Source organism: Streptomyces sp. NBC_01017, assembly GCF_045162795.1.
In the GTDB taxonomy this organism is placed as follows: domain Bacteria; phylum Actinomycetota; class Actinomycetes; order Streptomycetales; family Streptomycetaceae; genus Streptomyces; species Streptomyces machairae.
In genome coordinates this window covers 6,188,622-6,244,677 of sequence record NZ_CP108683.1, presented here as the reverse complement: position 1 = coordinate 6,244,677, position 56,056 = coordinate 6,188,622, and the positions used below count along the sequence as shown (strand labels likewise).

The 56,056-nt window shown below is 70.7% G+C and carries 52 protein-coding genes and 1 tRNA gene (2 of these 53 only partly in view); 24 read left to right on the top strand and 29 right to left on the bottom strand.

Annotated elements, in window-relative coordinates:
* A protein-coding gene (locus OG331_RS28715; RefSeq protein ID WP_406201383.1) for an RNA polymerase sigma factor RpoD/SigA crosses the window boundary here: on the bottom strand, positions 1-751 show its 5' portion. It extends 248 nt beyond the left edge of the window; 751 of the gene's 999 nt are visible here — the first part of the coding sequence; it begins with the start codon at positions 749-751; its stop codon lies beyond the left edge, outside the window.
* 169 nt (positions 752-920) lie between these two features.
* Between OG331_RS28715 and OG331_RS28710 the strand changes: the two genes are divergently transcribed.
* A complete protein-coding gene (locus OG331_RS28710) occupies positions 921-1,451 on the top strand; it encodes a GNAT family N-acetyltransferase (protein WP_406201380.1) in 531 nt (176 codons plus the stop codon).
* Positions 1,452-1,473: 22 nt separating this feature from the next.
* Here OG331_RS28710 and OG331_RS28705 read toward each other — a convergent pair whose 3' ends face one another.
* Entirely contained in the window at positions 1,474-2,262 is a 789-nt protein-coding gene (locus OG331_RS28705) for a dioxygenase (protein ID WP_406201377.1), read from the bottom strand.
* A gap of 119 nt (positions 2,263-2,381) precedes the next feature.
* On the opposite strand from OG331_RS28705, the gene OG331_RS28700 reads away from it, so the two are divergent.
* Positions 2,382-2,918, top strand: coding sequence for a MarR family winged helix-turn-helix transcriptional regulator (locus tag OG331_RS28700; protein WP_406201374.1), 537 nt, complete (start codon positions 2,382-2,384; stop codon positions 2,916-2,918).
* A gap of 121 nt (positions 2,919-3,039) precedes the next feature.
* Here the strand turns inward: OG331_RS28700 and OG331_RS28695 are convergent, their stop codons facing one another.
* Positions 3,040-4,581 (bottom strand): MFS transporter, encoded by a 1,542-nt coding sequence (locus OG331_RS28695; RefSeq protein ID WP_406201372.1) that lies wholly within the window; start codon positions 4,579-4,581, stop codon positions 3,040-3,042.
* A gap of 155 nt (positions 4,582-4,736) precedes the next feature.
* Entirely contained in the window at positions 4,737-5,381 is a 645-nt protein-coding gene (locus tag OG331_RS28690; RefSeq protein ID WP_406201369.1) for a TetR/AcrR family transcriptional regulator, read from the bottom strand.
* Positions 5,382-5,648: 267 nt separating this feature from the next.
* Between OG331_RS28690 and OG331_RS28685 the strand changes: the two genes are divergently transcribed.
* Both OG331_RS28685 and OG331_RS28680 read left to right on the top strand, forming a co-directional pair.
* Positions 5,649-6,926 carry a M6 family metalloprotease domain-containing protein gene (locus OG331_RS28685; RefSeq protein WP_406201366.1) on the top strand — a complete coding sequence of 426 codons (1,278 nt, stop codon included), beginning with the start codon at positions 5,649-5,651 and terminating at the stop codon, positions 6,924-6,926.
* Between the two features lie 169 nt (positions 6,927-7,095).
* A complete protein-coding gene (locus OG331_RS28680; protein ID WP_406201364.1) occupies positions 7,096-8,784 on the top strand; it encodes an IclR family transcriptional regulator C-terminal domain-containing protein in 1,689 nt (562 codons plus the stop codon).
* A 99-nt stretch (positions 8,785-8,883) separates the two neighbouring features.
* Here the strand turns inward: OG331_RS28680 and OG331_RS28675 are convergent, their stop codons facing one another.
* The gene (locus OG331_RS28675) at positions 8,884-9,522 is read right to left on the bottom strand and encodes an NADPH-dependent FMN reductase (protein ID WP_406201361.1); all 639 of its coding nucleotides are present in this window, start codon (positions 9,520-9,522) and stop codon (positions 8,884-8,886) included.
* Positions 9,523-9,727: 205 nt separating this feature from the next.
* Between OG331_RS28675 and OG331_RS28670 the strand changes: the two genes are divergently transcribed.
* Positions 9,728-9,800 (top strand) — tRNA-Arg (locus OG331_RS28670).
* Positions 9,801-9,942: 142 nt separating this feature from the next.
* Here the strand turns inward: OG331_RS28670 and OG331_RS28665 are convergent.
* The 3 genes from OG331_RS28665 to OG331_RS28655 all read right to left on the bottom strand — a co-directional run bounded on the left by OG331_RS28665 (position 9,943) and on the right by OG331_RS28655 (position 14,337).
* A complete protein-coding gene (locus OG331_RS28665; protein ID WP_406201359.1) occupies positions 9,943-10,362 on the bottom strand; it encodes a roadblock/LC7 domain-containing protein in 420 nt (139 codons plus the stop codon).
* The gene (locus tag OG331_RS28660) at positions 10,359-12,350 is read right to left on the bottom strand and encodes a nitrate- and nitrite sensing domain-containing protein (protein ID WP_406201356.1); all 1,992 of its coding nucleotides are present in this window, start codon (positions 12,348-12,350) and stop codon (positions 10,359-10,361) included. Before OG331_RS28660 ends, OG331_RS28665 begins: the two co-directional genes overlap by 4 nt.
* 631 nt (positions 12,351-12,981) lie before the next feature.
* On the bottom strand, positions 12,982-14,337 hold the full coding sequence (locus OG331_RS28655) for an FG-GAP and VCBS repeat-containing protein (protein ID WP_406201354.1): 1,356 nt from the start codon (positions 14,335-14,337) through the stop codon (positions 12,982-12,984).
* Positions 14,338-14,753: 416 nt separating this feature from the next.
* Between OG331_RS28655 and OG331_RS28650 the strand changes: the two genes are divergently transcribed.
* From OG331_RS28650 to OG331_RS28640, 3 genes are all read left to right on the top strand, one after another.
* Positions 14,754-15,020 (top strand): hypothetical protein, encoded by a 267-nt coding sequence (locus tag OG331_RS28650; RefSeq protein WP_406201352.1) that lies wholly within the window; start codon positions 14,754-14,756, stop codon positions 15,018-15,020.
* 238 nt (positions 15,021-15,258) lie between these two features.
* Positions 15,259-15,561: a hypothetical protein gene (locus OG331_RS28645; protein WP_406201349.1), complete on the top strand. Its 303-nt coding sequence runs from the start codon at positions 15,259-15,261 to the stop codon at positions 15,559-15,561.
* A gap of 165 nt (positions 15,562-15,726) precedes the next feature.
* A complete protein-coding gene (locus tag OG331_RS28640) occupies positions 15,727-16,968 on the top strand; it encodes a PP2C family protein-serine/threonine phosphatase (protein WP_406201346.1) in 1,242 nt (413 codons plus the stop codon).
* Positions 16,969-17,073: 105 nt separating this feature from the next.
* Here the strand turns inward: OG331_RS28640 and OG331_RS28635 are convergent, their stop codons facing one another.
* On the bottom strand, positions 17,074-18,096 hold the full coding sequence (locus OG331_RS28635; protein ID WP_328881043.1) for a DNA-directed RNA polymerase subunit alpha: 1,023 nt from the start codon (positions 18,094-18,096) through the stop codon (positions 17,074-17,076).
* A 414-nt stretch (positions 18,097-18,510) separates the two neighbouring features.
* On the opposite strand from OG331_RS28635, the gene OG331_RS28630 reads away from it, so the two are divergent.
* Positions 18,511-18,732 carry a hypothetical protein gene (locus tag OG331_RS28630; protein ID WP_328881042.1) on the top strand — a complete coding sequence of 74 codons (222 nt, stop codon included), beginning with the start codon at positions 18,511-18,513 and terminating at the stop codon, positions 18,730-18,732.
* A 45-nt stretch (positions 18,733-18,777) separates the two neighbouring features.
* Positions 18,778-18,981, top strand: coding sequence for a hypothetical protein (locus OG331_RS28625; protein WP_406201343.1), 204 nt, complete (start codon positions 18,778-18,780; stop codon positions 18,979-18,981).
* A 93-nt stretch (positions 18,982-19,074) separates the two neighbouring features.
* Here OG331_RS28625 and OG331_RS28620 read toward each other — a convergent pair whose 3' ends face one another.
* Entirely contained in the window at positions 19,075-19,989 is a 915-nt protein-coding gene (locus OG331_RS28620; protein ID WP_406201340.1) for a hypothetical protein, read from the bottom strand.
* Between the two features lie 152 nt (positions 19,990-20,141).
* Positions 20,142-21,014 carry an alpha/beta fold hydrolase gene (locus OG331_RS28615; protein ID WP_406201337.1) on the bottom strand — a complete coding sequence of 291 codons (873 nt, stop codon included), beginning with the start codon at positions 21,012-21,014 and terminating at the stop codon, positions 20,142-20,144.
* A gap of 122 nt (positions 21,015-21,136) precedes the next feature.
* On the opposite strand from OG331_RS28615, the gene OG331_RS28610 reads away from it, so the two are divergent.
* The gene (locus tag OG331_RS28610; protein ID WP_406201334.1) at positions 21,137-21,703 is read left to right on the top strand and encodes a CGNR zinc finger domain-containing protein; all 567 of its coding nucleotides are present in this window, start codon (positions 21,137-21,139) and stop codon (positions 21,701-21,703) included.
* 29 nt (positions 21,704-21,732) lie between these two features.
* Here the strand turns inward: OG331_RS28610 and OG331_RS28605 are convergent, their stop codons facing one another.
* The 4 genes from OG331_RS28605 to OG331_RS28590 form a co-directional block, all read right to left on the bottom strand.
* Positions 21,733-22,515, bottom strand: a complete 783-nt coding sequence (locus OG331_RS28605; RefSeq protein WP_406201332.1) for an SAM-dependent methyltransferase — start codon at positions 22,513-22,515, stop codon at positions 21,733-21,735.
* 143 nt (positions 22,516-22,658) lie between these two features.
* Positions 22,659-23,303 carry a LuxR C-terminal-related transcriptional regulator gene (locus OG331_RS28600; RefSeq protein WP_406201329.1) on the bottom strand — a complete coding sequence of 215 codons (645 nt, stop codon included), beginning with the start codon at positions 23,301-23,303 and terminating at the stop codon, positions 22,659-22,661.
* Positions 23,267-24,610: a histidine kinase gene (locus OG331_RS28595; protein WP_406201326.1), complete on the bottom strand. Its 1,344-nt coding sequence runs from the start codon at positions 24,608-24,610 to the stop codon at positions 23,267-23,269. Before OG331_RS28595 ends, OG331_RS28600 begins: the two co-directional genes overlap by 37 nt.
* A gap of 55 nt (positions 24,611-24,665) precedes the next feature.
* Complete coding sequence (locus OG331_RS28590) at positions 24,666-25,910, bottom strand: MFS transporter (protein WP_406201323.1); 1,245 nt, start codon at positions 25,908-25,910, stop codon at positions 24,666-24,668.
* Positions 25,911-25,981: 71 nt separating this feature from the next.
* Between OG331_RS28590 and OG331_RS28585 the strand changes: the two genes are divergently transcribed.
* The 3 genes from OG331_RS28585 (at position 25,982) to OG331_RS28575 (ending at position 28,418) form a co-directional block, all read left to right on the top strand.
* Positions 25,982-26,965 (top strand): ArsR/SmtB family transcription factor, encoded by a 984-nt coding sequence (locus OG331_RS28585; RefSeq protein ID WP_406201321.1) that lies wholly within the window; start codon positions 25,982-25,984, stop codon positions 26,963-26,965.
* A gap of 10 nt (positions 26,966-26,975) precedes the next feature.
* Positions 26,976-27,479, top strand: coding sequence for a glutathione peroxidase (locus tag OG331_RS28580; protein ID WP_406201318.1), 504 nt, complete (start codon positions 26,976-26,978; stop codon positions 27,477-27,479).
* Positions 27,480-27,545: 66 nt separating this feature from the next.
* Positions 27,546-28,418, top strand: coding sequence for a MerR family transcriptional regulator (locus OG331_RS28575; protein ID WP_406201315.1), 873 nt, complete (start codon positions 27,546-27,548; stop codon positions 28,416-28,418).
* 141 nt (positions 28,419-28,559) lie between these two features.
* Here OG331_RS28575 and OG331_RS28570 read toward each other — a convergent pair whose 3' ends face one another.
* The 3 genes from OG331_RS28570 to OG331_RS28560 all read right to left on the bottom strand — a co-directional run bounded on the left by OG331_RS28570 (position 28,560) and on the right by OG331_RS28560 (position 30,964).
* A complete protein-coding gene (locus OG331_RS28570; RefSeq protein WP_004000436.1) occupies positions 28,560-28,751 on the bottom strand; it encodes a DUF397 domain-containing protein in 192 nt (63 codons plus the stop codon).
* A gap of 213 nt (positions 28,752-28,964) precedes the next feature.
* A complete protein-coding gene (locus tag OG331_RS28565) occupies positions 28,965-29,822 on the bottom strand; it encodes a helix-turn-helix transcriptional regulator (RefSeq protein WP_147999839.1) in 858 nt (285 codons plus the stop codon).
* 386 nt (positions 29,823-30,208) lie between these two features.
* Entirely contained in the window at positions 30,209-30,964 is a 756-nt protein-coding gene (locus OG331_RS28560; RefSeq protein ID WP_406201311.1) for a GPP34 family phosphoprotein, read from the bottom strand.
* A 253-nt stretch (positions 30,965-31,217) separates the two neighbouring features.
* On the opposite strand from OG331_RS28560, the gene OG331_RS28555 reads away from it, so the two are divergent.
* Both OG331_RS28555 and OG331_RS28550 read left to right on the top strand, forming a co-directional pair.
* Entirely contained in the window at positions 31,218-33,995 is a 2,778-nt protein-coding gene (locus OG331_RS28555; RefSeq protein WP_406201308.1) for a D-alanyl-D-alanine carboxypeptidase, read from the top strand.
* A 197-nt stretch (positions 33,996-34,192) separates the two neighbouring features.
* On the top strand, positions 34,193-36,049 hold the full coding sequence (locus OG331_RS28550) for an MFS transporter (RefSeq protein ID WP_406201306.1): 1,857 nt from the start codon (positions 34,193-34,195) through the stop codon (positions 36,047-36,049).
* Between the two features lie 28 nt (positions 36,050-36,077).
* Here OG331_RS28550 and OG331_RS28545 read toward each other — a convergent pair whose 3' ends face one another.
* Positions 36,078-36,917, bottom strand: a complete 840-nt coding sequence (locus tag OG331_RS28545; protein ID WP_406201303.1) for a hypothetical protein — start codon at positions 36,915-36,917, stop codon at positions 36,078-36,080.
* A 112-nt stretch (positions 36,918-37,029) separates the two neighbouring features.
* Between OG331_RS28545 and OG331_RS28540 the strand changes: the two genes are divergently transcribed.
* Complete coding sequence (locus OG331_RS28540; protein WP_406201301.1) at positions 37,030-37,815, top strand: SDR family oxidoreductase; 786 nt, start codon at positions 37,030-37,032, stop codon at positions 37,813-37,815.
* A gap of 126 nt (positions 37,816-37,941) precedes the next feature.
* Complete coding sequence (locus OG331_RS28535) at positions 37,942-39,528, top strand: sodium:solute symporter family protein (RefSeq protein WP_406201299.1); 1,587 nt, start codon at positions 37,942-37,944, stop codon at positions 39,526-39,528.
* Between the two features lie 497 nt (positions 39,529-40,025).
* Here the strand turns inward: OG331_RS28535 and OG331_RS28530 are convergent, their stop codons facing one another.
* The 3 genes from OG331_RS28530 to OG331_RS28520 all read right to left on the bottom strand — a co-directional run bounded on the left by OG331_RS28530 (position 40,026) and on the right by OG331_RS28520 (position 42,799).
* Positions 40,026-41,141: an ADP-ribosylglycohydrolase family protein gene (locus OG331_RS28530; RefSeq protein ID WP_406201296.1), complete on the bottom strand. Its 1,116-nt coding sequence runs from the start codon at positions 41,139-41,141 to the stop codon at positions 40,026-40,028.
* A gap of 164 nt (positions 41,142-41,305) precedes the next feature.
* On the bottom strand, positions 41,306-42,139 hold the full coding sequence (locus OG331_RS28525; protein WP_406201294.1) for a helix-turn-helix domain-containing protein: 834 nt from the start codon (positions 42,137-42,139) through the stop codon (positions 41,306-41,308).
* A 225-nt stretch (positions 42,140-42,364) separates the two neighbouring features.
* On the bottom strand, positions 42,365-42,799 hold the full coding sequence (locus OG331_RS28520; protein WP_406201292.1) for an ATP-binding protein: 435 nt from the start codon (positions 42,797-42,799) through the stop codon (positions 42,365-42,367).
* A 114-nt stretch (positions 42,800-42,913) separates the two neighbouring features.
* Here OG331_RS28520 and OG331_RS28515 point away from each other — a divergent pair, with 114 nt between their 5' ends.
* Genes OG331_RS28515 through OG331_RS28505 form a run of 3 tightly spaced genes read left to right on the top strand, consistent with a single transcriptional unit; the run spans position 42,914 to position 44,546 of the window.
* The gene (locus OG331_RS28515; protein ID WP_406201289.1) at positions 42,914-43,726 is read left to right on the top strand and encodes a Scr1 family TA system antitoxin-like transcriptional regulator; all 813 of its coding nucleotides are present in this window, start codon (positions 42,914-42,916) and stop codon (positions 43,724-43,726) included.
* Positions 43,723-43,914 carry a DUF397 domain-containing protein gene (locus OG331_RS28510; protein WP_406201286.1) on the top strand — a complete coding sequence of 64 codons (192 nt, stop codon included), beginning with the start codon at positions 43,723-43,725 and terminating at the stop codon, positions 43,912-43,914. Before OG331_RS28515 ends, OG331_RS28510 begins: the two co-directional genes overlap by 4 nt.
* Positions 43,911-44,546: a class I SAM-dependent methyltransferase gene (locus OG331_RS28505; RefSeq protein WP_406201284.1), complete on the top strand. Its 636-nt coding sequence runs from the start codon at positions 43,911-43,913 to the stop codon at positions 44,544-44,546. The genes OG331_RS28510 and OG331_RS28505 overlap by 4 nt, the downstream gene beginning before the upstream one ends.
* On the opposite strand, the gene OG331_RS28500 is transcribed toward OG331_RS28505, so the two are convergent.
* Positions 44,482-47,385 carry a tetratricopeptide repeat protein gene (locus tag OG331_RS28500; protein WP_406201282.1) on the bottom strand — a complete coding sequence of 968 codons (2,904 nt, stop codon included), beginning with the start codon at positions 47,383-47,385 and terminating at the stop codon, positions 44,482-44,484. The genes OG331_RS28505 and OG331_RS28500 overlap by 65 nt on opposite strands.
* Before the next feature lie 88 nt (positions 47,386-47,473).
* On the opposite strand from OG331_RS28500, the gene OG331_RS28495 reads away from it, so the two are divergent.
* Positions 47,474-47,980, top strand: a complete 507-nt coding sequence (locus OG331_RS28495) for a DUF2165 domain-containing protein (RefSeq protein ID WP_406201280.1) — start codon at positions 47,474-47,476, stop codon at positions 47,978-47,980.
* Here the strand turns inward: OG331_RS28495 and OG331_RS28490 are convergent.
* From OG331_RS28490 to OG331_RS28480, 3 genes are all read right to left on the bottom strand, one after another.
* The gene (locus OG331_RS28490) at positions 47,973-48,527 is read right to left on the bottom strand and encodes a hypothetical protein (protein WP_406201278.1); all 555 of its coding nucleotides are present in this window, start codon (positions 48,525-48,527) and stop codon (positions 47,973-47,975) included. The genes OG331_RS28495 and OG331_RS28490 overlap by 8 nt on opposite strands.
* Positions 48,528-48,621: 94 nt before the next feature.
* Positions 48,622-51,234 carry a bifunctional FO biosynthesis protein CofGH gene (locus tag OG331_RS28485; RefSeq protein ID WP_406201277.1) on the bottom strand — a complete coding sequence of 871 codons (2,613 nt, stop codon included), beginning with the start codon at positions 51,232-51,234 and terminating at the stop codon, positions 48,622-48,624.
* Positions 51,235-51,401: 167 nt separating this feature from the next.
* Positions 51,402-52,250, bottom strand: coding sequence for an LLM class F420-dependent oxidoreductase (locus tag OG331_RS28480; RefSeq protein ID WP_406201275.1), 849 nt, complete (start codon positions 52,248-52,250; stop codon positions 51,402-51,404).
* A 214-nt stretch (positions 52,251-52,464) separates the two neighbouring features.
* On the opposite strand from OG331_RS28480, the gene OG331_RS28475 reads away from it, so the two are divergent.
* On the top strand, positions 52,465-53,988 hold the full coding sequence (locus OG331_RS28475) for a CehA/McbA family metallohydrolase (RefSeq protein ID WP_406201272.1): 1,524 nt from the start codon (positions 52,465-52,467) through the stop codon (positions 53,986-53,988).
* Between the two features lie 110 nt (positions 53,989-54,098).
* Here OG331_RS28475 and OG331_RS28470 read toward each other — a convergent pair whose 3' ends face one another.
* Together OG331_RS28470 and OG331_RS28465 are read right to left on the bottom strand one after the other, a co-directional pair.
* Positions 54,099-54,551, bottom strand: a complete 453-nt coding sequence (locus OG331_RS28470; protein ID WP_384188128.1) for a hypothetical protein — start codon at positions 54,549-54,551, stop codon at positions 54,099-54,101.
* 51 nt (positions 54,552-54,602) lie between these two features.
* A complete protein-coding gene (locus tag OG331_RS28465) occupies positions 54,603-55,430 on the bottom strand; it encodes an endonuclease/exonuclease/phosphatase family protein (protein WP_406201268.1) in 828 nt (275 codons plus the stop codon).
* 113 nt (positions 55,431-55,543) lie between these two features.
* Between OG331_RS28465 and OG331_RS28460 the strand changes: the two genes are divergently transcribed.
* The gene (locus tag OG331_RS28460; RefSeq protein ID WP_406201265.1) at positions 55,544-55,936 is read left to right on the top strand and encodes a nitroreductase/quinone reductase family protein; all 393 of its coding nucleotides are present in this window, start codon (positions 55,544-55,546) and stop codon (positions 55,934-55,936) included.
* Between the two features lie 15 nt (positions 55,937-55,951).
* Here OG331_RS28460 and OG331_RS28455 read toward each other — a convergent pair whose 3' ends face one another.
* Positions 55,952-56,056, bottom strand: the 3' end of a protein-coding gene (locus tag OG331_RS28455; protein ID WP_406201262.1) for an alpha/beta fold hydrolase. Its footprint extends 693 nt past the window's final position; 105 of the gene's 798 nt are visible here — the last part of the coding sequence; the start codon falls outside the window, past its right edge — the gene reads right to left on this strand; the stop codon is at positions 55,952-55,954.

Here is a 56,056-nt window from a genome sequence, read left to right as displayed (position 1 = left end):
AGACCGCGGAGGTGTCCTCCAGCAGGTCGCCGAACTGGGTCTCGCCCTCGTCGTCCACCGACATGTTCAGGGAGACCGGGTCGCGGGCCCAGTCCAGGACGTCCACCACGCGGTCCGGGTTGGAACCGAGCTCGGCGGCGATCTCCGCGGGCTCCGGGTCGCGGCCGTGCTCGCGGTTGAACTCGCGCTGCACTCGGCGGATGCGGCCCAGCTCCTCGACCAGGTGGACGGGGAGGCGGATGGTGCGGGACTGGTCGGCTATGGAGCGGGTGATCGCCTGGCGGATCCACCAGGTGGCGTACGTGGAGAACTTGAAGCCCTTGCGGTAGTCGAACTTCTCCACTGCGCGCACCAGGCCGGCGTTGCCCTCCTGGACCAGGTCGAGGAGGGGCAGGCCGCTGCGCGGGTAGCGGCGGGCCACCGCGACGACCAGGCGGAGGTTGGAGCGAATGAAGATGTCCTTGGCCCGCTCTCCGTCGGCGACCAGGGCCTCCAGCTCCTCGCGGGTGGCGTCCGCCCTGGCCTCCTCGTATCCGTCGAGGACCTGCCTTGCGAACACACCCGCCTCGATGATCTGTGACAGCTCGACCTCTTTGGCTGCGTCGAGAAGCGGCGTGCGCGCGATCTCGTCGAGGTACATGCCGACCAGGTCGCGGTCCGCGATCTCGCCGCCATGGGCGCGAACACTGCGTGCCTTGTCGACGGTCTCGCCGGTGGCGGACTGACGACGGGCGACGGCACGGGTTGCCATGCGTGCTCCCTTGCGATGTGGGCGGGCGGGTGATTCGTAAACGCTTGGGACTCTTCTCGAGTGCCCTGCATCCGATGGAAACAACGACTGGAATCAGGACAGAATTCCCAACCCACCCCCATATTTTTCTGATCTTGCAGTACCCTGTCCGGCCACATGAGGAGGCCCGATGCCGTCGGCACGTACAGAGGTGCAGGTCAGACCGGGAGTCGAAGGTGACCTCGAAGCCCTCACCGACATCTACAACCACTATGTACGTGAGACGCCGATCACATTCGATACCGCCGCCTTCACGCCGGAAGAGCGCCGCCCTTGGCTGCTCTCCCACCCTGAAGACGGCCCGCACCGGTTGATGGTTGCCACCCAGGGGGCTCCTGGGGCCGACTCACAGCGGATTCTCGGCTACGCCACATCCAGCGCCTTCCGGCCGAAGCCCGCCTATGAGACCTCCGTCGAGGTGACCGTCTACCTCGCGCCGGACACCGGCCGGCGAGGTGTCGGCACCCTCCTCTACAAGGCCCTCTTCGAGGCCCTGGCCGAGGAGGACGTGCACCGCGCCTACGCCGGTATCGCCCAGCCGAACGAGGCCTCCACCCGGCTGCACGAGCGGTTCGGCTTCCGGTACGTCGGCACGTACCGCGAGGTGGGCCGCAAGTTCGGCCGGTACTGGGACGTCGCCTGGTACGAGAAGGAACTGTGAGGCGGGCCGGAAGGCCGGACCCTCAGCCGAACTGCACCGAGCGCTTCGCCAGCCCCATCCAGAACCCGTCGATCACCGATTTCTGCGTCGCTTCCAGCTCACCGGCCGCGTCCGCCGCGCCCATCGTCACGAACAGCGGGGCGAAGTGCTCGGTGCGCGGATGGGCGTAGCGGCCGGCCGGAGCCTTGTGCAGGAAGTCCAGCAGGGCGTCCCAGTCGCGGTTCTCCAGCGCCCGGCGGCCCCAGTCGTCGAACTCCACCGACCACGTGGGTATTCCGCCCTGCCGCAGGGCGGCCAGGTTGTGGGTGAAGAAGCCGGAGCCGACGATCAGCACGCCCTCGTCGCGCAGCGGCGCCAGTTTGCGGCCGATCTCCATGAGCCGCACCGGGTCGAGGGTCGGCATGGAGATCTGCAGGACGGGGATGTCGGCCGTGGGGTACATCTCGACGAGGGGGACGTAGGCGCCGTGGTCGAGGCCGCGGTCGGGGATGTCCTGCACGGGGATGCCGGGGGCGCGCAGCAGCTTGCGTACGGACTCGGCGAGTTCGGGGGCGCCGGGGGCCGCGTACTCGACCTGGTAGTAGTGCTCGGGGAAGCCCCAGAAGTCGTAGACGAGAGGAACGGTCTCGGTGGCGCCGATGGCGAGCGGGGCCTCCTCCCAGTGGGCGGAGACCATGAGGATCGCCTTCGGGCGGGGCAGGTCGGCGGACCAGGCGGCGAGCTCGGCGGGCCATACCGGGTCGTCCGCGAGGGGCGGGGCGCCGTGGCTGAGGTAGAGGGCGGGCATGCGCTCCTGCGTGGCGGCGGACATGGCGGCGGCTCCCTCCGGGGACTTGAAGCCATGTGCTTCAAATCTAAAGCTTCTCTGCCCAAAAGACGGTACGCCGAGGTAGTTAAAATTTCAAGGAGAGCTCTCGTACAGTGGAGTACATGAATACGGCATCGACCTCCGCGCCACCCTCGCCCGAACCCTCGTCCGCGACGCAGCCGCGCTGGCTCACCGACGAGCAGCAGCGCGTCTGGCGCACCTACCTGGATGCGACCACCCTGCTCGAGGACCACCTGGACCGTCAGCTCCAGCGGGACGCGGGCATGCCGCACATCTACTACGGGCTCCTGGTCAAGCTGGCCGAGTCCGCGCACCGCCGGCTGCGGATGACCGAGCTGGCGATGTACGCGAAGATCACCCGCTCCCGCCTCTCGCACGCCATCGCCCGGCTGGAGAAGAACGGCTGGGTCCGGCGCGAGGACTGCCCCGACGACAAGCGGGGCCAGTTCGCGGTGCTGACCGACGCGGGCCTTCAGGTGCTGCAGCAGACCGCGCCGGGCCATGTGGAGGCCGTGCGACAGGCGATGTTCGACCGGCTGACGCCGGAACAGCAGAAGGCCCTCGGCGAGATCATGCGGATCGTCGCCGAGGGCCTGCAGCCGAGCGAAGCGGGTGCGGACCTGCCCTGGCTCCGCTGAACCGCTCATTCAGGGAGCCGGGGCAGGTCCTGGGGGTCGTACGTACGGAGCGTCCCCATCCCCGTACGTACGCCTGGCCCGAAGGGGTGGGCCGGCGGTTGCCGCCGGCCTCAGTGCGGCGTCAGTGCGCGACGACCGGCACCGGCACCTCGTCCTCGGCGCCGTCCTCGGAGGACGCCACCGTCGTGCCGCCCGGGCGGCCGGCGTTGACGAAGGTCAGGGCGATGACCGCGGCCGCGACCAGGATGCCGACGGCGAACCAGATGGCGCTGGTGTAGCCCTGCACCATGGCCTCCAGCTGGACCAGCTGCTGCTGGGACCGGCTGGTGGCACCGGCGATGTGGTCGGCGACGTACGCCGTGGTCGCCGAGGCGGCGATCGTGTTCAGCAGCGCCGTACCGATCGCGCCGCCCACCTGCTGCGAGGTGTTCACCATCGCGGAGGCGACACCGGCGTCCTGCGGCTTGACGCCCTGCGTGGCCAGCGACATCGCCGGCATGAACGCGGTACCCATACCGAGGCCGAGCAGCAGCATCGCCGGCAGCAGGAGCGCGGCGTACGAGGAGCCGATCTCCAGCTGGGTCAGCAGCAGCATGCCGAGGGCGGCGACCAGGAAGCCGGGGCCCATCAGCAGCCGCGGCGCGACCCGGGTCATCAGCCGGGTGCCGATCTGGGTGGAGCCCGTGATCATGCCCGCGATCATCGGCAGGAAGGCGAAACCGGTCTTGACCGGCGAGTAGCCCTTCACGATCTGCAGGTAGTAGGTCAGGAAGAGGAACAGGCCGAACATCGCGATGATCGCGAGGCCGAGCGAGAGGTAGATGCCGCCGCGGTTGCGTTCGGTGACCACGCGCAGCGGCAGCAGCGGGGCCTTGACCTTGGACTCGACCAGGACGAAGGCCGCCAGCAGCACACCGGAGGCGACGAACATGCCGACCGTCAGGGAGTCGCCCCAGCCGTTGGACTCGGCGCGAGTGAAGCCGTAGACCAGCGCGACCAGACCGAGGGTCGACAGGATCACGCCCGGGATGTCCAGCGTGGAGCGGTTGCGGGCGCCCTTGGGCTCACGGATGACGAACCAGGCACCGGCCGCGGCGAGGATGGCGAAGGGGATGTTCACGAAGAACGTCCAGCGCCAGTCCAGGTACTCGGTGAGGAAACCGCCGAGGATCAGACCCACGGCACCGCCACCACCGGCGATCGCACCGTAGATGCCGAACGCCTTCGCACGCTCCTTGGCGTCCGTGAACATCACGGCGAGCAGCGACAGCGCGGCCGGGGCGAGCAGGGCACCGAAGACACCCTGGAGGGCACGGGCACCGAACATCATGGCCTCGTTGGTGGCGGCGCCACCCAGCGCGGACGCGGCGGCGAAGCCGGCCAGGCCTATGACGAACGCCCGCTTGCGGCCCCAGAGGTCGGCGATCCGGCCGCCGAACAGCAGCAGACCACCGAAGGCGAGGGCGTAGGCCGTGACGACCCACTGCCGGTTGCCGTCCGAGATACCCAGGTCCTGCTGGGCGGAGGGCAGTGCGATGTTCACGATGGTCGCGTCGAGCACGACCATCAGCTGGGCCAGCGCGATGAAGACGAGCGCTTTCCAGCGGTTGGGATCGACGGCACCGAGGGTGCCGCCGGGAGCCTTTACGGCCGTTTCAGACATGGGTCTACCCACTTCGGGACTTCGTGACGGAAAAAGTGAAAGGAAAGGGGACGGCTCGTCGGCTGTGACGGCCGGTGAGAGTTGGTGGCTTTGTGATTCGGTCTATCGGCTGCTGTGGTGCTCTGCTGACTGCCGTTGTGCTCTGAACTGATCGGTCAGGCCTGGCGCAGGTCCTCCATGGTCAGCGGCGTGCCCGGCAGGGTGGAACGGGCCGGGGCCCGCAGTCCGTCCAGGAACAGCTGCAGATGGCGGTGGACATAGCGGTCGGCGATGTCGCAGCCCGTTCCGGCCGGGGGCCGGCTGAGCTGGGCGGCGGCGATCATGAGGTCGCCGACGTCCACGTCGGAGCGGAGCTGGCCGGCCACCTTGGCGCGGTCCATGATCGCCCCGATCAGCTGCTCGACCCGCTCCCGCGAGGCCTCCAGATCCGGATGGTGCTGGTCGAACGTGCTCTGGACCATGGGGCACAGCGCACTGATCCGCTCGTCGGCGGCCGTGTGCACGAAGCGCTCCAGAGCCTCGAAGGCATCCCCGGTCTGAGCGAGCGCCAGCTCGGCCGCCGCGGCCGTACGGTCCATGACGGAGCAGACGACCTCGCGGACCAGCGCGTCGCGGTCGGGGAAGTTGCGGTACACCGTGGCGTTGCCGACGCCGGCCCGGCGGGCGATGTCGTCCAGCGGCACGTCGGGGCCGAACTCGACGAACATCTCCCGGGCGGCGGTGACGATCCGCTCCCGGTTGCGCAGGGCGTCGGCGCGCGGCCGGGTCGCCTTGCGCGGTGCGGGGGTTGCGGTCTGCACGGCGTACTCCTGAGTTCTGCTGGGTGGGCGATCCGGGGAGGCTGTCCCCGTTTCGCTCGGACACATGACTAAACGGGGAGGGGCTCCCCGGTTATTTCCCAAACCCGCCATGAATCTCTTGTGACCTGAGTCACAATCCCTCCCGCCTTCCACGGCCGGGAACCCACGTTCGGTCTCCTCCAACGCGCGCACGCGCAGCCCTCGACACAGGGTGATCGAGAGGGTGCAGTACGCAGTCGGCGGCTGCCATGGACGAGAGGCCCATGCATGCCGAGCCGTCGGATACGTCCCCGCCGTGTGGCCGCCCTTGCCTCCGTGACCGCCCTGACCCTGGCGGTCAGCACCTCGGCAGGCACCGGGCACCTCACGGCGGGGACCTCCACGGCGGCCGGGGCGAGCCCGATCCCACCGGGTCACACCGCGGCCCTCGGCCCCTGCATGATCAGCGGCCGGCCGACGGTCCAGATGTCGGAGGGCGTACCGACACCGCGCGGTTACGCCCGCTCCACCGGAACCGTCCGCGCCCTCACCCTGATGGTCGACTTCCCCGACTCGCCCGGCACGGGCAAGGCGCTAGACCGTTTCGCGGAGTTCTTCCCGCAGACCCAGAAGTGGTTCCGCACCAGTTCCTACGGCCGCCTCGACTACCGCCCCGACACCCCGATATCCCGCTGGCTGCGCATGCCCAAGTCGTTCCGGGCGTACGGCATAGAGCGCGGCGCGCCCTTCGACCCCGGCTACCGGCAGCTGGTCCAGGACCTCGTGGTCGCGGCCGACCCGAAGGTGGACTTCCGGTCCTACGACTTCCTGAACGTCCTGGTGACCCCGAACGCCGGCCCGTCGGCCCTGGACACGGTCCTGTCGGTGACCTTCGCGGGCAACGCCGAGGCCCCGGTCGCCGACGGCGTCTCGGTGACCAACGCCTCCTTCGTCTACTCCCGCCAGGACGACGGCTCCGGCACCTACCACCGCACCGGCTACCGGGTCCTCCCCCACGAGAACGGCCACGTCTTCGGCCTGCCCGACCTGTACACCGCCGAGGGCGGGGGCGCGGTCGGCCACTGGGACATCATGAGCGAGGACTGGGGGGCCAACAACGACCTCCTCGGCTGGCACAAGTGGAAACTGGGCTGGCTGGACTCGGACCAGGTCCGGTGCGCGGCCACCCCCGGCAAGGCCGAGTACGCCCTGACCCCGCTGGCCCGCAGCGGCGGCCCCAAACTGGTGTTCGTCCCCCTCGACCGCCGCAGCGGCTACGCCGTCGAACTGCGCACCCGCGAGGGCAACGACGAGGCCGTGTGCCGCCCCGGCGTCCTGATCTACAAGATCGACGCCGACGTCGACACCGGCATGGGCCCGGTGAAGGTCCTCGACTCCCACGAGGACAGCGGCGGCTGCACCCGCAGCCCGAACGTCCACGCCGAACTCTCGGACGCGACGTTCGTGCCGGGGGAGGAATTCCGGGACGAGAAGCGGGGGGTGCGGGTGGAGGTGGTGGGGGCGGATTTGGCGGGGGGATATCGGGTGCGGGTTTCTCGGGGGTAGCCCGAGTCGCCGCCGTACGCGCGCGTGACGCGCATGAATCGAAGTACGCGCGCGTGACGCGCGCGTAACGCGAATCGAATCGGCTCGAATGGGCTTGGATCGGCTTGGATCGGCTTGGATCAATTCGGATTACGGTTAGGCCTGCCGTGACCGCCGTACCGGAGAGCCGATGCCCGCGAAGACGACCCTGGACGACCGTGCCGTACCGGTGGAGGCGGTCACTCCACTGATCCGCGGTGTCGGGGTGCTGTGGCGCCTGACCGAGGCGGGCGGGACGCTGAGCGCAAGCGGGCTGGAACGGGCGACCGGACTCGCACGCTCCACGGTGGACCGGATCGCGTCCACGCTCGCGCGCATGGGATACGTCCGCCTCGACGGCCGCGACGTGATCCTGACGCCCCGAGTGATGGAACTCGGCAACGCCTACCTGGCCGCCCTCGGCCTGCCCGCCCTCCTCACCTCCCACGCGGACGCGCTCGCGGACGAGTTGGACGAGTCGGTGTCGCTGGCGGTCGCCGACCGTGACGGCATCCGCTTCATCCACCAGGCGACCCGCCGCCGCGCGATGTCCCTCAGCTTCCGCATCGGCGACCTGCTCCCGGCCGAACGCACCGCACCGGGCCCGCTGTTCGCGACGGAGTGGACGGCCGCGGAGTGGCAGACCTGGCGCGAGCGCCGGGCGACGGACCCGGAGGACCGCGGCTTTCCCGCCGTACCGCCGCAACCGCACCCGTCCCCCGACGAGGACTTCGAACGCCGGGCGGCACGGGCGCGGAAGGACGGCTGGGCGCTGGACGACCAGCTGATCGAGCCGGGACTGGTCGCCGTGTCCGTACCGGTGAGGGACCCCCGGGCGGGCGGCCGTATCGCCTGCGTGGCGAACGTCGTCAGCCACACCAGCCGCCACACCGCCGCGGACCTGCGCGACACGCTCCTGTCCCGCCTACGGGCCACGGTCGCGAAGATGGAACACGAACTGCGCGAGGCACCTCAGCCGCAGTCGCAGTCGCAGCGAGGGGCGGCGCCGGCGGGGCTGACGGGGCTGGCAGCCTGGACCGGGGCCTCCAAGCAGGAACTGGGCAGGGAGTTCGTCGAGTCGCTGGCCCGCGGGCTGACCGTACTGACCGCCTTCGGCGAAGGCCGGACCGAACTGACACTGACGGACGTGGCACGAGCGACGGGACTGGCGAGGGCCACGGCGCGCAGAGCCCTCATCACGTACGAGCACCTGGGCCTGGTACGCCAGTCCGGCAACCGCGCCTTCGCCCTGACCCCACGCGTACTGTCCCTGGGCTTCCCACCCCTGTCCCGTACCTCCCTCCCCCGAATCGCGACCCCGCACCTGACCGAACTGGCCACCCGCGTCCACGAGTCGACGTCCCTGGCGGTGCTGACGCCGTCGGGCGACGAGATCCAGTACACGGCCCGCGCCGCCACGGGCCGCGTGATGAGCGTCGACGTCACGGTGGGGACGCGACTGCCGGCGTACGCAACATCGCTGGGCCGGGTCCTGCTGGCGGACCTCCCGCCCGCAGACCGCCACGTGGGCCCCCTCTCCCCCCTCACACCGCACACCACAACCGACCCCGCGACCCTGACGACCACGCTGGACGACGTCCGCAAGCAGGGATACGCCCTGGTCGACGAGGAGTTGGAGGCAGGGCTCCGCTCGGTGGCAGTACCGGTACGGGACCGCACCGGCCGCGTGGTCGCCGCCCTGAACGTGGCGATGCATGCGGCTCGTCGGTCGGTGGAGGAGTGCGTACGGGAGGTGCTGCCGGAGTTGATGGAGACGGCGGGGCGGGTGGAGGCGGATCTTCGGGTGGCGGGGAGGTTTGCTCGGGTGGGGGTGGAGTGAGGGGCGGGGCGTGAGGGGCGGGGCGTGAGGGGCAGGGGGTGAGGGGGTGGGGTCCCGAAGCCGGCGGCCGGCAGCTGGATTTGATGATCGGGCGGCGCCTCAGCTGTCGTACGGCCTGGCGGCCCGGCCCTCCCGCAGGGTCAGCCCCCACCAGGCGAGCTGGTCCAACAGCACGGCGGCGGCCTTGGCGGTGCCGTCCTGGTCGTGCGGGCGCCCCTCGTCGTCGAACTGCTCCCACGCCATGTGGAAGCTGACGGTGTCGCGCAACGTGACGGCATGCAGCTCGGCGAAGACCTGCCGCAACTGCTCCACGGCCCGCTGACCGCCGGCCATACCGCCATACGAAACGAAGCCGACCGGCTTGGCCCGCCACTCCCGGTAGACGTAGTCGATGGCCAGCTTGAGGGACGCGGGGTAGCCGTGGTTGTACTCGGGCGTCACGACAACGAACCCGTCGAGCCCACCGATCCGCTCGGCCAGCGTCGGAGCATCGCCGGTCCCTGCGGCCTGCTCCAGCGTGAGCTTGAGCTCGTCGGCGAGGGCGGGCTCGGACAGATCGATGACATGCGTCTCCATGTCATCACGCCGCCCGATCTCGGACACGAACCACTGGGAGACCTTGTCGGCGAACCGGCCGGGGCGGACGCTGCCGATGAGGACGCCGATCTTGAGTGGGGGCTGGGATGGGTGGTGGGTCCCAGAGGTCTGAGGTACGGGGGTGCGCGGGGTCTGGGGCATGGAGGTGCCTCGATTTCGGTAGCCGGGAGTGACCGCGATCGGCCCTGGATGGGCCCGCGCAAGAAACGTAAAATCTCAAGTTAACTTGAGGTCAAGCGGCCACCCGAGACGCCGCCCGAGAAAGATCGACAAGGCACGCCGCCCATCCCCCACAACCGGGGCGAACCCCGAGGGACGCATCCGCTACGCTGTCAGGGCACCTTCCGCCTTCGTAGCTCAGGGGATAGAGCACCGCTCTCCTAAAGCGGGTGTCGCAGGTTCGAATCCTGCCGGGGGCACAGAGGAACACTTGGTCAAAGGCTCTTCCGTCCGACGGACGGGAGGGCTTTTGCGCTCGTGGCACACGTCGGTGCGCGCGGACGTTGGAGATCTGTCGCGGATGTGCGGTTCTGAGACGCAGGTAGCCGAAGCGCGGCGGAACTATCCCGCGGCCAGGGGCGCAGAATTGAGTTCGCGGATCAACTGCGGGGTGAGCAGTTCGCCGGCGCGGTCGGCGAGGACGGCCATTTCGTAGCCGACCAGGCCGACGTCGCATCCCTCTGCGGCGAGGACGCCGAGACAGCTGCCGTCGCGGATGCGACCGACCATGAGGAAGCCTCCGAGCATTTCGATCATGACGAGCTTCATGCCGTGGAAGCCGTGTGTCGTCGCCGCGTTCTGGGCGAGGCTGGTGATGCCGGAGACGACGGCGGCCAGGTGGTCGGCCCGATCTCGGCCGAGGCTGTCCGAGGCGGCCATGAGCAGGCCGTCGGAGGAGACGGCGACAGCATCGGTGACGCCGTCGGTGGTACGTGCGAACTCCGAGATGAGCCAGCCGAAACTCTGGACGGCGGTGGTCACGATGACACTCCTTGTGTGCTTCGGGCCTCGGCACGGGCGACACCTGCTCGGAAGCCGTTGAGGAGGGTGGAGACAGCGGGCTTGGCGGGCGGGGGTGTGGTGGAGGGGTCCTGTGCGGGGGCGAGCAGCCGGCCGGGAAGGACAAGGAGTGCGGACAGGCCGCCGCCGGTGGTGTCGAAGAGGTGGACTTGCGCGCCTTCACCGAGGCGGTGGGCGAGTCGGCCGACGACGAGGTGACCGAGGAACCGGGTGGGTGCGGCGAGGAAAGCCTCCTCACCGGAGTCGGAGAGGCGGGCGTTGGCGCGTTCCTTGTCGGCTTCGGACATGCCGACGCCGTGGTCGACGACGGCGAAGCTGTACGTGTCGTCCTCATCGTCGTACCAGCCGTGCACCTCGACCGGTTCGGTCGGTGGCGAGAAGATCAACCCGTTCTCGATGAGTTCGGCGAGGAGGTGGGCGACATCGGCGACGGCGTGCCCGCGCACCCGCACCGGCTCCACGGTCGCGATCAGGACCCGACGGTACTGCTCCACCTCGGCAACGGCGGCCTGGACGACCTCCAGGCTGTCGGAAGGTGCTGCCGTGGGCCGCGGCGGATTCTGCCCGGCAAGGACCAGCAGGCTTTCGGCATTGCGCCGCATACGGGTGGCGAGGTGGTCGAGCTCGAAGAGCTCGGCGAGGGCGTCCGGGTCGAGTTCCTGCCGTTCCAGGCGGGTGATGAGGCTGAGCTGACGACGCACGAGGTTCTGGTTGCGGCGGCCGAGATTGGCGAGCGATTCGGTGGTGTTGCGGCGCAGGCCGGCCTGCTGGGCGGCCAGATGGAGGGCGGTGTGTTCCACCTGCTCCAGGGACGCGGCGACCTCCGCGATCTCCGCCGCACCGCCCAGCAGCCGTGAACCTGGGTCCTCCCGCGCGTCCGCCGACGGGAGAAGCTCGACGTGGTCCTGCGGGGACTGCTGGATACGGGCGACGGTTGCGGGCAGCCGGTGCCGCGCCACGTCGTGGGCGGCCTCGGCGAGTGCGCCGAGCGGGCGCGTGAGGGAACGTGAGGCGAAGGCGGCGAGGCCGGCGACGAGGGCGGCCATGAGCGTTCCCGCGACGAGATAGGCGGCGAGGCCCAGCTCGGCGTCGCGGCTGAGCCGGTCGGCCCGGTCCCGTACGTCGTCGCCGACCGACCGCTGGACGGCGTACAGATCGTCGACGAGTACGGTCATCGCGTCCCACCAGGTGCCGGCGTCGGCGCGCAGGGCGGAGCCGTCGGCGGTGCCTTCCGCTTGATTCTCGTAGGCGGTGGCGCGTTCGGCGTCCTCGGTGCCGAAGGAGTTCTCCAGGGCAGCGCGCTGGGGCGTGGTGGCGACCTGCCGGAAGCGGGCGAGGGCGGCGACGCGCGTGGCGCGCACCTCGGTGAAGGCGAGGTACTCGCGGCCGTGGAAGGCACCCTCGGCGAACACGCCGTTGAGGAGCCCGCGTTCGAGAGCTACGGACTCCTTGGCCGCAGCCAGTTCCCGCAACGCCGCCAGGCTGTCGCTCAGTTGACGATCGGCGCGCGTCGCGGTCTCCGCCACCGGGTCGACGGCGTTGAGAGCGTTGACGGCGGTGGTGTAGAAGGCGAGGGTGGCGGTCCGGTCGGCGGTGTCCCTGTTGGCGGCGGTGTCCGTGTCAGCGGCGGCGCGGATGGCGGAGAGGCGCCGTAAGTGCCGCTGGATGACATCCTCTACGGCGCTTTCGGGGCGCATTGCGCGCAACGCCGCGTCAACGCGCTTGCGAGTAGCTGCCAGCGGTGTGCGGAACCTCTCCTCACCGCCCAACAGGCCGTTTGTCAGGCCGCGTTCGCGTTGCAGCTGGTGTACCAGCGCCTGGACCCGCAGGCTGAGGCCGACCTCGGCACGGGTCGTCCGGGCGTCGCCGAGGGCCTCGGCGCGGCCGTACACGGCCAGACCGGCCACCACCAGCAGCAAGCAGATCGGAACCGTGATGACCACCGCCACACGACCTCTGATGCTGCGCCAGCCAGGCATCGGCCGGCGGCCGGGAGCCGCTTGGCCACCGTGGCTGCGCCCCGCACCGCCCCTGCCGAGAATGCCCTTGCCGATTGCGCCGAGCCTGCCGAGCGACGGCCGAGATGGCGTCCACACCCTCATAGTCACGAAGCTAGCGCGGCCGCCGTAGCGGCCGGTTTCCGACCTGTTAGACCCCGTGGGAACTTCAGTTGCGCCGCCCTCACACCGCAGGCCAGGCGAGTGTGACTGCGCAGGACAGGACAGGTGCTCGGCGTCAGAGGCAAGCGGTGTCGGCAGCGCCCTCTGCCCAGCGCATCAGGGCCGTTGGTCGGCCTACCGCATGGCCTGGCGCGATCAGCGGGAGTGTGCGCCGGCTCGCTGTGCATCCACGGCCCGATCGGACGGGACGCCAAGTGCGTACGACGGCCCGTCGATCGACCCCTCCAGGGCGAAGGTCCCGATCGACCCTCCGGGCGTGCGCTTTGTCATGGAAGGTGCCGTCGCGGAGCATCGCGGAGCATCGCGGAGAGTACGTCAGCTCGTCGTCGGAAGGAAAACGACGGGCCCGGCACGATGATCATCACCATCGTCACCGGGCTCGCCGCCCTCGTACGTCACCTCAGTCGCTGAACGACCCGCCCATCAGTGGCAGTTCGGTCAGCCCGGTGGCCGTCGGCCCCTCGCTGGAGCCGCGTAGCAGCACGGGGACGTCCGTCGCGCCGATGCCCAAGTCCGCCTTGCCGTCGCCGGTCACGTCGCGCAGGCGCAGGGCGTAGCCGAAGGACTCATGCGAGTCGGCCGCACCCTGAACCGTCTGCGGGATCCACGAGGACCGCGCACCGCTCAGGCCGCCGGAACCGCCCCGGAACACGTGGACGCCGCCCTGGTCCTCCAGGCCGTTCACGTCCTCGTGCGGCACGCCGACCACCAGGTCCGCATAGCCGTCGCCGTTGGTGTCGCCGGCCGAGACGGAGTAGCCGAAGCTGTCGTTCGCCTCGGGGCTGCCGGAGACGCCGGAGCTGGCCTGGTTGTACGTCATCGAGCCGCTCGGGCCGGAGGACGTACCGCGCCAGACGCTGACGATGCCCTTGCCGTCGTTGTTGTCGGGCAGGCCGACGGCGATGTCGCCGTAGCCGTCCTTGTTGAAGTCGCCGATCGCCGCCGTCCACGGAGCGCTGATGTACGTCTTGGAGGCGCCCGAAGTCAGGCCGCCCGAGGCGCCCTTGAGGAACCAGATCCGCGGAACCGGCTTGTTGTCGATGAACTGCTCGCCGAGTACCACCAGGTCGGTCTTGCCGTCGCCGTTGACCCTGCCGGCGGCGAAGCCGTACGAGTCCCAGCCCTGGCCCTCTTTGTCGATCTTACTGACGCTGCCGGTGGTACCCGACTTGGTGAACGGGCCGCGGTACAGCCAGGCTTCGTGGCCGCCGATGACCGCGAGGTCGGGCGAGCCGTCGCCGTTGAAGTCGCCGGTGGCGAGGTCGCGGCCGAAGTGGCTGCCGGCGCCGGACTTCGGGGTCACGTTGGTCCCGCCCGACAGGCCGGACCGGGAGCCCCAGACGATGGTGACCGAGCCGCGGTACTGCGTGCTGCCGACCGCCTCCGTCGAATTGCCGACGATCAGGTCCGCGTAGCCGTCCTTGTTGAGGTCGGCGCTGCTGATCGACTCGCCGAACATGTCGTCTTCTTCGCCGGAACCGGGGATGCCCGGGCTGTCCTGGTGGACCACCTGGGTGCGGGAGGTGTCGAGGCCGCCGGCCTTGCCGTAGACGACGTTGACGGCGCCGCCCTCCCAGCCGTCGTCGCCGGAAATGCCCTTGTAGTAATGGCTGTACGCGAGGTCCCGGTATCCGTCACCGTTGAAGTCGTCGTAGTGCTTGGCCACCGCTGCGGACGCCGGCGCGCTCAGGGCAAGCGGGGTGAGACTCCCGGTGAGGAGGGCGGCCGCCAGGGCCGCCGCGGTGCGTCTGTGCATGGGGAGTGGAGCTCCTTGGGTCTAGCCGGCCGTGATCATGCCGAGTCGGGGGTCGTCGCCGGTGGAGATGCCGATGCGGATCGGGCCGTACGTCGTCGCGCCGAACGTCCCGGCGGTCATCCGCAGTCGGTGGGTGCCTGTCCGCCTGTGTTCGGCAGGAGTTGTCCCCTGCTTCACCGGGTGGTCAGCGATCAGGAGACGCTTGGAGGGGGGTAAGGGTTGTACGTGAGTTCGGGCCGCTCTTGAGGCGGCTGCGGCGTTCGAATCCTGCCGGGGGGATCGAGAAAGGGCCACGAACAGCCCACCCGCCGCCACGGTCGAGGGTGACGTACATCCCTCCACGCAGCCCCTTCGGTGGCGCGCCACGCGGTGAAAGGGGAGGCTGGAGGCAGGGGTACGTGAGGGAGAGGCACCCCATGGCCGAGACCGGCGCAGACCACAAGGCTAAGACACCGTTCCTTTCCCGCCCCGGTGTCCGCCGCCTCATACCGTTCGCTCTGATCACCGCGATCGCTCTGGTCTTCATCTTCGAGAACCGCGCGAGCGTCAAGATCCGCCTTCTCATCCCGGAGGTGACCATGCCGCTGTGGGGTGCCCTTTTGATCGCCTGGGGCCTCGGCATGCTGGCCTGCGCCTTTACTCTGCGTCGGCGCCCGAAGCGGCACTCACGACAGCCGCGGTGAGTTCCTGCGCCGCCCGCGCGTCGGAGCGGAATGCCATGGGCCCGGGCCGAATGCCTTGCGGCGGCCGAGCGGTCGTACGGAGCGGAAGTCGCCGATGGCCGCAGGTGAGGGTCTCGTCGGTGCGCGGGTGTTGCACGGATGGCCCGCCCCGAAGTGCCTGGTGGGCCCGAGCCGCTTAGCGTCGTCGTGCGCACCCCGCGCGGACCGCAGCGCGGCGCGGCGAGTGAGAGGCAACTTCATGGCAGTCGTGATGACCTTCGTCTGGCCCGAGATCACGCCCGAGTTGTACGACGCGGTGCGCAAGAGGGTGCGCTGGGAAGAGGACTCCCCGGACGGGTGCGTGTTGCACGTGGCGTGGTTCGCGGCCGACGGCTTCCACGCTCTCGACATCTGGGAGTCGGAGGAGCACTTCACCCGGTTCATCGCCAGCCGGATCGAACCTGTACTCAAGGGCGAGCTGGGGGTGAAGAGCGACCCCCAGCCGGAGTTCTTCCCGCTGCACAGGCGCTTCGTCGCCCCGGGCGTCAGCGGCGCTGCCTGACGCCCGCGTCAGCGAACTCCGTCCACTCTCGCGTGCCAGGGCCCGGCCTTCGTCGCTGTGCGAGGACCCCGGCGCACGAAGCGGCGCCCGTCCGCTGACGACGTTGCGGTCGCTGCCGCCCGCCGAGTGCCCCACGCCCCTGGGACGAAGGGAAACAGAACAGCGATGACGGACGGTGGGCGGAAGCCGAACAGGATCGGGGTGGACCGGTCGGAGGGGTTCGGCGAACGGCTGCTGGGTGTGCTGCTGGACCGGGCGCACGAGATGCCGCCGGATTTGATCGCCCCACTCGTCGCGGAAGAGGTGGCCAGGGTCGGGGGGCGGGAGGTCTCCATCCTCCTCCAGGACTACGAACAGGTGCTGCTGGTGCCGCTGCCGGGCCGGAGGCTGCGGGTCGGCGGGCCCGAGCCGGTCGAGAACTCCCCGGCCGGCGAGGCGTTCCTGGGCCGCAGAACGGTAGAGGTGCCGCAGGACGGCAGTGTGCGGATGTACCTGCCGCTGCTGGACGGCAGCGACCAGATCGGGGCGATGGCCGTCACCCTGGACACGGTCGATGACGACGACCGGCGGTTGCTCCGCAGGCTCGCCGGTCTGGTCGCGGACATGATCGTCACCAAGGACGCCTACACCGACCTGTTCTTCCAGGCCCGTCGCAGCGCCCCGATGAGCGTGGCCGCGGAGATTCAGTGGTCGTTGCTGCCCCCGCTGTCGATGACCGTTCCGCAGGTCGAGGTGGCCGGAATCCTGGAGCCCGCCTACGACGTGGCCGGCGACAGCTTCGACTACGCCCTCAACGGCGACATCCTTCACGTGGCCATGCTCGACGCGATGGGCCACGGGCTGGATGCGGCGACCATGGCGACGGTGGCCGTCGGTGCCTATCGACACACGCGACGGGCGCATACCGATCTGTCCCAGGTGTACGCCTTCATGGACAGGGCCATCAACGACCAGTTCGGCCCCGACCACTTCGTCACCGCGCAGATGATGGTGCTGAACATCGCCACAGGCGGGCTGCATTGGGTCAACGCCGGACACCCGGCTCCGCTCCTGATCCGTGACCGCGCCGTGGTGGACCGGCTGGAGAGCCCGACCACGTTGCCGGTCGGCTTCGGCGGTGAGGAGCCGGTGGTCAGCGAGCGGATGCTGCAACCCGGCGACCGGTTGCTGTGCTTCACCGACGGCCTGATCGAGGAGCACCAGGCGGGCGGGGAACAGTTCGGTGAGGAGCAGCTCGTCGAGTGGACCAACCGGATCCTCCGCGAGCGCACCCAGGTGCGGGCGGTGGTGCGAGCGCTCTCCCACGCCCTGAAACACGAACGTGGCGGGACCACGAGCGACGACGCGACCATCTTCCTCATCGAGTGGCGAGGCGGCGACGCCGATCATCTCGCCGCCCTCGATTGAGCCCGCGATTTCCAATGAGCCGTGCGGGAACAGCCCCCTCGGAGTGATCTCCGAGGGGGCTGACGCGTGCTCCGGGGACAGCCGGTCAGGCGACGTTCAGTACTGCTAGTACTGCTCCGTCTCCACGAAACCCGCGTCCGCGTTGTCGTCCGCGCCGAAGGCGTCCGCGGCGGCGGTCGGGTCGAATCCGGGCGGGCTGTCCTTGAGGCCCAGACCCAGGCCGGCCAGCTTCGCCTTGACCTCGTCGATGGACTTCGCACCGAAGTTGCGGATGTCCATCAGGTCGGCCTCGGAACGCGCCAGGAGTTCACCCACCGAGTGGACGCCCTCACGCTTGAGGCAGTTGTACGAGCGGACCGTGAGCTCGAGCTCCTCGATCGGCAGCGCCAGATCGGCGGCAAGGGCGGCGTCCGTGGGGGACGGGCCCATGTCGATGCCCTCGGCGTCGATGTTCAGCTCGCGGGCGAGACCGAACAGCTCGACCAGGGTCTTACCGGCCGACGCCATGGCGTCACGCGGACGCATCGCCTGCTTGGTCTCGACATCGACGATCAGCTTGTCGAAGTCGGTCCGCTGCTCGACACGCGTCGCCTCGACCTTGTACGTGACCTTCAGGACCGGCGAGTAGATCGAGTCGACCGGGATACGGCCGATCTCCTGGCCGACCTGCTTGTTCTGCACCGCGGAGACGTAGCCGCGACCGCGCTCGACGGTCAGCTCCATCTCCAGCTTGCCCTTGCCGTTGAGCGTGGCGAGGACCAGGTCGGGGTTGTGCACCTCGACACCGGCCGGGGGCGCGATGTCGGCGGCGGTGACCAGACCCGGACCCTGCTTGCGCAGGTACATCACGACAGGCTCGTCGTGCTCCGAGGAGACGACCAGCTGCTTGATGTTGAGGATCAGGTCGGTGACGTCCTCCTTGACGCCCGGCACGGTGGTGAACTCGTGCAGGACACCGTCGACACGGATCGACGTGACCGCCGCACCCGGGATCGAGGACAGGAGCGTACGACGCAGGGAGTTGCCGAGGGTGTAACCGAAGCCCGGCTCCAGCGGCTCGATCACGAACCGGGAGCGGAACTCGTCAACGACCTCTTCGGTCAGTGATGGACGCTGAGCAATCAGCACGAGGTATTGCCTCCAGTATGTGGCGCCCGTTATGTGACGCCGTAGACACCACGAAGGGTACGGCCGGATCGGCCCTTCTGCTGGCCGGTCGGCGGGCCCGGCTCCTGCTGGAGTCGAATCCGACGGTCAGCCACACCTGCCCGTGACGGTCGACCGACGGCACAGTTCGATTTCTTTACGGGTGGGGCGGCTGGGGTCGACGACCGTCTGCGCCCCCCTGATCAGCCCTCCTGATGAGCCCCCTTGATCAGCCCACCTGTCCATTGTTTCAGATCACCGGGTACGGAATCCCCTGGTCAGCGGCATTGAGCTCCGTCTCGTCCCAAAGGTGATCACCGCCGTCCGGGGTCGTGCCGGGCATTGGACGCGGACAGGGGCAGCGAAGGGGATGCCGGTAGGTCCATACTGGGGGCAATGACAAAGCCTGCTGCCCCGAAGCGTCACTTGCCCACCAGCCCCTTCAAGGCCCCGGTCGCGCCTGCTCCCAAGCATTTCGCCGTGGGCGACAAGGTCACCCACGACATGTACGGCCTCGGTCGTGTGATCGGTATCGAGGCCGGAATCGCGGCGCTCGTCGATTTCGGATCCACGCCGATACGGATCTTGAGCCCGTACGCCAAGATGACCAAGCTGTAGAACCGCTGTGCCCGGTCACGGCACAACAGGTCCCTTCGGGGACCTGTGACGAAGGAGAGACCTCTCATAGAACTGACCTCGCTGTTCTCCGCTCCGGAAGGGCAGCCCCGCCGTTCCGCCGCGGCATCGCCGCCTCCGGCGACGAACCCCTTCCAGGCCCCCGACTTCGGGGAGGACGAGACCTTCCTGTTCGAGGATGCTGAGGAAGTCGCCTCAGACATGCGTGCCACCCGAACCAAGGCGGCCTAGCTCCCAAGGGTGACGGTGGTTTCGAACAGGCGATGGATGGAGCCGATCCGCCGACGGGTCGCCGCGGCGTAGCGATTCACTGGGCGTAGCGATTCACTGGTCGTCGCCCGCCTCCAGCCCCTCCGCCTCCCCCGCAGCCCCTTCCGCCCGCCGCCGAGCCTCGCGGAGTCGTCGGTCGGCCGCGCGGGCGTCGCTGCGGGCCTCCTGTTCGGCGGTGCGGGCCTGTTGATGTTCGGTTTTGGCGTGTTGTAGCTCGGCAGTCAGTTCGGCGACGCGTTGCTGGGTCTCGTCGAGGTGCTTCTTCGCTGCGAAGGCCTGGCGCGTCGCCGTTGCCGTCTCGTCCTCCTGGGCTCGGAGTTCTCGTGCGGCCTTGTCGGCGTCCTTGCGGGCCTGGGTGAGACGGCGGCGGCGTTCCTTGCCGGCCTTGGTGTCGCGAGAGGTGGGCCGGCGAGTGCGTGACTCGGCGGCCGGAGACGGTGGGGTGCGGTGGGCGCTCGCGAGGGCCGCCACCGCCGGGAAGTCGGTCGCCGAACTGAAGGGCTTGGTGAGTCTGCCGCTCGCCCATTCGCGGGCCGCCTCGGGGTCCGCGAGGGCGGCGTGCAGGGTGCTCTCGACCTCATGGCGGGCGGCGTCGCTGATCGGGTGGCCCGCCTGAGCGGCGAGTTGTCCGGCCTGTCGGGACAGCTCACCGATCAGGATCCGTTGCTGTCGGCTGAGTTCGCGCAGTTGCGCTCCGTCCAGGTTCTGGTGGGCCTGTCGGAGGCCTTTGCCGAGGCGGAGCAGCGGTTCGACCTCACTGCGGCGTTCGCGGACCAGCAGGTTGCTGGCCCAGGCCGACAGGCTCGGGCGGCGCAGTTTGCCGATCTCGGTGGCCAGGGCGCGGTCGCCGGCCGTGCGCGCCGCGGCCGCTCGTGCGGCGCGGGTGGGGATGAACTCCTCCGGTCGCAGGCCGTACAGCTCGTCGGCGACAGTGTCCAGGTCCACGTCCTGGTCCCGCTCCATCGGCATCCCTCTCTGCGTCCCTCGCCGCGTCACAGAGGTCAACAGGACCCGTGTCGATTTTCGCACCTTTGGTGCTGATTTGCGGCGCCGGCCGACCGGTGGGCCCAGGCACGGCAGGCACCCGCAGGGCAGCCACCGGCACGGCCGGGTCCGTCACGTCACTTCCAGGCGCGGTCCGCGAAGTCGGCGATCAGCGGGGCGATCTCCCCCAGGTGGGTCTCCAGGGCGAAGTGGCCGGTGTCGAGGAGGTGGAGTTCGGCGTCGGGGAGGTCGCGGAGGTAGGCGCGGGCGCCCAGCTCGGTGAAGAAGGGGTCGTGGGCACCCCAGGTGATGAGAGTGGGCGGGGTGTGGCGGCGCAGCCAGGCGTGCCAGGTGTCGTAGCGCTCGACGTTGGAGTGGTAGTCGAAGAGCAGGGCCTGCTGGGCATCCTTGCGGCCGGGCTGGTCCAGGAAGTGCTGGTCCAGGGTCCAGCCGTCCGGGGCGACCAGGTCAGGGGTGGCGACGCCGGTCTCGTACTGGCCGCGGGTGGTGTCGAGGGTGAGCACGTCCTGGATGGCGTCGTGGGCGCCGGGCGTCTGCGGGGTCAGGCTTAGCAGGTCGCGGGCCATGTCGGAGAGGCCGTCCACGTAGGCGTTGCCGTTCTGGACCACCAGTCCCGCTATCCACTCGGGGTGGCGTTCGGCGATGCGGAAGCCCACGGGCGCACCGAAGTCGAAGACGTACATCACGAAGCGGTCCAGGCCCAGGCGCTGGATGAAGCCCTCGGTGATGTCGGCGAGCCTGTCGAACGAGTACGTGAAGTCGTCGGGGGCCCGGGTGTGGCCGGAGCCGGGGTAGTCCGGGGCGATCAGCCGGTAGTCCGCGCCGAGGGCGTCGATGAGGCCGCGGAACTGGTGGGAAGCGGACGGGAAGCCGTGCAGGAGGAGCAGTACGGGGGCATCGGGGCGGTCGGGGAGGGATTCCCGGTAGAAGACGCGGACTCCCTCGATCTCCAGGTGGCGATGGACGGTGCGGGCGGTTGCAGCAAGCATGTCTGACCCCTGCCTAGTCGCTTCTTGCCTAATTGTTTCTTTGCCTATCGATGCATTAGGTGCACCTCCGGTATAACCCCGACTCGGCTAACGCGTCAACCCGTCTGTGTACCATTAGCCGTATGAGCGATCCCGTACCGCTGACCGGAGAACCCCTGGCCCTGGACCTGGTCAACACCCGCACGGCCGTCGGCGACCTGCTGACCACGCCGAGCGAACTGCGGGCCTGGTGGGAGCTCCAGGCCGACCGTCTCCCGGAGGACGTACCGCGGGAAGGCGCCGGCGTCACCGCCGCCGACCTGGCCGCGGTACTCGCCGTACGGGAGCACACCGCCCGCGCCCTCGGCCATGTCCGCCGGGGCGAGCAGCCCCCGGCCGCCGACCTGGCGGCACTCAACGACGCGCAGCGTGCCGCGCCGGCGATCCACGAGCTGGCCTGGGACGGGTCGGCGGTGGTCGCGACGCAGCGGCGCGAGGGGGCGCCGGGACTACGGCTGGCGGCCCGCCTCGCCGAGGCCGCCGCCGAACTGCTGGCCGATCCGGCGGTCGCCAGGATCCGCAAGTGCGAGGCCGACGACTGCGTGATGGTCTTCCTGCCCACCCATCCGCGCCGCCGCTGGTGCTCGGCCGCCCGCTGCGGCAACCGGGTGCGCGTCGCCCGCCACTACCAGCGCCACAAGACCGGGTAGACCGGGTGGACAGGGCGGAGCACCGTGCCTCAGAGCTTGCGCCCCACCCCGCAGTACGCGTCGACCGCCGCCGTCGCCGGGTCCGTCGGGCCCTGGGTGTCGGGGCGCCACTCGGGGACCTGGACGATGCCGGGGTCCACCAGGTCGAGGCCGTCGAAGTAGGCGGCGATCTCGCCGATGCTGCGTACGTGGTACGGCACGGCGCCGCTCGCGTTGTACGCCTCCGACGCGGCGATCATGCCTTCGCTGGTGGCCGTGCTGTCGCTGATCACGAGGTGGCTGCCCGAGGGCAGACCGGCCAGAAGCCGGCGTACCAGGTCGCACGCCTGGTCGTGGTCGGTGACATGGCCGAGGGTGTTGAGGATCATCAGGGCGACCGGGCGGGAGAGGTCGAGCGTGGCGCCGGCGGCTTCCAGGACGGCCTCGGGGTAGTACAGGTCGGCGTCCAGGAACGCCGTCACGCCCTCTGGGGTGCTGGTCAGCAGGGCGCTCGCGTGGCCCAGCACGACGGGGTCGTTGTCGACGTACGCGATCCTGGCGTCCGGGGCCACACGCTGGGCGACCTGGTGGGTGTTGCCGGCGGTCGGCAGGCCGGTGCCGACGTCCAGGAACTGCCGTATGCCCACCTCGCCGGCCAGGTGGCGTACGGCGCGGCCCAGGAAGTGGCGGCTGGTGACGGCCACGTCGGCCAGCCCCGGGAAGATCTTCTTGATCTCGTCCCCGACCTGCCGGTCGACCTCGTAGTGGTCCTCGCCGCCGACGAAGTAGTTCCAGAAGCGGGCCGAGTGCGGTTTGGTGGTGTCGGCTGGCACGGGGGCCTCCTGCGGGGTGGGTAAGGACGTCGCCGGTGATTCAAACAGCAACCAACGTAGGTCAACTCGCCCTGCATATACGGAAGTTGACCAGATACACCTCACGCGCCGTGAAGTTTTGGCCACACCCCGGCCGCCGCCCCTCACTGATCCAGATACGCCAGCACAGCCAGCACCCGCCGATTGTCGGCGTCCGCCTGCAGCAACCCCAGCTTGCCGAAGATGTTCCCGATGTGCTTCGCGACGGCCTTCTCCGAGATGAACAGGCCTTGTGCGATCCCCGCGTTGGAGCGCCCCTGGGCCACCCACTCCAGGACCTCGCGCTCGCGCTCGGAGAGGCTGCCCACGGCCTCGTCGCGCTCCTTGCGGACCAGGAGCTTGGAGATCACCTCGGCGTCCATCGCGGTGCCGCCGTCGGCCACCCGGCGGATCGAGTCCAGGAACTGGGCGCCGTTGGTGACCCGGTCCTTCAGCATGTAGCCGACGCCCCGGCCGCCCCCGGCCAGCAACTCACGGGCGTACAGCGGCTCCACGTACTGCGAGAGCAGCAGGACCGGCAGATCCGGCATCCGCTCACGGGCCGCCAGCACCGCGCGCAGGCCCTCGTCGGTGAACGTCGGCGGGAGCCGGACGTCGACCACCGCGACGTCCGGCCGCTCGCTGACGAGCGCGTCCAGCAGGTCCGTACCGTTGTCCACGGCGGCGACGACTTCGTGGCCGTGGGCGCCGAGCAGGCGGATGAGTCCGTCCCTCAGGAGGAAGTGGTCTTCGGCGAGGGCAATACGCACGGCAGCTCCATCGTCACCATGGTCGGTCCGTTCACGGGGCTGCTCACGGCCAGCACCCCGTCGAAGGTGGCGAGCCGGCGTTCGATACCCCGCAGGCCGCTGCCGCGCGAGGCGTCGGCGCCGCCCTGCCCGTCGTCGGTGACGGTGATGCGCAGCATCCCGTGATCGTAACGGAGTTCGATCCAGGCCCGGTCGGCGCCGGCGTGCTTGGCGACGTTGGTGAGGATCTCCGAGACGGCGAAGTACGCGGCGGACTCGACCGGCATCTCGGGGCGGCCCGGCAGGTCGACCGCGACCTCGGTGCGGACCGGGCAGACCATCGCCAACGCCCGTACCGCGTCGGCGAGTCCGCGGTCGGCGAGGACCGGCGGGTGGATGCCGCGGACCAGGTTGCGCAGTTCCTCCAGTGCCTTGGAGGAGGACTCACGGGCCTCGATGAGCAGCGCGCGGACCGCCTCGGGGTTGGTCTCCAGCAGGTGTTCGGCGGCGTTCAGGGTCATGCCCATCGCCACCAGGCGGGCCTGGGCGCCGTCGTGCAGGTCGCGTTCGATACGGCGGATCTCGGCCATCTGCGTGTCGACGGCGTCGGAGCGGGTGGCGGCCAGGTGCTGGATGCGGCCGGCCATCAGCTCGCTCTCGCTCGGGGCGAGCATCGCGCGGGTGTACAGGGCGTGCCGGCGCACCGCCCGCGGCGCCGCCCACAGGGCCAGCGGCAGTTGCAGGAAGCCGAGGACTCCGGCGAGTACGGCGGTGGCCCGGCCCTCGATCGGGATGAAGTGGTACCACAGGCCGTCCCACTCGGCGGACAGCCCGACACCGAAGAAGGCGAGGAAGACGCCCCACGCCCCGCTGAGGACCAGGGCGATCGGGAAGAAGGCGAAGAACGCGCCGGCCAGCGGGTCGGTCAGCACCCAGACGTACTCCCGCCGGGTCTGCGGGTCGCTCATGATCCACCGGTAGCGGCCGGTCAGCCCGGAGGCGCCCTCGGGTGCGGGCGGCAGCGGGCCGGGCGGGCCCGGGATGTCTACGCCGGACCAGCGCAGCGCCAGTTCGCGCCGGCGGGCGGCGAGGTTGCGCACGCCCTCCATGGCCCTCGGCACCATGCCGAGGCCGGGTCCCACCAGCCATATCGCCCCGGACACCGCCAGGGACCTGCCGAAGGCCGCCGACGCCGTCCAGCACAGGGCCAGGGCGTGTCGCAGCCCCACCAGTCCTGCCGCTACGGAGAACCCCCTGATCTTGTCGGGGATTCCGTCCGGGACGTGGTCCGGCGGGCGGTGCACCCCGACCTGTGTCGTGGGGTCCATACGACTCGCTCCTCTCCGCTGTCCGTTCGCTACGGGGTCCGTAGCGCCCGTGACCTCATTCTTGCGGCGGTCGGGGTGCGAAGTCGGTGGAAAAAACTCCCCTCTTGGGCCGCCGGCCCGCCACCACCGGCCCGCCCTCCCTCGCCTCCCGCAGGCTCGCGCCCACCAGCGCCAGCGTCACCGCGACCGACGCCGCCGCCATCACCGTCATCCCCGTGGCCGGAGAGGTCAGTTGGGCCGCCGCCCCGGCCAGCACCGCGCTCACCCCCTGCATCGTGAGCATCCCGGCGGAGTGCAACCCCAGGGCGTGGCCGGCGAGTTCGTCGGGTGTCACCGCCATCAGCCGCTCCTGCTGGACCAGGCTCGCCCCGAAGCCGACCGAGGCGAGGGCGACCGCGACGGCGGCGACGGGCAGCGACGGGCGCAGGAAGAACAGGAGATAGGGCGTGGCCAGCAGCAACAGCAGCGGTACGCCGAGGCGGGCGCGCAGGTCCTTCGGGAGGAACCGGCCGACCGTGATGTCACCGACGAACATCCCGAACGCCGCGCACGCGAACAGCGTGCCGGCGGCGTGCGGGGCGTAGGAGACGTACAGGGACTCGCAGCCGACGACCAGGCCGTTGGGGATCCACAGGGCGAGGTACAGGTGGCGGCGAGGGCGGGAGGACCACAGCAGGGCGTTGGTGCGCCAGGTCGCGGAGACGGAGGGGCGGCCCTCGGCGCGGGGCGCGCGACGGGTCAGGCCGAGGCGGGTGACCAGGGCCGCCGCGGCGTACAGGGCCGCGGCGACGAGCAGCGTGGCCCCCGGGGACAGCAGGGCGACCAGCGCACCGCCCGTCGCATAGCCGGTGATCTGCATCAGGCCGCTCATCATGTTGAAGACGGACCGGCCCATCAGGTAGCCGTCCTTGGCGAGGACCTCGTTCAGCAGCCCCCACCGCACCCCGCCGCCCAGCGAGGCGATCAGGCCCAGCAGCAGGATCAGGGCGAACAGCGCCCAGATCGGCGCACCCGGCGTCGCCATCGCCGCCGTACCCAGGGCGTACGACAGCGCGATGCCCGTCAGTGCCGCGCGGGGCGCGAGCCGGTCCGCCGCCGAGAGCAGGGTCGTGGCACCCACCACCTGGGCCAGCTGCGGGCAGAACATGCTGACCGCCGCCAGCAGGGGTGATGCGGTCGCCGCGTACACCAGCGTGCCGATGGCCAGCCCGCCGACGGTGGAGGCGGCCGTGTGCAGGGCGGAGGCGAGGAAGAGTGGTGTGAACTCCGGTGTGCGGAAGAGCTGTCGGTAGCTGCGCATGCGCGGAGTCTGCGCAGCTGCGGAATCCGGTCGTTATTGTTTCGCGGAGACGCGAAAGGTGGGGATGGCCGATGGGCTGGTGGCAGATCAACGCCGACACCCTGGCCGGCAGCCGGTTCCTGATCTCGCCGCTCGCCGAGACCTTCGCCGCGCTGAAGCTGCTGCACTCGGGGACCGCCGCCCATCCCGGCGAACGCGCCTGGCTGGACACCCACCGTCCCGCCCACCGGGCCCGCCTGGCCGCCGACCCGGTCACCGCGCACCTCGTCCGCGCCGGGCTCGGGAAGGACTGGATCGCCGACTTCCTCACCCCGACCCCGAGGGACGGCGAGACCTTCGAGGAGGGCGTGGCACGGGTGCGCGCGGCGGACCCCCGCAAGGCCCGCGCCCACCTCGCCGTCTCCCTCGCCGGCCCCCTCCCCGCCGCACTGGACCGCGACGACCTGCCGGACCGCGCCGCCGCGCTCATCGAGTACGTCTGGACCGAGACCGTACGGCCGGACTGGGACCGGCGCCGGCGCGTCCTGGAGGCCGACGTGGTCGCCCGGACCGCGCAGGTGAGCCGGGGCGGCTGGGCGGCCGTACTGGACTCGCTGCGGCCCGGGCGCACCCGCTGGCTCGGTGACAGCCGGCTCCAGGTGAACCTGCACGAGTATCCGCCCCGCGAGATCTCCGGCGCCGCGCTCGTCTTCGTGCCGGTCACGCCGAAGGGCGGCTGGGTGTCCTGGGAGGCGCCCGAGCGGTACGCCGTGGTCTACCCCTGTGCGGGCGCGCTCACCGACCCCGGCGCCCGGAGCGTCCCCGCGAGCCTCGGCGCGCTGCTCGGGCCCGCACGCGCGGCGGTCCTGGTCCTCCTCGACGCCCCGCTCAGCACCACCCAGCTGGTCGCGGTGACCGGGCAGGGGCTGGGCTCGGTCGGACGGCATGTGCGGGTACTGCTGGACGCCGGGCTGGTGGAGCGGCGGCGGTCGGGGCGGTCGGTGCTGTACGAGCGGACGGCGGCGGGGGACGTGCTCGTCGAGGCCCGGCACCGGCCCGACACGTACCGGAGTTAGCATCCGTTTCATGACGACCACTGACAGCAGCTCCCCCCTCGACGTCGACATCGACACCCTCCAGGGCGGCACCGCCGATCTCGCCCAGTACGCGGGCAAGGCCGTGCTCATCGTGAACGTGGCCTCCAAGTGCGGCCTGACCCCGCAGTACTCCGGCCTGGAGAAGCTCCAGGCGCAGTACGCGGAGCGCGGCTTCACCGTGCTCGGCGTGCCCTGCAACCAGTTCCTCGGGCAGGAGCCCGGCAGCGCCGAGGAGATCGCCGAGTTCTGCTCGGCGACGTACGGCGTGACCTTCCCGATGACCGAGAAGGCCGAGGTGAACGGGGAGGGCCGGCACCCGCTGTACGAGCGTCTCGTCGGCTTCGCGGACGCCGAGGGGCACACCGGGGACATCCGCTGGAATTTCGAGAAGTTCCTGATCGGGCGCGACGGCAAGGTCGTCGCCCGCTTCTCGCCGCAGACCGAGCCGGAGGCGGCGGAGGTCGTGGCCGCGGTGGAGTCCGCGATCAAGTAACACGGGTTGACCTTGCCCCTGGGGCAGAGCCGAGCGTCCTTGTCGCCGGGCGGAACAAGCCGCCCGGTGACGGAGGATGAGGCCGTGGACGACGAACTGCTCACCATCGGCGCGTTCGCCGCGCGGGCCAGGCTGTCGGCCAAGGCCCTGCGGCTGTACGACCGCCTCGCACTGCTGGCCCCGGCGCACGTCGACGAGGCCAGCGGCTACCGCTACTACCGCGCCGACCAGGTCGAGCGTGCCCGTCTGGTGGCGCTGCTGCGCCAGCTGGACATGCCGCTCGCCCGGATCGCGGAGATCGTCGAGGCGCCGGACGGTGCCGCGGCGGCCGCCCGGCTCGACGCGTACTGGGCGGATGTCGAGGCGCGGGTGGCGGGGCAGCGGACGCTGGCCGAGTACCTCCGTGGACGGCTGTCGGGGAGGAGCTCCGAGATGTACGGGAAGTTCGTGGTCGAGACGGTTGAGGTGCCCGAGCAGGTACTGATCACCGAGATGCGGCATGTGCTGGCAAGCGAGTTGCCGGCGTGGATCGGGGCGTCGCTGGGCCGGCTGGAGTCGGCGGCGCACGAGTGCGGCGGCGTCACGGCGCCACCGTTCGTCGTCTACCACTCCGACGTGTCGATGGAGAGCGACGGGCCGGCCGAGTCGTGCGTGCCGGTGGCCGACGAGGCGGCGGCCCGGGCGTGGCTCGAGAAGCAGGGCCGGACGCGGGAGACGACGGTACGGGTGGAGCCGGCCCACCGGCTCGCCTTCACCCGGATCACCAAGGCGCAGGTGGCCCATCCGCAGATCCTGGCCGCCTTCGAGGCGGTGGAGGAGTGGATGGCGAAGGAGGGGCTGTGGCAGGCGGGCCCGTGCCGCGAGGTGTACTTCGTGGAGGACTGGGACGGTGCCGGGGCACAGGACCCGGTGTGCGATGTGGCGTTCCCGGTGAGGTGATCCGGCCGGCCCACGGGTGAGGGCACGGCCGAGCCCTCTCGGCAAGGACGGCGGGCTGGTCGAGAGGGCTCTTCCTGTGGTGCTTGTGCAGTTGTCGATCGTGCGGTCGGTTGAGGGGTGAGGATCAGCTAGACCCGCCCCTTACGCCTTGACCGACGCCACGAAGGTGTTCCACGCGTCCGCGGGGAACGCCAGGACCGGGCCCTCGGGAACCTTGGAGTCCCGTACCGCCATGGCCGCAGCGACCGGTGACTTGACCTCGACGCACGCGCCGTTCCCTGTGGAGTACGAGGACTTGGTCCACGTGTCCGTGGCACCCTGACGAATTGCCATGTTTGCTCCGAATTGCCAGATGTTGAGTTGCTGTCACCGCACTGCGCGTCCAGAAGGACCCGCAGCGCGATTCGCGCCAACGGTGTTGCTCGGTGGCGTGATCGACGCTACTCGCCAACATCGGCCGACGAAGCGACTATTCACTCGGCTGGGTGGCATATTCCATTGGAGTCTTCCGCCCCGGCTTGGGGACGGTGTACCGTACGGCGCTTCTCAACGCGCGTACTCCTTGGCGATGTCCGCGATGAACTGCCGTGACTGCTCCACGTTCAGGGCCTGCGCCCTCAGGTGCTCGTACATCACGCTGTACTTCTGGACGTCGTTCGCCTTCTCCAGGTACAGGTCACTGGTGACGCCCTCGATGTAGACGACGCTGGAATCGGCCGCGTCCGGGAACTCGAGGATCGCGTACTGCCCGTTGAGGCCCGGGTGGGCACCCATGTCGAAGGGGATCACCTGCACGGTGACGTGCGGCAGCTGGGACTGCTCGACGAGCTGCTCCAACTGGTCGCGCATGAGGGAGCGGTTGCCGACGACGCGGCGCAGGGCGGCCTCGTCCAGGACGGTCCACAGCCGGAGCGGGTTCTCCTCGGTGGAGATTCGTTCCTGTCGGCGCATCCGCACCTGGACCCGCTTCTCGATCTCGGTCTGGGCCGTCTCCGGCAACGCCCCGGCGATCAGGGCCTCCGCATACTGCTTCGTCTGCAACAGCCCCGGCACGACCTGCGGGTCGTACACCCGCAGACTCGCGGCGTCCGTCTCCAGCCCGATGTAGACGCTGTAGGGGATGTCGCCGAACGAGTGCCACCATCCTTGCTGCCGCGAATCCTTGGCCATCTGCATCAGGGAGTCGACGATCCGGTGGTCCTCCACCTCATAGACCCCGCACAGATCGCGGACGTCTCGCTGGCTGATGCTGCGCCGGCCGTTCTCCAGCCGGCTGATCTTCGACTGCGACACCAGCAGCCGTTCGGCCACTTCTTCGGCCGTCATGCCCTTGAGCTCGCGGAGCCTGCGCAGCTCCTGGCCCAGCCGGCGTCGCCTGACGGTGGGATTGACATTGGACGCCACGGGACGTGCACCTCCGGCTGCGTGCCTGTGATTGCCACTTTGCGTATCTGCTGTTGAGCAGACTGCCACCAAGGTGCTTACTACCGCTGGGAAACGGTGGATATGCGCTGCATACACGCCAGTTCGCCAAGATCCCCGCACATGCGGCCGCGCGGGGCGGCGGGACCGATGCCGTCGTCCGGGCATACGGTCCCGTCACCCCGCGCGGACCAGCGGCTCCCGAACCGGTCTCGGTGACTGCGGTGCGGCGCTGCACGTGGCGTGCGAGTTCGATCGCGTGAAGCGTGGTCGTACGTGGTCGTACGTGGCGGTGCGTGGCGGTGCGTGGTCGAGCAGCCGGGCGTACAGCCCGGGTGATTCGGTGGTGCGGGTCGCGGAGCTGCGGCTCAGTGCGCCACGACACGCGCCATGGATCCGCGGCGCGGCTGCACCGGAACGCCGCGGGCGGGTTCCGCTGCGACCCTGCCTCCGGGGGCGGCCTGACGGCCGGCCGGGGCCGGGCTGCGACGTGGCTGTGCCGCCGCACCGTTCTGGACGTCCATCACGGCGTGCGCGACGAGACCGCCCATGGGGTCGTGTCTGATCAGGTCCCTGAGCCGGGACCGGGACGAGCGTCCCTCGTTCCCCGGGTACAGGTGCTTGCCGAGGCCGACCGCGTGGGCCAGTGCGGCGAGCGCCGCGGTCCGTGGGTCCGGCGGTACGCCGGTACGGATCGCGGAATCCAGCCGGGCCCTGATCTCCCGGCTGATGGCGTTGTCCGTCGCCTGGTAGCGAGTCGTCGGCAACACCCCGCACATCTGACCGGCCACGGCATGCACCATGCCGCACCGCTCCAGATGCGAGAGGTAGGTCTGGCGCAGCCCGAGACGCGGCCCGCCAATCCAGTGGACGGCACGCACGGGAGCGCCACGCCTTCGCAGCAACTCCAACGCACAGTCCAGTGTTGGATCTCCAGTCGGCCGTGGGGCTACCACGGCGATACGATCCCCGTCTGGGGCTATCCGTCCGGCCAGCGCCAGCTCCACTAGCTGTGCTCCGGCCAGACCGAGGTCGAGCGACTGCGGCTGTGCGGTGGTACCCGTGGCCGGGTCCAACGCCAGCAGCAGAAGCTCCTCCGGAATTGTTCTGCGGCTCCTGCCCATCCATGCCTCCCCGCGTGGATGAAAGACAGGGTGACCCCTCTCACATTCATCTGTCGAGGGTGCGTGACCAGTTCGTAAGGGAACCGGTAGGTATGTCGTTCTCGTCTACCGGATGAGTTGAGTGCCGCGCACAGGACACTGGTACATGGTTCGGACAGCGGCACGGGGGGTCGTACGGGCACGGTGTCCGAGTGACGGCTCACTGTTCGGACGCCGCACGGAGGCCGTGCGGCGGCACATGGAGGAGGCATCGGTGGCGGGCGAGTCCCCCGACAGGTCGAAGCAGCGCGAGTCGTCGGCAGAACCGACGTCGGGGAGCGCGGTCCCGGTTCCCGAACCCGAGGGGCCCAGCCGGGAGGACGCCGGCGAACGACGCGACCCACGCCTCGCAGTGGCCCGCGAAGCCACAGCGCCGCGCGGCGGCGTCGATACGGCAACGAGGGTCCTGTCCCGCCAGGAACTGGACGCGGTGAAAACGCGGCTGGAGGAGGCGGGAGGCACCGCCGAGGACGCTGAGGGCGGGGACGCTACGGCGGACAGCACCGAGGGCGGGGACGCGACGGCGGACGACGCCAAGAGCGAGGACGCGACGGCCGACAGCACCGAGAGCACGGACACCCCGGCCGACGACGCCGAGGGCACGGACGCCACGGCCGACGACGCCAAGAGCGAAGCCGCGACGGCCGACAGCACCGAGGGCACGGACACTTCGGCCGACGACGCCGAGGGCACGGACGCCACGGCGGATGACGCCGGGGGCGAGGACGCTACGGCGGACGGCGCCGAGGGCACGGACACCCCGGCCGACAGCACCGAGGGCACGGACGCCACGGCCGACAGCACCGAGGGCACGGACGCCACGGCCGACGACCCCCGCGAGGCGGGGTCGGTGGCTGGAGACCAGGAGGCGGAGACCGAGTCCTCGACCGCCACGGGCACGGTGAGTGACGGCGCCGAGGATGCGGAGGCCGCGGCCGGGAACGCCGAGGGCGCCGATGCCGAGAACGCGAAAGCGGAGGCTGACGACGCAGGGAGCGCGGAGGACAGCTCCGAGGGCGCCGACGCGGCAGACGCCGATGGCAAGGCCGAGGACGCCGTCGACGAGGCCGATTCCGGCACGCCCGCCGAGGGTGACGACCGGCTGAGGGCCGCTGTGGCGGCTTGGGTGGCCTCCTCGGACGCCGACGAGGCCGAGGGTGAGGCCGAGGCGGCTTCGCAGGGCGAGACCGCCGCAGACGCCGACGGCAGCGCCGAGGACGCCGGCTCGGACGACTCCCGCGAGGCCGCCGAGGGCAATACGCCTGACGACACCGACACCGACACCGACGACGCACCCGCAGCCGCCGACGGCGAGGACACCCCCCAGGGGCCACCCGCAGTCGGCGACGAGAGCCGCACGGGTGGTGCGGGTGGGAGCACGAAGGGCGAAGGCGAAGCCGAGGACGCACTCGCCCCCAAAGCCAAGCCCGTCGATCAGCCCACCGCCGTCTTCAAGACCGTACGCCCGGCCAAGCAGCCCCCGGTGGACCAGCCCACCACCACGCTGAAGGCCCCCGCGCCGGAGACCCCCTCCGAGCGCACCAGCAAGTTCGTCGCACTCAAGCCCGACATCAAGCCGGACGCCCCCAAGCCCCCGGCCGCGCCCCCGGCCCCGGCCCCGGCCAGGACCTCGGAAACGCCGAAGGCCCCCGCAGCGGACGCCACCGCCGTAGTCCCCCAGATCGGCCCCGAGCGCACCACCCAGCAACCCCTGCCCCCGAGGCCCCCGCTCGACCTGCTCGCCGAGCTGACGAACACGCCGCCGCCCCCGGACACCCCGGTCCGCACGGCCATCCGGCGGGTCAAGATCTGGACGCCGCTGGTCCTGCTGCTCGCGATCGTCTTCGCGGTCGTGCAGAACGTACGCCCGCTCCCGGCGCCCACCCTCGACCTCACCGCGAAGGACAGCTACACGTTCGAGGGCGGCAAGGTCGACATCCCCTGGCCCGCCGAGGGCCAGGCCGCGCTGGACGTCGACGGCATCGGCAGCTTCGGCTCCTCCGGTGAGCAGAAGCCCGTCCCGATCGCCAGCGTCGCCAAGGTCATGACGGCGTATCTCATCCTGCGCGACCACCCGCTCGAAAGCGGTGACGAGGGCCCGAAGATCAAGATCGACCAGGCCGCCGAGGACCAGTCCGACGCGGGCCAGGAGTCGACCGTCAAGGTGACCGCCGGCGACCAGATCACCCAGCGCGAGGCCCTGGAGAGCATCCTGATCGCATCCGCGAACAACGTGGCCCGCCTGCTGGCCCGTTGGGACGCCGGTTCGGAGAAGGCCTTCGTCGAGAAGATGAACGCCGCCGCCGAGGGCCTCGGCATGACGAACACGACGTACACCGACCCGTCCGGGCTGAACAACACCACCGTGAGCACGGCCGTGGACCAGGTGAAGCTGGCCAAGGCGGCGATGAAGTACCCCGCCTTCCGCGAGGTCGCCGCGATGATGTCGTACGACGACTACAAGGGCGAGAACCACGGCAACTGGAACCAGTTGGTCGGCAGGAACAACGTCGTCGGCATCAAGACCGGCACCACCACCTCCGCCCTCGGCAACCTCGTGTTCGCGGCGAAGAAGGAGATCGGCGGCGAGACCCGGACCGTCATCGGCGCCGTGGTGCGCCAGCCGGACGCGGGCAGCGGCATCCTCGCCGCCGCTCTCGACTCGGGCGACCAGCTCATCCGCGCCGCGCAGGACACGCTGGAGTCGGCGACGATCCTGAAGAAGGGCGATGTCGTCGGGTACGTCGACGACGGCCTCGGCGGCCGCACCCCGGTCGTCGCCACCAAGGACGTCAAGGCGGTCGGCTGGTCCGGGCTGAAGGTGAAGCTGACCTTCGCGCCCGACAAGGTCCCGCACACCGCGACGGCCGGCACCAAGGTGGGCACGCTCACCGTGGGTGACGGCAGCAGCGGCGCGGTCAAGATCCCGGTCGCCCTCCAGTCGGACCTCACCGAACCGGGCTTCACGGACAAGCTGACCCGCATCACCTGACCCGGGGGCGACACCACGGCACCCTGACGCAGCCCGCCGACAGCACCTGTCGGCGGGCTGCGTGCTAGCGTCACGAATCGGGCAGGTCGTCGCCCACAAGGCGCAGTCGGGGAACCTTCGGGGACAAGGCCGACAACACGCGGGAAACGGGACGCGGCCAGAACAGAAGACGGGACAGTACGGGGAGTGCCTCACACGTGGCCACTGCGGAGCCGACACGCGCCGACGACGCCGATCCGGGACCGGGAGCCGGTCCGCGAATACGCGTGCCCGCGCCACGCTCGGGAGATGCACCGAGCCGCACGGAGGACAGACCGCCCTCGCGGCTGACCGGCGCCTTCCTCACCCTGCGTGAGCGCCTGCTGCGCCACCCGGTGCTGTCGATCACGACCCTGGCCGGACTCCTTCACATCCTCTGGTTCTTCACGTTCGCAAACAGCGGGGGCGACCTCGCGGCCCAGGACGCGTGGGCCGAGTTCGTCGGCCGGCATCCGGACTCGGCGTACAACCTCGCCTGGTACGGCGGGATGCACCCGGTGTCGTACAGCGTGGTGTCGCCGTATCTGATGTCGGTCCTCGGTGTCCGTACGACGATGATGATCGCGGGGACGATCTCCGCGGGCCTGCTGACGCTGGTCCTGCTGCGCAGCCGGTCGGTGCGCAATCCGCTGTGGGCCGCGTTCGCCGGAGTCCTCGGGCTGATCGCCAACGCGATCTCCGGGCGGGTGACGTTCGGCCTCGGCACGATGTTCGCGCTGGGCGCGGTCGCCGTCGTGTTCTGCTGGCCGCACCGCTGGCGCTACAAGCGCTGGGCGAAGGCGCTGGCCGCGGCGCCGCTGGCCGCGCTCGCGACCATGTCGTCACCGGTCGCGGGGCTGTTCGTGGGCTTTGTGGCGGTGGCGCTGTTCCTCCAGAAGCGGCGGCCGGGCGCCTGGGCGCTGGGGCTGGCGCCGGCGGCCGTCGTCGCGGTGTCGGCGTGGCTGTTCCCGTTCTCGGGCACCCAGCCGATGGTGATCGGCTCGGTGCTGTTGCCGCTGCTGTTCGCCGTCGCCACCTTCTTCCTCGTGCCCGAGGAGTGGAAGACCGTCCGGCTGGTGTCCGCGGTCTACGGTCTCGCGGTCGTGCTGGTCTGGGTGGTCAGCTCGCAGATCGGCTCCAACATCACGCGCCTGGCGATGCTGTTCGCCGGGACGGCGCTGGTGGCCGTGCTGCCCTACACGGTGCCGCGCTCACGCAAGTGGTACACGGCCGTGCTGGCCCTGCTCACCTTCGCCGGGTGGATCGGCTACAAGACGGTCGACGACATCATCCACGCCGCCCCCGCCGCGTCCTGGGCGCGCGAGCTGGCGCCGCTGGTCAACGAGCTCCAGGAGGTCGGCGCCGAGAAGGGCCGGGTGGAGGTCGTGCCGGCCCGCTCACATCGGGAGGCGTCGGCGCTGGCGCCGTATGTGAACCTGGCCCGGGGCTGGAACCGCCAGGCCGACATGGAACGCAACCCGCTCTTCTACGACGACACCCTCAACTCCGCGAACTACCGCGAGTGGCTCAAGCGCTGGGCCGTGCACTACGTGGTCCTGCCCAAGGACGAGCCGGACGCCTCGGGGGCGGAGCGTGAGCGGGAGCTGGTGCAGCGCGGCATGCCGTATCTGAAGCAGGTGTGGGGCGACGCCAACTGGCAGCTGTTCGAGGTGACCGCCCCGGCGCCGCTCGCCGAGCCGAACACCGTCGTGGAGCGGGCCGAGCAGGGCGAGATGACGATGCGGGTGAGCAAGCCGGGGCCCGTCCTCATCCGGATCCCCTACTCGCCCTGGCTGAGCCTCGTCGACGCCGACGGCAAGAAGCTCGACCCGCCGGAGGAGACGGAGGCGTCCAAGAACCGTCCCGAGGATCAGCCGAAGTCGTACGACAACGTCCACGGCTGTCTGATGGAGACGGAGGAGGACACGCTCGGCGACAAGTGGACGATGCTGCTCGCTCCGCGGGCGGGCGAGTACCGGCTCGCGGCGCCGTACGCGTTCTCGCGCGGGACGACGTGCCCGGAGGAGCTGCGCTGACCGGCCTGCGTTGACCGGCCCGCGTTGATCAGCGCAGGTCGGCCACGTACCGGTCGGTGCCGGGCACCGTGGGGATGAAGGGCGCGACGAGTTCCACGCGCCCCAGCCCCGCCTCCTCCACCACCGCGTCCAGGCCCGTGAAGTGGTCCTCCCAGCACTCCCTCGGGTCCGCCTCCAGGAACCACAGCAGGGTCAGGCGGGTGTCGACGCCCTCGACCTGCTTGACGTACGACATGCGGTCGAGCGGGAGAGGCGTGGGCCGGAAGATGGTCACCATCGCCGCCGGGGAGCCCGCCAGGCGCTTGGCAAGGTGGCGGGAGCGCAGCCACTCCAGCAGTTCGGTGCGCTGCTCCGGCGAGTCGGCGTCGATGACCTGCACCACCAGGCCCGCGTAGGGGTGGTCCAGGGCGTGGAAGTCGCGGGGGCCCGCCGCGCCGTCGCGGTACACCGTGGCCTCGTGGTCCTGGAACGCCGTGAAGACGTGGGTGCGGTCCTGGTAGACGCGGGCGTCGCGGTTGAGGCGCTTGTTGATGCCGACGGTCCAGCGCATGTGGTCGGCGTAGCGGCCCGCGGTGATCCAGTACGTGGAGATGTAGCAGCCGGCGCTGACCGGCTGGGCGATCGCCGACTTCTCCGGGTAGCGCAGGAGCTGGAGGTCCCTCGGCGCGACCCAGCGGCGGCCCGCGTACATCCAGGGCATCGCCATCGCGCCGGCGTAGTAGTGGTCGTCCTCGTACCAGCGGTTGTAGGCGTACTCGTGGCCCGGGTGCGGTTCGACCATGGTGATCAGGGCGTGGCCCGGGTGGACTCCGTACGGGCCGACGGCGGCCAGTTCGGCGTACGTCTCGCTGCGGGTGTCCTCGCTCATGCCGTTCCCTTCCTTCCGGTGGCTTCCGTTCCTTCCGGTGCCTTCCGTCCTCCCTCGGACGCCCATACTCTGACGCTCCGTCAGATAATCCGCCAGAGCCTGGGAGGCCTTGATGTCACTGCTCAACGGCAAGACCGTCGTCGTCTCGGGGGTCGGCGCCGGACTGGGTCACCAGATCGCCGCAGCTGTCGTACGGGACGGCGGGAACGCCGTGCTCGGGGCGCGCACCGAGGCGAACCTGGCGAAGAGCGCCGGCGAGATCGATCCCGACGGGGCGCACACGGCGTACCTGGCGACCGACATCACCGACGAGCGGCAGTGCGAGGCGCTGGCCGCGCTGGGGCGGGAGCGCTTCGGCGGGATCGACGGGGTGGTTCATGTGGCCGCCTGGGACTCCTACTTCGGCGGCCTTGAGGACGCCGACTTCGCCACCTGGCAGTCGGTCATCGACGTCAATCTGCTGGGCTCGCTGCGGATGACGCGGGCCTGCCTGCCGGCGCTGAAGGAGTGCGGCGGGTCGGTGGTGTTCATCGGGACGCAGTCCGCGGTCGCCGCCCCCTCGCAGGTGCGGCAGGCGGCGTACGCGGCCTCGAAGGGGGCGCTGACGAGCGCGATGTACTCGCTGGCACGGGAGCTGGGCCCGCACCGGATACGGGTGAACACCGTGCTGCCGGGCTGGATGTGGGGGCCGCCGGTCCAGGCCTACGTGCAGTTCACGGCGCACACGGAGGGGGTCGAGGAGTCCGAGGTGCTGGGGCGGCTGACCGAGCGGATGGCGCTGCCCGACCTCGCCACGGACGGGGATGTGGCGGACGCGGCGGTGTTCCTGGCCTCGGACAGGGCGCGGGCGATCACCGGACAGTCACTGCTGGTCAACGCCGGGGAGCTGATGCGATGAGTTCACATAGCTGAACCAGAACCAGCATGTCGAATGATTTTACCTTCCCTTGACCCGTCGCCAGCTTGTCGTGTTCACGCGGCAGCACCCACGATGAGCGCCGGGCTGAACCCTGGGAGGGCGCACATGAACGGTCTCGACTGGGCCGTGCTCATCGGCTATTTCGGCGTGATGGTGGCGATCGGCGTCTGGTCGCACAAGCGGGTGGACAACGTCAGCGACTTCTTCACCGCGGGCGGCAAGATGCCGTGGTGGCTGTCCGGGATCTCGCATCACATGTCCGGATACAGCGCGGTGATGTTCACCGGGTACGCGGGCATCGCCTACACCTACGGCGTCACGTCCTTCGTCACCTGGTCCTTCCCCATCGCGCTGGGTATCGCCATCGGGTCGAAGCTGTTCGCGCCGCGGATCAACCGGCTGCGGTCACGGCTGCACGTGGCCTCACCGCTGGAGTACCTGAAGAACCGCTACGACCTCAAGACGCAGCAGGCGCTGGCCTGGTCCGGCATGCTGCTGAAGATCGTGGACGTGGGCGCGAAGTGGGCCGCCATCGCGACCCTGTTGTCGGTGTTCACGGGTGTGTCCCTGAACCAGGGCATCCTCATCACCGGCACCATCACGGCCGTCTACTGCACCATCGGCGGCCTGTGGGCGGACGCGCTGACCGAACTCGGCCAGTTCATCATCCAGTTGCTGGCCGGCGTCGCGATGTTCATCGCGGTCATCATGGAACTGAACGACAAGGGCATCGGCTTCCTCGACGCCTGGGACCGGCCGGAGCTCCAGGGCCACGGGGAGCCGCTGGTCGGGCCGTACGGGACCGTCTTCCTGCTGGCGTTCCTCTTCATCAAGCTCTTCGAGTACAACGGCGGCATGCTCAACCAGGCCCAGCGGTACATGGCCACGGCCACCCCGCGGGAGGCCGAGCGCTCGGCGCGCCTGTCGGCGATCCTGTGGCTGGTCTGGCCGGTGGTCCTGTTCTTCCCGATGTGGATGTCGCCGCTGCTGGTCGAGTCGCAGAAGGCGGACGGTTCGGACTCGTACGGCCTGATGACCGAACAGCTGCTCCCGCACGGCCTGTTGGGCCTGGTGATCGTCGGGTTCTTCTCGCACACCATGGCCATGTGCTCCTCCGACGCCAACGCGATCGCGGCCGTGTTCACCCGGGACGTGGCGCCGGTGCTGTCGAAGCAGGCGCGGGCGTGGGGCGAGCGGTCCGGTCTGATCGCGGCCCGCGTGACCACGGTCGTCTTCCTCGGCCTGTCGATGGCGGTGGCGACCCAGGTCAACTCCCCCGCCTTCAAGGACATCATCACCGTCGTGATCAAGTGGGTCGCCGGTCTCATGGGCCCGATCGCCATCCCGATGATGCTGGGCCTGCTGCGCCAGTTCCGCCGCTCCGGCCCGACGGCGGCACTGACCAGCTGGTCGATGGGCCTGCTCGCCTTCTGGCTGGTCAACTACCCGATCAGCTGGCAGATCGAGGGCGGGGTGCCCCTCCAGTACCAGGTCTCCATCCCGCTGGCGGTGTCCCTGGTCCTGTACATCCTCATCGGCTTCATCAAGCCGGAGGACACCCCGGAGCGGATGGCGATCGTCGAGCGGATCAACACGGACGGGGACGGGGGCGCCGCGGCGGCGGTGCCGGCGCAGGCGGACGCGGACGCGGACGCGGATGCGAGGGAGGACGTGGTCCGCGCGAAGGACTGAGGACGGGGGACGGTTGGGGCAGGGCGGCCACTCGCACGGCGGGGGGCCGCCCTTGTCGTTGCCCTGGCGGTCGGGGTGACCGGAGGGGTCGAGCCGTTGCCGGAGTCGAGTCGGGGGCGGGCCGGAGATGCTCGGGATCGGGCCGGGGCGTGCCCCGGGCACGGGCCGGAGATCGTCAGGAACGGGCCGGGCACGGGCCGGAGATGGGCCGGGCACGGGCCGAAGGCGGACCGAAGATGGGCCGGGCACGGGCCGAAGGCGGACCGAAGATGGGCCGGGCACGGGCCGAAGGCGGACCGAAGATGGGCCGGGCACGGGCCGAAGGCGGACCGAAGATGGGCCGGGCACGGGCCGAAGGCGGACCGGAGATGGGCCGGGCACGGGCCCCGGGCACGAGCCGGGGTGGGCGGGCCAGAGGCGGGCGGGTGGGAGCGGGGTGGGTGCGGCCCGGTGGGCGTACGCCGTGGGGGGCTGCCTCTGGTTCCTCCCGCTTGCGCTCAGGCGCGCGGATACCTCGCCAGCCACCCCGGCGACGCTCCCGCCGGGCTGTGCAGTGCCGGGCCCTGGGTCATCTCCATGGCGAAGTCGTCGGCGAGTTCGAGGATGGTGGGGCGGCCCTCCAGTTCGGCGAGCCAGGCCGGGGGGAGGGCCGTCTCGCCGTGGAGGGCGCCGAGGAGGCCGCCGGTGAGGGCGGCCGCGGCGGCGGAGGGGCCGTCGTGGTTGACGGCGAGGCAGAGGCCGTGGCGGACGTCCTCGCCGACCAGGGCGCAGTACACGGCGGCCGCGAGCAGCCCGTCCGCCGAGCCGTCGGCCGCGAGTTCCTCCACCCGCGCCGGCGTGGGCATGCCCTGCCGTACGGCACCCAGCGCGTGCTGCAGCGCGTCCGACACGGGCTCGTGCCCGGGCCGCACGGCCAGCAGCGCCAGCGCCCGCTGCACGGCCCCGTCGAGGCTCTCCCCGGAGGCGAGCGCGTGCACGATCACCGCGTACGCGCCCGCCGAGAGGTAGGCGACGGGGTGGCCGTGGGTCTGCGCCGCGCACTCCACGGCGAGCTGCACGACGAGTTGCGGCTCCCAGCCGACGAGCAGCCCGAAGGGCGCCGAGCGGGCGGTGGCCTCGGGTCCGAGCTCGGTGGCGTTCTTGGGCGACTCCAGGGTGCCCATGGCCTCGTCACCGAGGCCGATCAGGAGCGCACGGGTGGGGTCGCGGCGGGCGTACAGCCACTCCTCGCGGGCCAGCCAGCCGTCGTCCTTGCGGCGCTCGTCGGGGCCCCAGTCGTGTTGCGTGGCGGCCCACCGCAGATACGCCCGGTGCAGATCGGTCGGCGGATGCCAGGCCCCGGTGTCCCGCCGGACCTGCGCCCTTATCAGCCCGTCCACGCTGAACAGCGTGAGCTGCGTGAGATGCGTCACGGCACCGCGCCGCCCGTACCCGAATCCCAGATCCAGGAGCCCCTCGGCGCCGTACTGCTCCCGGATCTCGTCCAGCCCCAGCCCGTCGACCGGCGCCCCGAGGGCATCCCCGACGGCCACGCCGAGCAGCGTGCCGCGCACCCGGCTGCGGAAGTCCTGCTGCTCGGTGCGGCCCCAGACGGCGCCGGCTATCGCACCCATCAGGACCTCCCCGTTGCAGCGACCGTGTGTACGACGGCTCGACACTGTAATCGACCGGGGACGGTCGGTTCAGGGGGCGGATCGGTTTGCGGAATGTGCCCGAGGTGGACCGGAGTGGTCCGGAGTGATCAGTTATGACCCGTACAGGGCTCACGTCCGACTCTCTACGCCGCCACACCCACCGGACGGCAGTCCCGGCAGCGGCCCGGGCCCGGTGAACGGAAGGCCCGGTCGCATCCCTCGCAGGTCTGGAGCGGGTCCGGGCGGACGGGGGCCGGGGCGTGTGCCGGGGCGGGGAGCGGTGGTGGCAGCAGCGCTCGGAGGCGGTGGGCGAGGAACGCCGCCGGGTTCAGGATCGGGTCCTTGGGCAGGGCGTTCGTCAGGGTGCGCTGCACGGCGGTGGGCGGGACGCCCCTGTCCAGCCAGGCGGAGACGGCCGGGGCCAGGCGGTGTACGTCACGTTCGGCCAGCAGCAGGCGGGGGTCGTGGGCGCGCAGTCCCGCGAGGACATCAATAGCGGCATCAAGGGCGGCATCGACGACGGCATCGGAAGCGGCACCGGGTGCGGAGGCCGACGCCTTCGAGCCGGGGGACGGCGGAGCCGGGCGGGGCGCGGCGGGCTTCATCGCGGCTCGGGCCGCGGCGACGCCCGGCCTGTTGTAGGAGATCGTCCGGGTCACGACTCGGCCCGATTGAAGACGCTCCTTGGTGCGCGCCAGGTATCCGTGTGCCTCCAGCTCCCGCAGGGCGGCGGCGACACGGATCTCCCCCTCGGGGAACTTCGCGGCCAGCGTCTTGATCCCGACCGGGGTCCGGGCGGGCAGCGACTGGATGTGGACCGCCAGCCCGATCGCCGTCAGGGACAGCTCGGGGTGCTGGGCGAGGTGGTTTCCGACCACGACGAACTGGTCGTGGTGGGGTTCGTTGACGTGCTCGACGCCTCCGGCGGAATGGCCGGACTTGGCGCGCGCGGGCGCGCTAGGCTGAATCTCAGCCATTGGGGAAGGTGCTTCTTCCTCGGTGTTAGGCCCTCGCATTGGGATGCCAGTCCCGGCGGGGGCCGATTCATGTGTGCGGTTGTCTCTGGGTGACGCTGCACCACCAAAGCCCCCGCGCGCCAGCCGAGTTGGCGATGTTCACCCCTGCGGGTGATCGACGGGGGCGGTGGGGGTGGGTTCGGTTCTTTCCCCGGTTCTTTGGTCTTTGCGTCGGGAGCCACCGGATCACGCCCCTCCGCGATCCGGTGTCACTTCGGCCCACACGGTCTTGCAGTTGGCCGGGGCCACCTCGACGCCCCAACGGTCCGCGTACGCCGCCACGATCAACAGCCCTCGCCCCGACTCCCTCTCGCCACCCGCCGCGTCCCGGACCTGCGGGATCCGGTCGCCCCGCGCGTCGGTCACCTCGATGCGGAGGGGGCCGTCGGTGTGCAGCTTCAGCCTGAGCCGGAAGTCCCGTCCCGGGACGCGGCCGTGGAGTACGGCGTTCGACGCCAGCTCGGCCACGACGTGCACCGCACCCTCGAACGGCATGCCCCAGTCGTCCATTTGGCGCTCGGTGAGCAGGCGCGCGAGTCGAGCACCTCTTCGAGTCGCGGACAGCTGAACCGTGAAGTGGTGCGTGGGGCAGGTGACTTGGGCGAGGGATTTCTGGCTCATGTCACCCAGCGTGGCGAACCGACTCCTACGCTGAACAGCAATGGCCTACGTACGGAGCGTGACTGTACGGATGGCCGACGGGATCGTACGGCTCGTACGTCGGGAGGGGAAGACGTGGAGGACGAGGAGGCCGAGGCCGTTCTCAGGACGGTCGGACGGCAGATCAGGATGTGGCGCGAGGCCGCCGGGATGACCCAGGCCGAACTGGGCGCCGCCATCGGGTACGGCGAGGAGATGGTCTCGTCGGTGGAGCGGGGGCGGCGGATTCCCAAGCCGGACTTCCTGGACAAGGCCGATGAGGTGCTGGGGGCGGGCGGGAAGCTCTCGGCGATGAAGGACGACGTGGAGAGGGCCCGGTATCCGAAGAAGGTTCGGGATCTGGCGAAGCTGGAGGACGAGGCGGTGGAACTGGGCGCCTACGCTGCCCTCCACGTCCATGGGCTGCTTCAGACCCCTGAGTACGCACGGGCGTTGTACGAGATGCGACGTCCCGCGTACACGGAGGAGGAAGTCGACCGTCTGGTCGCCGCACGCATGGCCAGGAAGGCCGTCTTCGAGCGGACGCCTCGTCCACAGATCACCTTTGTCCAGGAAGAGACGACGCTGCGGCGGCCCGTCGGGGGCAGAATGGTGTTGCGACGCCAGCTCGAACACCTGTTGGAGATCAGCGCGTTGAGGCACGTCGCGATTCAGATCATGCCCACGGACTGCGAGGACCACGCGGGCATGGGTGGCTCGCTTCAGCTGTTGAAACTCCGGGACGGAAAGGCACTGGGGCACTCCGAGGCGCAGCTGCACAGCCGCCTGATCAGTGATCCCCGGGAGGTTCAGATCCTGGAAATGCGCTATGGAATGATCCGGTCGCAGGCCCTGACGCCCCGAGAGTCACGGGCCTTCATCGAGAAAGCCCTGGGAGACGAGACATGACCCGCGCCCTGGAATGGTTCAAGAGCAGCTACAGCAGCAACGACGGACCGGAATGCGTCGAGGTCGCCATATCCCCCGCCAACACCGGCGTCCACGTCCGCGACTCAAAGGACAAGGACGGCGCACGGCTCGCATTCGACGCGAGTTCCTGGGCGGAGTTCATCGACGGCATGAGCACGATGCCGTGACCGACGAGTCTCAGGCACAGCGCGCCGCCGCCGTCTTCGACGCGCTGGGGATCGCTTACGAGAGGGCGTTCGCGGGCTCGGAGACGCACCGGGCGTCGCTGGCGTGGCTGGTCGGGCGGCTCGAACCGGGCAGCCGGGTGCTGGACGTCGGCAGCGGGACCGGGCGCCCGACGGCTGAGACGCTCGCTGCGGCGGGCCATGGCGTGTTGGGGATCGACGCGTCTCCCGTCATGGTGGACCTCGCCACCCGGCAGGTGCCCGACGCCGCCTTTCAGCACGCCGACATCCACCAAGTCCCGCTCCAGGACGGTGCGTTCGACGCGGTCTGCGTGTACTTCTCCCTGCTGCAGATGTCCCGTACCGCGCAGGAGACTCTCGTGCGGCGGCTGGCACGGGCGCTGAGAGCGGGAGGCAGCCTGGTGCTGGCGACCGTGCCGGCGGACGTGGAGGACGTCGAAGTCGTCTTCATGGGGCAGAAGGTGCGGGCGACCAGCTACGCGGCCGAGGACTTCACCGACATGGTCGCCGCGGCGGGACTGAAGGTGCTGTCCGCGGAGACCGTACTGTTCACGCCTGACCATCCCGATGCCGGGCACGAGCCTCATCTGTTCCTGCGCTGCGCGCGGGAGTAGCCGGTTCGGCCGCCATGTTACGGACCACGGCGGCCCGCTGATCGGCGGCCCAGGTGTACGACGGGTTGGCTGTCAGCACCCGGTCCAGATCGGCGAGGGCCTCCTCGTGGCGGCCCAGGTTCGCCAGCGAGGCGCCTCGGCTCGCGCGGGCGGAGTTGTAGTCGGGTTCCCGGGCGAGCGCGTGGTCGTAGTCGGCGAGGGCGTCCTCGTCGCGGCCGGCGGCGCGCAGGGCGTCACCGCGCGCGCAGCGGACCCAGGCCCAGTCGGGGTCGACGGCCACGGCCCGGTCGAGGTCGGCCAGTTGTCGTACGTGGTCGCCGAGGGCTCGGTGCACCCGGGCCCGGCGCATCAGGGCCCAGGAGTAGTCCGGCTTCAGCCGAACGGCCTCGTCAAGGTCGGCGAGCGCCTCGTCGAGACCTTCGCGACTGAGCCGGGTGGCACCGCGGGAGGCCAGGGCGAAGGCGTCGGCGGGGTTCAGTTCGAGGGCCCGGTCCAAGTCGCTGATCGCCTCGTCGTGGCGCCCCAGGACGCGGTGGTACTCGCCGCGCAGGGCGAGGCTGCGGGGGTCGTCGGGGGCAAGTTCGAGGGCCTGGTTCAGGAGGGCGACGGCCGCGCGCCGGTCGCCGGCGAGGTCGTGGGCGATGGCGCGGGCGCGGTAGGCGCGGGCCGCCACGGCGGGGTCCAGCGCGACCCGCCAGCCGGCATCGGCCGACGCGTCCTGCCAGGGGGTACCGGGCGAGGTCGTGGCCTGCGGCACGGTCCACGACAGCTGGGCGTGCTGATCCTGCGGCTCGGCCCACGTCGGCTGGGCACGCTGATCCTGCGGTACGGCCTGCGGCACCTCAGTGTGTTCACCCTGCGGCTCGGCCCGCGACGGCTCGGCGCGCTGGTCCTGCGATGCGGGCTGTTGCGTCTCACGTGACCGGGCGCCGGCCGACGTGCCCGGCCGGGTCGTCGCCGCACCGGACGCGGTGCCGGGCCTCCTGGCCGGCCGGTCGCTTGCGGCGCCCCCGGTACCGGACCCTGCGGCCTCCTCCCGCGAGGAACCCGCGGCGGCCGCTCCCGCCGCGCCCTGCCCGGCAGCCCCCGCGCCACCCCACCCGGCAACCCCCACAGCACCCCACCCGGCCGCCCCCGCACCCAGCCCGGTGGCAGCCGCAGCCGCCCCGCCGTACCCCGTGACGACCGTCGCCGCCGCCCCCGCGGGCACCGGCGTCCGCTCGAAGCCCGTCGCCCGTAGTACCAGTTCGAGGGCCGCGGGCGTCCCGCCGCTGCCGAGTGCCGCCGCGAGGCGCCGGCCCCACTGGGACACCGCCCGGGTCTCGGCGTCCGACCCGGCCTCCACCAGAACCCAGGCCCATCGCTCTGCGACGGACTCACCCTGCTCGCAGGCGTCGACGACATCCCCGAGGACGCTCGTCAGCGCCGCCCGCTCACCGGCGCACAGCAAGTGGTACAGCTCCGCCAGCCGAAGTTCCCGCCATGCCTCGTCCGTCCACAGTTCCTCGGCGTCCCGTCCGGCTTCCGCCTCGGCCCGCCACTCCCGGAACACGGCGGCGAGCGCCTGCTGCCGGGCCGCCCAGGTCCGGGGCGCCTCCTGCCGCTGCAACCGCAGCATCGGCGCCCGTACGACGTCGTGGTACCGGACCCGGCCGCCCCGCTCGCTGACGAACGGCAGGCCACGCAACCACGCGTACAGCCCGTCCAGTTCCGCGTCGGAGTCGCCCACGACCGCCCGGAACACATCCGCGTCCAGCCGCCGCGGCAGCGCGCATGCCAGCGCGACCGACCGCTGGACCGCGTCCTCCGCCCGCTTCAGGAACCATTCGACGGCCGTGGCGCTGGGGTCCCGCACGTCGGCCGGATCGGTGGGGCGGCTCTCCGCGAGGGTCGACACGAGCACGGGCAGGCCACCGGTCAGGCGCAGCACCTCCCCCACCACGGGTTCGGCGACCACTCCCCTGCCCGCGAGCAGGTCCCGTGTCTCCGCCTCGGTGAACGGCAGGAGCGGCACGTCGGTCATGAAGTCGCCGAAGCCGCCCCAGCGGGTGGCGTCGAAGGGGAGTTGGCCTGCCGTCACCACGACGACCGTGGCCGGGAGCGGGCCGTACAGGTCCGAGGTCATCACGGCGTGCAGCCACGCGTCGAGGAACCGGCCGGTGCGCTCGTAGGTGTCGAAGAACAGGACGATCCACGGCACGGCGGAGGCAGCCTGGGAGAGCTCCTCCAGCAGCACCGGAGTGAGCACGCTCTCGGGGGCGAGTACGAGCCGGGCGTCCTCGTGGGTGCGGAAGCGCGCGCCGAGACCGGACCGCAACCGGTCGGCGCCCTGGGCGAGTTGTGCGGCGTCGACGGCCCCGGCGAAGGCGCCGACACCGGGCACCATGCCCAGTCCCACCAGCCCGGCCCGCGCCACCGCCATGCTGCCCACGGTGGGTCCCGGCGGCTCGGGCGGCGGCGCGGTGATCGCCGCCAGCTCCGCCTCGTGCCTGCGCTCCCGATGCGCGGCCAGCAGCCGGTCCAGGTCCTTCAACCGCCTGCCCTGCGCGGCGAACTGCCGGCTCATCGCCTCCAGCGTCTCCGGCACGCTTCCTGCCGTGTCGTCCATGAACGCGGTCAAGGCGCCGCGCTCCCGGGCGACTTGCTCCAGTTCGCGGAGCAGGAAGGACTTGCCGACACCCGCGTTTCCGTGCACGTGGAAGAGGAACCGGTGCCGCTCGTCCTCCGGTGGGATGTCCAAGTTGGCCCGGAAGGCAGCGCGTTCGGCGCTCCGGCCGACGAATCCGGCACGACTGCGCCGGCCGATCAGCTCCTGCATCGACGGCCGCGCCTGTCCCACTCGTGGATCCTCCCGCTCGGCTGCCCTACGCCATCATTCTGGCTCAATGCCTATGGAGCACAGCGCCTCCACAGGGAAGATGACCATCATGTCAACAACACCCCCCCGCAGCGCACTTCACCTCGCGGCCACCCTCCTCACCGCGACCGTCGCCCTCTACACGGCGCTCGTCGCCTTCGGGAACATCACCGACTTCGGGACGAACCAGCAGTTCGTGCGGCACGTCCTGGCGATGGATACGACGTTCAAGGACGAGGACCTGATGTGGAGAGCCATCACCAGCAAGGGGCTTCAGGACGCGGCGTACGTCGCGATCATCGTCTGGGAGACCCTCGCCGCGCTCGTCCTCATATACGGCACCTGGCTGTGGTTCCGCCGCGACGACCTGAGTGCCCGGCGCTTCTCCACCTACGGCCTGCTGATGCTGATGCTGCTGTTCGGCGGCGGGTTCATCGCGATCGGCGGGGAGTGGTTCTCGATGTGGCAGTCCGGTGACTGGAACGGGCTCGACGCGGCGACACGGGTGTTCCTGCTGAGCGGGGCCGTGCTGCTGGTGGTCAACCTGCCGTCCGGCAAGGAGAAGTCCGCTACCTGACCACGACCACCGTCGTGCCCGTCTCCCCGAACGTCCACAACGCCGCCCCGTCCGCCGCGCGCATCCGGACCCCGCCGGTCTGCTTGCCCGCGGCGGGCGGGGGCGAGGAGCCGTCGACGGCGTTGGAGAAGGCGATGGAGATGCCGGACTTCGCGGTGAAGTAGATGATGTTCTCGATCTGGACGCCGTCCGAGCCCGTGGTGGCCTCGTTGCGCGAGGACACCGTGTAGCTGCCGGGGTCCGGGTTCACGGTGCCCGGCCAGACGGTGAAGGTACGGCGGCTCGTGTCGCTCGCGTCGACCAGCCAGACCCGCTTCTGGGCGAGGGAGTAGACGACCCGGCGCCCGCTGCCCGAGTCGTCCGGGACGGCGGCCGGCACGGCGGACTTCGTCGGGGCGGGGCTCGCCCCCGGCGACGCCGACGCGCTCGGGCGGGACGCCGAGGCCGTCGGGTGCGGCCCCTTGTCGGCCTGCATGGCGAGGGCTGTGACGGCGGCTATCGCGCCCACCGTCAAACCGGTCACCCAGACCTTGGGAGTCACGGGCACGCATCTCCTCGGCTACGGAAAGCTATGGAACCCCTCCAGCGGGGGTCGGATCATCGTACCGACCCCCGCGACACGGTCCTGTGCCGTCTCCGTCTCAGTCCAGCACCGGCAGCAGCTCCGGCAGGTGGCCGTCCGAGGCCGCCGCCGCCCGCTGCCGTTCCTCCGACACCTCGCCGTACAGCGTGGTGCGGGGCCTCGCCGGGCGCCCGGCCGCATCGGCGACCGCGACCAGGTCGCGTACCGACTTGTACGAGCCGTACGACGACCCCGCCATCCGCGAGATCGTCTCCTCCATCAGCGTGCCGCCCAGGTCGTTCGCGCCGGAGCGGAGCATCTCCGCGGCGCCCTCGGTGCCCAGCTTCACCCAGCTGGTCTGGATGTTGGGGATCCAGGGGTGGAGCAGGAGGCGGGCCATAGCCGTCACCGCCCGGTTGTCCCGCATCGACGGGCCGGGCCGCGCGATCCCCGCCAGGTACACCGGCGCGTTGGTGTGGATGAACGGGAGCGTCACGAACTCGGTGAAGCCGCCCGTGCGTTGCTGGATGCCGGCCAGGGTGCGCAGGTGGCCGAGCCAGTGGCGGGGCTGGTCGACGTGGCCGTACATCATCGTGGACGAGGACCGGATGCCGAGTTCGTGCGCCGTGGTGATCACCTCGATCCACGTCGCCGCCGGCAGCTTGCCCTTGGTCAGGATCCAGCGGACCTCGTCGTCGAGGATCTCGGCGGCGGTGCCGGGGACGGAGTCAAGGCCGGCTTCCTTGGCCGCCGTCAGCCACTCCCGGATGGACATGCCGGTGCGGGTGGCGCCGTTCACGACCTCCATGGGCGAGAAGGCGTGCACATGCATGCCGGGGACCCGCTCCTTCACCGCCTTCGCGATGTCGAAGTACGCCGTCCCGGGCAGGTCCGGGTGGATGCCGCCCTGCATGCAGACCTCCACCGCGCCGACCTCCCAGGCCTGCTGGGCGCGGTCGGCGACCTGGTCCAGGGACAGGGTGTAGGCGTCGGCGTCCGTCCTGCGCTGGGCGAAGGCGCAGAAGCGGCAGCCGGTGTAGCAGACGTTGGTGAAGTTGATGTTCCTGGTCACGATGTACGTGACGTCGTCGCCGACCACCGATTTACGGACGTCGTCGGCGACCTCGCACAACGCGTCCAGCGCCGGGCCGTCCGCGTGCAGCAGCGCCAGCGCCTCCTCGTCGGTCAGCCGGGTCGGGTCGTCGGCCGCGGTCGCAAGGGCCTGGCGCACGTCCGTGTCGATGCGCTCCGGCGCCATCCCGGGCGCCGCCGCCTCGCGCAGGGCGCCCCAGTCGCCGTACACCTCGTCGAAGTCGTCGCGGCGGTCGGACGTACGGCCCTCGGTGTCGATCGTGGAGTGCAGATCCGTACGGCCGGAGGCGACGAAGACCTCCTCCGGCTCCTGCCACGGGTGCCCCTCGACCACGGCGTCCGCACGCGCCAGGCCCGTCTCCGGGTCGGCGAGTGCCCGTACGTGCGGGCGCAGCCGCGGGTCCAGCCAGGGCTCGCCGCGCTGGACGAACTCCGGGTAGACGCAGAGGCGTTCACGCAGTTCGAAGCCGGCCGCCGCCGAACGCTCGGCCAGCTCCTCGATCTGCGGCCAGGGGCGCTCGGGGTTGACGTGGTCGATCGTGAGCGGCGAGACGCCGCCCCAGTCGTCGATGCCGGCGTGGATGAGGCGCTCGTACTCGGAGTCCACCAGGTTGGGCGGGGCCTGGAGGCAGGCGCTCGGGCCCATGATGTGCCGGGCGACGGCGACCGTGGCGACCAGTTCGTCGAGTTCCGCGTCCGGCATGCCGCGCATCGCGGTGTCCGGCTTGGCGCGGAAGTTCTGGATGATCAGTTCCTGGATGCCGTGGTAGGCCCGGGAGACCTTCCTGAGCGCGAAGAGGGACTCGGCCCGCTCCTCGTACGACTCGCCGATCCCGATCAGGATCCCGGAGGTGAAGGGGACGGAGGAACGGCCGGCGTCCTCCAGGACGCGCAGCCGGACGGCCGGCTCCTTGTCCGGGGAGCCGTGGTGCGGGCCGCCGGGCTCGGACCACAGGCGGGTCGCCGTCGTCTCCAGCATCATGCCCATGGACGGGGCGACCGGCTTCAGACGCTGGAAGTCGGTCCAGGTCATGACGCCGGGGTTGAGGTGCGGGAGCAGGCCCGTCTCCTCCAGGATGCGGATGGAGATGGCGCGGACGTAGGCGATGGTGTCGTCGTAGCCGTGCGCGTCGAGCCACTCGCGGGCCTCGGGCCAGCGGTCCTCGGGCTTGTCGCCGAGGGTGATGAGGGCTTCCTTGCAGCCGAGGGCCGCGCCCTTGCGGGCGATGTCGAGGACCTCGTCCGGCGACATGAACATCCCGTGCCCGGCGCGGCGCAGCTTGCCGGGGACGGTGACGAAGGTGCAGTAGTGGCATTTGTCCCGGCACAGCCGGGTGAGGGGGATGAAGACGCTCTTCGAGTACGTGATGACACCGGCCCGGCCCGCCGCGTCAAGGCCGGCGTCCCGCACCCGGCCGGCGGACGCGACGAGGTCGTCGAGGGCCTCGCCGCGGGCCTGGAGCAGTACGGCCGCCTCGGAGACGTCGAGGGCGACGCCGTCACGGGCGCGTTTGAGGGCGCGACGCATGGAGTTCTCGGTCGGGCCGGTTCCGCCGGGGCGGTCGGTGGGGCCGGTTCCGGAGGTCTCGGGAGTCGTCATCCTTCGAGCATACGGTCGGGCTCCGCCAGTTCAGCGGGGCCGGGGTTGGTTCTGGGGAGCCGCGGTACGTTGCCGGGTGCGGGCCGGTCGTGGCTGGTCGCGCCCACGCGGCGGAGCCGCATATCCGCACAGCCCCGCGCCCCTGGGTCAGCTGCCCGCCCAGTCGGCTACGAGTACTCGGCATACTCGTCCAACGCCCGCAGAACGTCCGTCTCCGTCGCCGGAGGCAGCTGCACCACGACCTCCTCGATGCCGAGTTCCGCGTAGTGCGCGAGCTTGCCCGGGGTGGGGAACACGGCATACGGCACCACCTGGAGGGCGTTCGGATCGCGGCCGGCGTCGGCCCAGACCGCTCGCAGTCGGGGTAGAGATTCGGACAGTCCGCGGCCACCGATCGGCAGCCACCCGTCGGCGTACTCGCTGATGTGCGCGAACAGCTTCGGGCCGGCCGCTCCGCCGATGAGCGTGCGGGGGCCGTTGACCTTGGGGCCGCGCGGCTTCTGCACGGGCTTGGGGTAGGCGTAGCTGGCGCGCACGGACTCGAACTCGCCTTCGTGGGCGGTCGGTTCATCCGCCCACAGGGCGCGCATCAGTGCCATACGGTCGCGAACCAGCTCGCGCCGGGTCCGCCACTCCACCCCGTGGTCGGCGGCCTCCTCCACGTTCCAGCCGAAGCCGAGGCCGAGCGTGAAGCGTCCGCCGGACAGGTGGTCCAGGGTCGCGATCTGCTTGGCCAGATCGATCGGGTCGTGCTGCGCGACCAGCGTGATGCCGGTGCCGAGGCCCAGCCGCTCGGTGACGGCGGCGGCCTGGCCGAGGGCGACGAAGGGGTCGAGGGTGCGGCCGTACTCGGGCGGCAGGTCGCCGCCGGCCGGGTACGGGGTGGTCCGCTCCACCGGGATGTGGGTGTGCTCGGGCAGGTACAGCCCCGCGAACCCGCGCTGCTCCAGCTCACGCGCGAGCCGGGTCGGGGTGATGGTCTCGTCGGTGAGGAAGATCGTGACGGAGATGCGCATGCCTGCATCTGTACCGTGCGGACGCCGCAATGTCCATACCGACCGGTATGGACATATGGATCTCCCATCGGCACCCCCGCGAAGCTTGGAAAGCTTCCGATTGGCTGCCGATTCCCTTCCCTTGCACGGCAGTTCACGGCTGAATACCAGAGTTGCACGCACCACCCTGCACCACCCATGCCAAGTCCTTCACGACGACCTGGGGAGCAGCAGCATGTGCGAGGACGACTACACCGGCGCCGGCCTGGGAAGACGCGCGCTGTTCGTGACGGGCGCCGCCGCCGCGCTTACGTTGGGAAGCGTGACCTTCGCCAGAGGTGCCGACGACACCCAGGACGCAGAGACCCGTACCGTGCGGGGCACCCTGCCGCCCGGGTCCCCCGACTTCGTGTACCTGCCGGTCGAAGTGCCGTCCGGGGTACGGGAGATCAAGGTCTCCTACACCTATGAGAAGCCGTCCGTCCCGGCGGGCACCCCGGGCAACGCCCTCGACATCGGCATCTTCGACTGGCGCGGCACCGAGCTCGGCGGCCGAGGCTTCAGGGGCTGGTCGGGCGGGGCGCGCACGGAGTTCTTCATCCGGGCGGACGAGGCGACGCCGGGGTACATCCCGGGGCCGGTCCGGGAGGGCACCTGGCACATCGCCCTCGGCCCGTACATGGTGGCGCCGCAGGGGCTGCCGTACGAGGTCACCATCACGCTCGCCTACGGCGAGCCGGCCGAGTCCGTCGAGCCGACGTACCCGCCGGAGCGGGCGAAGGGGCGGGGGCGCGCCTGGTACCGGGGCGACTGCCATCTGCACTCGTGGTTCTCCGACGGCCGCCGTACGCCCGCCGAGATCGCGGCCCTCGCGCGTGCGGCAGGGCTGGACTTCATCAACAGCTCCGAGCACAACACGCACTCGGCGCACGCGCACTGGGCCGACGCGGCCGGCGACGACCTCCTGATCATGCTGGGCGAGGAGGTCACGACCCGCAACGGCCACGTCGTGGCGCTCGGCATCGACCCCGGCACCTTCATCGACTGGCGCTACCGGGCCCGGGACAACCGGTTCGGCAAGTTCGCCCGCCGGATCCGCAGGTCCGGCGGCCTCGTGGTCCCCGCCCACCCGCACGCCACCTGCGTCGGCTGCAACTGGAAGTTCGGCTTCGGCGAGGCGGACGCGATCGAGGTCTGGAACGGGCCGTGGACCCCGGACGACGAGATGGCCCTGGCGGACTGGGACAGCACGCTGGTCGCGTCCGTGCGCTCGGGTTCCGACGCGTGGATCCCGGCGATGGGCAACAGCGACGCCCACCGCGATCCGGACCCGGTCGGCACGCCCCAGACGGTCGTGCTGGCCGACGACCTGACGCGGGAGGCGATCCAGGAGGGCATCAAGGCGGGGCGGTCGTACATCGCCGAGTCGAAGAACGTCTCGCTGACCTTCGGCGTGTCCGGCGGCAAGGGCGAGCACGCCGGCATCGGAGAGCGGCTGGAGGTCCCCCGCAGCACGCCGGTGACCGTCCGTCTGGAGGCCACGGGCGCCCCGCGCTGCACGGTCCGCTTCGTCACCGACCAGGGCGTCCTGTTCACGAGCCCCCCGCTGCCGGTCGCCGGCTCAGGCGTCGTGGAATGGCGCACGACCCCCGCGTACGCGGCCTACGTCCGGGCGGAACTCCGCCACGAGACGGCGGTGGGCCCACTGCCGGGCGCGCTGGCGGCGGCCACGAATCCGATCTTCCTCGGGCGTTCGTAGCGACCGGCGCTGCGCGGCACCGCGGTGTGGCACGACCGGAAGCGGGGGTGGCTTGCAGAGCCCGCCCCCGCCGACGCGCTCAGGTCAGTCCGGGCGGAGGACGTCCATGATCAGTCGAACCAGACCACGAGTCGCACGTGCTCCGGGCCATGCAGCTCGGAAAGCGTCCTCATCACGTGCCAGACCGGGGCCCAGTGGGTTCCCTCCCCGGCGACGGCGCTTCGACTGAGCTTGCCGGAACGGTCGGTCTCGTCCCAGTCGGCGGCTGCCAACTCGGCCCAGCTGATCCACGTCGTTCCCTGCGCGTCCTGTGGTCCACCCCAGGAGTCGTACGCGTCCCGCAGTCCGTCCGAGGCGTCTTCCGGCAGGCCACGGTCCTCGGTCAGCGGCTGGAACCCGAAGGAGTTGCGGACGCCGAACAGGCAGGCAAAGGCGTCATAGGCATTGCCGGTGTTGAGGAGGAAGAGGTCAATGGCGGCGTGCCAGACCGCGTCCTCGTCGTCCTCGTCAAAGATCCGGGCCAGAGGTCTGCACTCAATCATTCCGCTCACGTCGGTGGACATTCCGGCAGTCTGCCGAGCGCGGAGCCCGCTCGTCGCCCGGATTTCGATGCATCAGGGCGTCGTCGAGGCCTCCAGATCGGCGACCACCGCCGCATGGTCGGATGGCCAGATGCCGTCGACCGGGCCGTCGCACGCGCGGTGTACGGAGCGGACGTGGCCGAGTCCGCCGGTGCCCGGCGGCCCAACGTGGATGTAGTCGATCCGCACGCTCGGCTCCCGGCTGTCGGCGACGTACGGGTTCGAGCGGTCCCAGGTGGCCCAGGGGGCGTCCGGGGCGGCGTACTGCCAGGCGTCGAAGAAGACCTGGCGGGGTACGACCGGCGCGGTCCGGTAGCCGCCGAAGAGGCGGATCTCGTCGGAGTCGGGCCAGGCGTTGAAGTCGCCGGTGACGACCGTCGGAAAGGGCGTGTCACCCCGGTTCTCGGCGACGAACTCGGCGAGCGCGGCAACCTGTCCGCAGCGTACGGCCGAGGCGTGCAGGGCGGAGGTGAGGTGGGTGGTGCAGAAGGGGATGTCGTACGAGGGGGTGGCGAGGCGGGTGAACAGGGCGAGGCGGCCGTCGTCGACGTCCGCGGGCGCCGGCAGTCGCAGGGTCCGCCGGTCGACGACCGGCCAGCGGCTCAGCACGGCGTTCCCGATGTCGACCGTGTCGTCGCCGATCCGCCGGCGCCAGCGCTCGGGGGCGGGGGACGGGGCCCAGGCCCAGTGCATGCCGAGTTCGGCGGCCAGCCACTCGGCCTGGTTCTCGCCGCCGTCCGCCCACACCTCCTGCAGGCCGACCACGTCGGGGCGCAGATCGCGCAGTTCGGCGAGAATCGCCTTCTGCCGGGCCTCCCACGGCCCGAAGCGCCACCACAGGTTCCAGGTCACCACCCGCATGGGCCACCGTCTCTCATAGACGAACCGTTCGAGGCTCCACCATTCGTTCGATCCCCCCCGTGAGAGACATTGAAGAGCATCAGCACCGCCACGCGTCAGGAGAACGGCACACCATGTCCAGCCCCGCAGAGACCAAATACCGGAACGTCAGGGCCTTCCAGCGGCGGCTCAACGCCGTGATGCGCCGCCTGCCGACCCAGACCCTGCTGGAGACCACGGGCCGCACCTCCGGCCTGCCCCGCCGCACCCCGGTCGGCGGACGCAGGGTCGGGGACTCGTTCTGGCTGGTGTCGGAGTTCGGGGAGCGGTCGCAGTACGTGCGCAACATCAAGGCCGACGCGCGGGTTCGGGTCCGGATCAGGGGGCGGTGGCACACGGGCACGGCGCACCTGCTGCCCGACGACGACCCGATCGCCCGCCTGCGCGGCCTGCCCCGGGTCAACAGCGCCGGGGTGCGGGCGTTCGGGGCGGATCTGCTGACGGTGCGGGTGGACCTCACCGGCTGACGCGTACGGCGCCGGTCAGGCCGACGCCCGTTCGCACAGCTCCGTCACCAGCCGTACGACGTCCCGCGGCGCCCGCAGCGTGGGGAAGTGGTCGCAGTCCGGGTGCCGGACCAGCCGGCA

Coding starts and splice junctions, on each gene's coding strand:
- OG331_RS28710 (WP_406201380.1), top strand. CDS start 921: ATGCCGTCGGCACGTACAGAGGTGCAGGTCAGACCGGGAGTCGAAGGT.
- OG331_RS28705 (WP_406201377.1), bottom strand. CDS start 2,262: ATGTCCGCCGCCACGCAGGAGCGCATGCCCGCCCTCTACCTCAGCCAC.
- OG331_RS28700 (WP_406201374.1), top strand. CDS start 2,382: ATGAATACGGCATCGACCTCCGCGCCACCCTCGCCCGAACCCTCGTCC.
- OG331_RS28695 (WP_406201372.1), bottom strand. CDS start 4,581: ATGTCTGAAACGGCCGTAAAGGCTCCCGGCGGCACCCTCGGTGCCGTC.
- OG331_RS28685 (WP_406201366.1), top strand. CDS start 5,649: ATGCCGAGCCGTCGGATACGTCCCCGCCGTGTGGCCGCCCTTGCCTCC.
- OG331_RS28680 (WP_406201364.1), top strand. CDS start 7,096: ATGCCCGCGAAGACGACCCTGGACGACCGTGCCGTACCGGTGGAGGCG.
- OG331_RS28675 (WP_406201361.1), bottom strand. CDS start 9,522: ATGCCCCAGACCCCGCGCACCCCCGTACCTCAGACCTCTGGGACCCAC.
- OG331_RS28655 (WP_406201354.1), bottom strand. CDS start 14,337: ATGCACAGACGCACCGCGGCGGCCCTGGCGGCCGCCCTCCTCACCGGG.
- OG331_RS28650 (WP_406201352.1), top strand. CDS start 14,754: ATGGCCGAGACCGGCGCAGACCACAAGGCTAAGACACCGTTCCTTTCC.
- OG331_RS28645 (WP_406201349.1), top strand. CDS start 15,259: ATGGCAGTCGTGATGACCTTCGTCTGGCCCGAGATCACGCCCGAGTTG.
- OG331_RS28640 (WP_406201346.1), top strand. CDS start 15,727: ATGACGGACGGTGGGCGGAAGCCGAACAGGATCGGGGTGGACCGGTCG.
- OG331_RS28630 (WP_328881042.1), top strand. CDS start 18,511: ATGACAAAGCCTGCTGCCCCGAAGCGTCACTTGCCCACCAGCCCCTTC.
- OG331_RS28620 (WP_406201340.1), bottom strand. CDS start 19,989: ATGCCGATGGAGCGGGACCAGGACGTGGACCTGGACACTGTCGCCGAC.
- OG331_RS28615 (WP_406201337.1), bottom strand. CDS start 21,014: ATGCTTGCTGCAACCGCCCGCACCGTCCATCGCCACCTGGAGATCGAG.
- OG331_RS28610 (WP_406201334.1), top strand. CDS start 21,137: ATGAGCGATCCCGTACCGCTGACCGGAGAACCCCTGGCCCTGGACCTG.
- OG331_RS28595 (WP_406201326.1), bottom strand. CDS start 24,610: ATGGACCCCACGACACAGGTCGGGGTGCACCGCCCGCCGGACCACGTC.
- OG331_RS28590 (WP_406201323.1), bottom strand. CDS start 25,910: ATGCGCAGCTACCGACAGCTCTTCCGCACACCGGAGTTCACACCACTC.
- OG331_RS28585 (WP_406201321.1), top strand. CDS start 25,982: ATGGGCTGGTGGCAGATCAACGCCGACACCCTGGCCGGCAGCCGGTTC.
- OG331_RS28580 (WP_406201318.1), top strand. CDS start 26,976: ATGACGACCACTGACAGCAGCTCCCCCCTCGACGTCGACATCGACACC.
- OG331_RS28570 (WP_004000436.1), bottom strand. CDS start 28,751: ATGGCAATTCGTCAGGGTGCCACGGACACGTGGACCAAGTCCTCGTAC.
- OG331_RS28560 (WP_406201311.1), bottom strand. CDS start 30,964: ATGGGCAGGAGCCGCAGAACAATTCCGGAGGAGCTTCTGCTGCTGGCG.
- OG331_RS28545 (WP_406201303.1), bottom strand. CDS start 36,917: ATGAGCGAGGACACCCGCAGCGAGACGTACGCCGAACTGGCCGCCGTC.
- OG331_RS28540 (WP_406201301.1), top strand. CDS start 37,030: ATGTCACTGCTCAACGGCAAGACCGTCGTCGTCTCGGGGGTCGGCGCC.
- OG331_RS28535 (WP_406201299.1), top strand. CDS start 37,942: ATGAACGGTCTCGACTGGGCCGTGCTCATCGGCTATTTCGGCGTGATG.
- OG331_RS28530 (WP_406201296.1), bottom strand. CDS start 41,141: ATGGGTGCGATAGCCGGCGCCGTCTGGGGCCGCACCGAGCAGCAGGAC.
- OG331_RS28525 (WP_406201294.1), bottom strand. CDS start 42,139: ATGGCTGAGATTCAGCCTAGCGCGCCCGCGCGCGCCAAGTCCGGCCAT.
- OG331_RS28520 (WP_406201292.1), bottom strand. CDS start 42,799: ATGAGCCAGAAATCCCTCGCCCAAGTCACCTGCCCCACGCACCACTTC.
- OG331_RS28510 (WP_406201286.1), top strand. CDS start 43,723: ATGACCCGCGCCCTGGAATGGTTCAAGAGCAGCTACAGCAGCAACGAC.
- OG331_RS28495 (WP_406201280.1), top strand. CDS start 47,474: ATGTCAACAACACCCCCCCGCAGCGCACTTCACCTCGCGGCCACCCTC.
- OG331_RS28485 (WP_406201277.1), bottom strand. CDS start 51,234: ATGACGACTCCCGAGACCTCCGGAACCGGCCCCACCGACCGCCCCGGC.
- OG331_RS28480 (WP_406201275.1), bottom strand. CDS start 52,250: ATGCGCATCTCCGTCACGATCTTCCTCACCGACGAGACCATCACCCCG.
- OG331_RS28475 (WP_406201272.1), top strand. CDS start 52,465: ATGTGCGAGGACGACTACACCGGCGCCGGCCTGGGAAGACGCGCGCTG.
- OG331_RS28470 (WP_384188128.1), bottom strand. CDS start 54,551: ATGTCCACCGACGTGAGCGGAATGATTGAGTGCAGACCTCTGGCCCGG.
- OG331_RS28465 (WP_406201268.1), bottom strand. CDS start 55,430: ATGCGGGTGGTGACCTGGAACCTGTGGTGGCGCTTCGGGCCGTGGGAG.
- OG331_RS28460 (WP_406201265.1), top strand. CDS start 55,544: ATGTCCAGCCCCGCAGAGACCAAATACCGGAACGTCAGGGCCTTCCAG.